Origin of the sequence: Methylobacterium sp. E-016 (assembly GCF_022829745.1) — a bacterium.
Taxonomy (GTDB): domain Bacteria; phylum Pseudomonadota; class Alphaproteobacteria; order Rhizobiales; family Beijerinckiaceae; genus Methylobacterium.
Genome location: NZ_JAKSYF010000120.1, coordinates 1 through 54,908, shown reverse-complemented (window position 1 = coordinate 54,908; position 54,908 = coordinate 1). Strand labels below are relative to the sequence as shown.

Genomic DNA, 54,908 nt, shown 5'->3' with positions numbered 1-54,908 from the left:
CGTCGAGGGCCGCCGGCAGGATGGTCCAGGCGGCCAGCACGCCGAACCACAGCACCACGAACCCGCCGTGCATCGGGCGGGCGGCCATGCCGAAGGCGGTCGGCCGGCCCTGCCACAGGATGTGCTCGCCCGGCGGCAGCGCCTCGGGCAGGCCCTCGGGGATCCGGTCGTCGCGGACGGTGTCGTCCGAGGGCGTATCGTGGGTCCGGCGGCCGCTCATAGCAGGGTCTCCGCGCGCTGGGGCGTGGCGTACAGGGTGCCGGCGCCGAAATAGGCGATGATCTTCTCCTCCTCGAGGAGGGTCACCGCGTCGGGGTCGGCGTGGGGCGGGATGTCCGAGAACTGCCGGGCGAGCAGCGCCTCGGTCTTCACGGTGCGCGAGAACCGCCCCGTGCGGCAGAAGGTGACCGGCATCAGCACGCGGCGTCCGCCGGCGCCGAGATCGACCTCGTAGTAGCGGGCGAAGCTTTCGCCGCGGTCGACCCAGATGTCGGACACCGTTCCGGCGATCTGGCTGTCGGCGCCGAACACGCTCATGCCGATCGGGTTGGGGCCGTCCTCGTGGACCATGAAATGCGTCGCGACCCGCAAGGGGACGATCCGCTTCTGGCCGTCGAAGGTGTGATCGAACGCGTCGTCGCGGCTGACCCAGGAGCCGGGGCCGACATGGGCGAACATCGGGTCGGCGCCGGTCGGCTCCAGCGGGGCGCCCGGCCAGGGCTCGCGCTTGCTGCCGAGGTAGTTGCGGTCGGGCCTGGTGTCGGCCTGCGGCGCCTGCTTGATCTTGCCGTCGGCGAGGTGGAACAGCTTCGGCGTCGGGATCAGGATCGGGTCGGGGCGCTTGAGGGTGCCCGTCACCTCGGCCTCGAGGGGATAGCCCTCGCGCCGGTCCTCGCGCCGGAGCCAGAAGACCAGGCCGAAGAAGAACAGGAAGAAGGCGTACAGGACGATCTGCGCGACGTCGACGTAGCCGGTGAGTGCTCCCGTGGGCAGTGCTCCTGGTGGCATGGCGATCTCCCGAGCTTCAGGTGGAGGAGGTGGACAGGGCGACGCGGGGCCTGCCCCGCGCCGCCGGTTGCGGGCTGCGGTCCCGGACCAGCGGGCCGATCGCGACCAGCGTCGCGAACAGCAGCGCGATCTCGATGTGGTAGACGACGAGGTAGCCGATCGAGGGATCGCTCATGCCCTCGCCGAGCGCCCCCGAGACGGCGAGCGCCGAGCCGACGTCCCGCACGATGCCGCTGCCGGCGATGGCGAGGCCGGCCGCCGACGCCTGGACCGCGCCCCAGGCGCCGAGCGCGAGCCCGGTATCCTCCGGCCCGGCCTTCGCCATGGAGGCGGTGAGCGTGCCGTGGGCGAACAGGCCGCCGCCGCAGCCGATCAGGCTGACGCCGGCCGCGAAGACCTGCGTCGAGCCGAGCGGGGCCGCGAACACGACGCAGGAAAAGGCAAGGATGCCGATCACGGCACCCGCCGCCGCCACCCGGAACGGGTCGCCGCCCCGGTTGAGCCAGCGCGCCGCCGCCAGCAGCCCGAGGCCGCCGCCGGCCGCCAGCATCGCGGTCAGCGCCGTGGTCGCGCCGACCGAGAGGTGCAGGATCTGCCCGCCATAGGGTTCCAGCAGGATGTCCTGCATCGAGAAGGCGGCGGTGCCGAGCCCGGTGGCGACGAGGCGGCGCCGCGCCAGCCCCTGCCCCGCATAGGCCGCCCAGGATTCGGAGAAGCTCGGCTGCGCCGCGTCGCGGGCGCGGTCGGGGTCGCGCGCCTCCTGCTTCCACAGGGCCAGCCCGTTGAGCACGATGGTGACGAGGGCCGTGCCCTGGATCACCTGGATCAGCCGCACCTTCGAGAAGTCGGCGAGCAGCAGGCCGAAGGCGACCGCGCTGACCATCATCCCGACGAGCAGCATGACGCAGAGCAGCGCGACGACCTTGGGCCTTGCATGGGCCGGTGCGAGGTCGGTGGCGAGGGCGAGCCCCACCGTCTGCGTGGTGTGGAGGCCGGCGCCGACCAGGACGAAGGCGAGCGCGGCGGCGACCTGCCCGGCCCACATCGGGCCGGTGGTGTCGCCCGACAGCAGCAGCAGCGCGAACGGCATGATGGCGAGCCCGCCGAACTGCAGCAGCGTGCCGAACCAGATGTAGGGGACGCGGCGCCAGCCGAGCACCGACCGGTGCGTGTCCGAGCGGAAGCCGATCAGCGCCCGCAAGGGGGCGAAGATCAGCGGCAGGGACAGCATCAGCGCGACGACCCAGGCCGGCACCTCCAGCTCGACGATCATGACGCGGTTGAGCGTGCCGATCAGCAGCACCGCCGCTATGCCGACGGTGACCTGGAACAGCGACAGCCGCATCAGCCGCCCGAGCGGCAGCTCCTTCGTCGCCGCGTCGGCGAAGGGGAGGATCGACGGCCCGAGGGCCGCGACGTGCCGGATCAGGCGGAGGCCGAGCTTCATCGGCGGCCCCGCGCCAGCTCGATCGCGTTCGAGAGGTAGAAGCCGCTGTTGACGCGCTGCGTGCGCGTCAGCGCGAACTCGGCCAGCGCCGGCTCCCGGCCGATCCGCTTGGCCAGCGCGCCCAGCGTGATCGGCACGATCGCCGGCGCCCGGTCGGCCCTCGGGAACAGCGTGCCGGCGGCGTGCATCGCGGTGAGCAGGGCGGTGCGGGGCGCCACCGTGAACACCACCGACCCGTCCGTGCGCGCGCCGAGCGCGGCGAGCGCCCGGGCGATGTCGGCGGCGCCGTAATGGATCAGCGAATCCATCGCCACGACGTGGTCGAAGCGGCCGAGGCTCGGATCGAGCATGTCGCCGACCCGGAAGTCGATCGACCCGCCGCCCGCGATCGGCCCGGCGCGCTCGGCCGCGAGGCCGACCAGCGTCGCCGACACGTCGATGGCGACGACCTCGGCGCCGCGGCGCGCGGCCTCCAGGCTGAGCGCCCCGGTGCCGCAGCCGGCATCGAGGATGCGCCGGCCGGTCAGGTCGTCGGGCAGCCAGGACAGAAGCTGAGCCCGCATCGTGTCGCGACCCGCCCGCACCGTCGCGCGGATCTTCGAGACCGGTGCGTCGGAGGTTAGCCGCGCCCAGGCCTCGACCGCGGTGCGGTCGAAGTAGGTGGTGAGCTGCGAGCGGCGCTCGGCGTAGGATGCGCTGGTCATCACGAGACCCCTCAATCAAATCCCAGGAACTCGAAGAGGTCGCGGTCCTTCATCGGGATCGCGGAGAGCGGCTTGCCGCCGGCGTAGAGGTAGGCGGCCAGCCGCATGTACTCGGCCTTCACGGCCTCCAGATCCGGCGTCTCGTCCATCTCGAACAGGGTCGACTTCTTCAGGCGCGAGCGCCGCACGACGTCGAGGTCGGGGAAGTGGGCGATGCGCTCCAGGCCGACGGCGGCGTTGAAGCGGTCGATCTCGTCGGTCTTGGCCGAGCGGTTGGCGATGACGCCGCCGAGCCGCACGGGGTAGTTCTTCGCCTTGGCGTGGATCGCGGCGACGATGCGGTTCATCGCGAAGATCGAGTCGAAGTCGTTGGCGGTGACGACCAGCGCCTGTTCGGCGTGCTGGAGCGGCGAGGCGAAGCCGCCGCAGACCACGTCGCCGAGCACGTCGAAGATCACCACGTCGGTGTCCTCCAAGAGGTGATGCTCCTTGAGGAGCTTCACCGTCTGGCCGACGACGTAGCCGCCGCAGCCGGTGCCGGCCGGCGGCCCGCCGGCCTCGACGCACATCACGCCGTTGTAGCCCTCGGCGACGAAGTCCTCGACGCGCAGCTCCTCGGAGTGGAACTGCACCGCCTCCAGCGCATCGATCACGGTGGGCGCCAGGCGCTTGGTGAGGGTGAAGGTCGAGTCGTGCTTCGGGTCGCAGCCGATCTGCAGCACCCGCTTGCCGAGCTTCGAGAAGGCGACCGACAGGTTCGACGAGGTCGTCGACTTGCCGATGCCGCCCTTGCCGTAGACCGCGAAGACCTTCGCCGTCGTGCCGATGGCGACGTCCAGCGAGACCTGGACGCTGCCTTCCGGCTCGCGGCGGGCGGCGACGGGGTTTCGAATCGCGATGTTCATGCCGCAACCTCCGCGGTGATGCCTTCGAGACGGTCCTCGAGCTCCTCCTCGGCGCGGGCGAGCGCGTCGCGCGTCGCCGCATCGGGAGTCCAGAAGCCGCGCTGGTGCGCCTCGATCAGCCGGTGCGCGACCTTGGCCGAGGCGGTGGGGTTGAGGGCGGCCATGCGCGCGCGCATGGCGGGGTCGAGGACGTAGGTCTCGGTGATGCGCTGGTAGATCCAGGGCGCGACGCCGTCGCTCGTGGCCGACCAGCCCATGGTGTTGGTGAGGTGCGCCTCGATCTGGCGCACGCCCTCGTAGCCGTGCCCGAGCATGCCCTCGGTCCATTTCGGGTTGAGCATGCGGGTCCGGGTCTCGAGCGAGACCTGCTCGGAGAGCGAGCGCACGGTGCCTTCGCCGCGGGTCTGGTCGCTGATGAAGATCGGCACCGCGGCGCCGCGGGCCTCGGCCACCGCCCGGCCCATGCCGCCGAGCCCGTCGAAGTAGTGGTCGACGCTCGTGACCCCGACCTCGACCGAATCGAGGTTCTGGTAGGCGAGGTCGACCTTGGCCAGCACGCTGCGCATCAGCGCGCGCTGCGGCGCCGGCTGGCCGGTGCGGCCGTAGGCGAAGCTCTTGCGGCGCGAGAAGGTCTCGGCGATCTCGTCCTCGTCCTCCCAGCGGCCGGACTCGACCAGCCCGTTGACGTTGGCGCCGTAGGTGCCCTCGGCGTTCGAGAACACCCGCAGCGCCGCGGTCTCGAGGTCGATGCCGTGCTCGGCCTGATGCGCGAGGGCGTGCTTGCGGACGAAGTTGCGCTCCACCGGCTCGTCGGCGGTGGCGGCGAGGTAGGAGGCTTCGGCGAGGAGCTTCGTCTGGAGCGGCAGCAGGTCGCGAAAGATGCCGGAGAGGGTGACGACCACGTCGATGCGCGGGCGGCCGAGCGTCTCCAGCGGGATCAGGGTCGCGCCGCAGAGCCGGCCGTAGCCGTCGAAGCGCGGCGCCGCGCCGATGAGCGCCAGGGCCTGGGCGATCGGGCCGCCCTCGCTCTTGAGGTTGTCGGTCCCCCACAGCACCAGGGCGACGCTCTCGGGCAGCGCCGCGCCCTCGTCGCGGTGACGGGCGAGGATCCGGGCGACCTGCCGCGCGCCGTCGGCGACCGCGAAGGCCGAGGGCAGGCGGTAGGGATCGAAGCCGTGCAGGTTGCGTCCCGTCGGCAGCACGGCCGGGTTGCGCAGCAGGTCGCCGCCGGCCACCGGCGCGATGAAGCGCCCGTCCAGCGCCTTGAGCAGGCCGGCGACCTCGTGGTCGCGGGCGAGCAGCGCGTCGGTCTCGGCCAGCGACCGGAAGGCAGCGCGGTGGGTCTCGTCGAGGGGCAGGCCCGCGGCGGCGAGCGCCGCGTCGACCCCCTCGCCCGCCACGAGCGCCGCGATCCCGGCCCGCTCCGGCACGAGGCCGGCGGAGGCTTCGGCCAATGCCAGCAGCAGGTCGACCCGCTCCTCGGGCGGCGTGCCCTGCCCCACCACGTGCATCGCGTGCGGGATCAGGGTGTGCTCCAGCTCGTGCACCGCCTGGCCCAGCGCCTGGATGCGGGCGGCGAGGTCGTCCCAGGCCGGCTCGGCCGGAGCGAGGTCGAGGGCGGCGGCCTGCGCCTGGACGAGCTGGCCGAGGTCGCGCCGCTCGGCTTCCGCCTCCGGCTCCAGGGCGCGCCAGCGCTCGATCGAGGCCTTGAGGTCGATCAGCCCGCGGTACAGCCCGGCCTGGGCGAGGCTCGGGGTCAGGTAGCTCACCAGCGTCGCGGCGGAGCGGCGCTTGGCGATCATCCCCTCGGAGGGGTTGTTGGCGGCGTAGAGGTAGACGTTCGGCAGCGGCCCGATCAGCCGCTCAGGCCAGCACGATTCGGACAGGCCGGTCTGCTTGCCGGGCATGAATTCGAGCGCGCCGTGGGTGCCGAAATGCAGCACCGCGTCGGCGCGGAAGTCGTCGCGCAGGTAGCGGTAGAAGGCCGAGAAGGCGTGGGTCGGCGCGAAGCCGCGCTCGAACAGCAGGCGCATCGGGTCGCCCTCGTAGCCGAAGCCGGGCTGCACGCCGACGAAGACGTTGCCGAACTGCGCGCCGAGGACGAAGAGGGCCGAACCGTTGCTGTTCTGGCGCCCCGGCGCGGGCCCCCACTGCGCCTCGATCTCGGACAGGTGCCGCTCGCGCCGGACGTGCTCCTCGGCGGGGATGCGGTGGTGGACGTTGGCCGGCGTGCCGTAGCGGGCGGAGTTGCCGGCGAGCACCGCGTTGCGCAGGTCGTCGACCGTGTCGGGCACCGCGACGTCGTAGCCGTCCGCCTTCATCGCCGTCAGGGTGTTGTGCAGCGACTGGTACACCGACAGGAACGCCGCCGTGCCGATCGAGCCGGCGTTCGGCGGGAAGCCGAACAGCACGATCGCCACCTTGCGCGCGGCCCGCGCGGTCCGCCGCAGGGCGACGAGGCGCTCGATGCGGGCGGCGAGCATGTCGGCGCGCTCCGGGTGAACGCGCATGTCGCGGGCGTTCTCGCCCATCGACGCGCCGGAGCGGCCGCCGAACACCATCGGCGCAGTGGCGCCGTCGAGCTCGGGGATCGCGACCATCATCGTGGCCTCGACCGGCGAGAGGCCGCGGTCGGAGCCCTCCCACTGCTCCAGGGTCTGGAACTCCAGCGCGTGGGCGGCGAGGTAGGGCACGTCGAGGTCGGCGAGCGCCGTCTCGGCCGCCGCGGCGTCGTTGTACGCGGGCCCGCCGACCAGCGAGAACCCGGTGAGCGAGACCAGCGCGTCGATGGCCGGCCGGCCGTCGCGGCGGAAGAAGGCGTCCACCGCCGGGCGGTTGTCGAGGCCCGAGGCGAAGGCCGGCACCACCGCGAGGCCGCGGCCTTCGAGCGCCGCGATCACGCCGTCGTAATGGGCGGTGTTCCCGGCCAGCACGTAGGAGCGCATCACCAGCAGGCCGACCCGACCCTTCGCAGGGCCGCTCGAAGGCCCCTTGGGCATGGGGAGCGCGGCGAGCGACTCGCCGATGCGGCCCTTCATGCGCGGGTGGTAGAGGCCGGTCTCGGGATAGCTCAGCGGCGCGGGTGCGGCCGCGATCTCGCGCCAGGCGAGGCGCGGCCCGGCGGCGTAGCGCCCGACCAGGAAGCGCACGAGGTTGGCGATGTTCTCGTCCGAGCCCGAGAGCCAGTATTGCAGGGTGAGGAAGTAGGCGCGCACGTCCTGCGCCGAGCCGGGGATGAAGCGCAGGATCTTCGGCAGCTTGCGGATCATCGCCATCTGGCGGGCGCCGTTGCCCTGGGTGCCCGGCTTGCCGCGCAGCTTCTTCAGGAAGTCGAGGGCGCCGCGCTTGGTGCCGTCCATGTCGAAGCGGTTGAGGCGGGTGGTCTTCACCACCTCGCCGGCCGAGAGGCAGCCGATCATCGCGTCGCAGTGCGGGCGGCGGGCCAGCAGCGCCGGCAGCACGGCGCGGACATGCTCGTCCATGAACAGCATCGTCGCGAGCACGATGTCGGCCCGGGCGATGTCGGCCTTGCAGGCGGACAGCCTCGCGGGCGCGGTGTCCCACTCGGCGGCGGCGTGGAAGTCGAGGACGAGGCCGGGCATCTCGCTGCGCAGCCGGAGGCGGGCGCGCTCGAGGGCGCTCGCCATGTGGTTGTCCATCGTCACGACGACGATGCGGAGCTCGGGCCGTTCAGCGACCGAAATGCGCTTTGGCATCGTACAAGGTCTCGACGGTGATGAGCGGCAGCGCCCGCTCCCTGGCGAAGGTTTCCGTGTTGGTGCGGGCTTTTCCTCGAACGAAGAACGGGATCTTCCGCAGCTCCTTCTCGGCCTCCACGGCCCAGGTCGGAGCGGTCGGGCCGGCGAGCGTCACCGAGGTGACGGGCTCGGGAACCGGCGGGGCGGGCGCGGGCGCCCCGGCGGGAGCCTTGCCGCCGAGATGGGACGGGGCGCGGTCGTTGAACTCGGGGTCCTCGCGGAACATCCCGAGCAGGTGCTCCTCCAGGCCCATCATCAGCGGGTGGACCCAGGTGTCGAACAGGACGTTGGCGCCCTCGAAGCCCATCTGCGGCGAGTAGCGCGCCGGGAAGTCCTGGACGTGGACCGGCGCCGAGATCACCGCGCAGGGCAGGCCGAGCCGCTTGGCGATGTGACGTTCCATCTGCGTGCCGAGCACCAGCTCGGGGCCGGCCGCCTGGATCGCCGCCTCGACGTCGAGGTAGTCGTCGGAGATCAGCGCCTCGATGCCGTGGAGCGCGGCCTCCGCCCGGACCTCGCGGGCGAACTCGCGGCCGTAGGTGCCGAGGCCGACGACCCGGAACCCGAGCTCGGCCTTCGCGACGCGGGCGGCGGCGATCGCGTGGGTGGCGTCGCCGAAGATGAAGACGCGCTTGCCGGTGAGGTAGGTCGAGTCGACCGAGCGCGAATACCAGGGCGCGCGCGACGGCGCCCCGGCGAGCACCGGCGCCGGGTCGATTCCGGCCAGAGCCGCGACCTCCTCGACGAAGCGGATCGTCGCGCCGACGCCGATCGGCACCGTCTCGACCATCGGCTGGCCGAAGGTCTTCTGCAGATACTGCGCGGCCGCGCGCGCCACCTCCGGGTAGAGCACGACGTTGAAGTCGGCGTCCTTCAGGCGGCCGAGGTCGGCCGGGCTTGCGCCCATCGGCGCCACGACGTTGACGGCGATGCCGAGCCGCCCGAGCAGGCCGGTGATCTCGGCGAGGTCGTCGCGATGGCGGAAGCCCAGCGCCGTCGGCCCGAGGATGTTGCAGGACGGACGCCGGCCCTCCGGCTTCGGCTCCAGGGACGGCGAGCCGGAAAGCCCGCGGACCAGCCGGTAGAAGGTCTCCGACGCGCCCCAGTTCTCCTTCTTCTGGTAGGCCGGCAGCTCCAGCGCGATCACCGGGATCGGCAGGTTCAGCGCCTTGGCGAGGCCGCCCGGATCGTCCTGGATCAGCTCCGCCGTGCACGAGGCGCCGACGATCATCGCCTGCGGCCGGAAGCGCTCGTAGGCGGCGGCGGCCGCGTCCTTGAAGATCTCGGCGGTGTCGGAGCCGAGGTCGCGGGCCTGGAAGGTGGTGTAGGTGACCGGCGGGCGGGCGTCGCGCCGCTCGATCATCGTGAACAGCAGGTCGGCGTAGGTGTCGCCCTGCGGCGCGTGCAGCACGTAGTGCAGCCCCTCCATCGCGGTGGCGATGCGCATGGCGCCGATATGCGGCGGTCCTTCGTAGGTCCAGAGGGTGAGCTGCATCGCCTCAGACCTCCAGCCGGGTGCGGCGGACGAGCGGGCGGGCGAACAGCTCGGCGAGGTCGCCGGCCTGGTCGTAGCCCTGGATCGGCGTGAACAGCAGCTCGATCGACCACTTGGTCGCGAGCCCTTCCGCCTCCAGCGGGTTGGCGAGGCCGAGGCCGCAGACCGTCAGGTCGGGCCTCTCGGCCCGGGCCCGGTCCATCTGCGCGTCGAGGCTCTGGCCCTCGACGATGTCCGTGCCGTCGGGCAGCAGGGCGAGGTCCTCGGCGAGGTGCCCGCGGTGCAGGTAGGGCGTCCCGACCTCGCACAGGCCCATGCCCAATTCCCGCGACAGGAACCGGGCGAGCGGCACCTCGAGCTGCGAATCGGGGAAGAAGAACACCCGCTTGCCGGCAAGCGTCTCGCGGTGGTGATCGAGCGCGCGGGCGGCGCGGGCCCGGCCCGGCGCGGTCGCCGCCTCGAAGCGGCCCTCAGGCACCCCCCACGCGTCGGCCGCGGCCCTGAGCCAGCGCGTCGTGCCCTCCACGCCGAGCGGGAACGGGGCCGACAGGCGCTTGGCGCCGCGGGCCTCCAGGGCCTTGGCGGTGTCGGTCAGGAACGGCTGCGCCAGCAGGAAGGTCGTGCTCGGGCCGACGGCCGGCAGCGCGCCGGCCCGGCGCGCCGGCAGGAACGCGACGTTGGCGATGCCGAGCTCGGAGAACAGCCGAAGGAACTGGTCCTCGACCACGTCGGCGAGCGCGCCCGCCACCAGCAGCGACGGGGCGGCGTCGGGCGCTTCCCGCGGCATCTCGGGCGCCAGGGCCGCGAGGCAGGCATCCTCGCCCTGCGTGAACGTGGTCTCGATGCCGCTGCCGGAATAGCTCAGCACCCGCACGTTCGGCGAGAAGGTGGTCGAGAGCCGCTGCGCCGCGCGGCCGAGATCGAGCTTGATCACCTCGGAGGGGCACGAGCCGACCAGGAACAGCAGCCGGATGTCGGGGCGGCGCTCGATCAGGCGGCGCACCACCCGGTCGAGCTCCTCGTTCATGTCGGCGATGCCGGCGAGGTCCCGCTCGTCGATGATCGCGGTGGCGAAGCGCGGCTCGGCGAAGATCATTACCCCGGCGGCCGACTGGATCAGGTGGGCGCAGGTGCGCGAGCCGACGACGAGGAAGAACGCGTCCTGGATCTTGCGGTGCAGCCAGACGATGCCGGTCAGCCCGCAGAACACCGCGCGCTGGCCACGCTCCTGTCGGATCGCCACGTCGCCGCAGCCGGGTTCGGCGGTGGCTGCGACGGTCCTCGGCGGGAGGAAGGGCGCGTTCATCGCGCCACCATCGCGGTGCCGGCGACGGGGCGCGGACGCCGTGGCGCCTGCAGCCGCGCCGCCCGCAGCTTCAGCAGGAATTGCGTCGCGTTGACCGCGTAGGAGGCGTAGGCCGCGAGCGCGAGCCACATGAGGCCGGCCGTGCCGAGGAGCCCGAAGCCGAGGGCGCCGAGATAGGCGGTGTGCAGGGCCAGCACGAGCATGCTGACCACGTCTTCCCAGTAGAAGGCCGGGGCGAACAGGTATCGCCCGAACACCGCCTTCTCCCAGATCGAGCCGGTGACCATGATCGCGTAGAGCAGGAAGGTCTTGGCCAGCACCGAGAGGTTGGCCGCGGCCTCGCCCTCCCCGGTGGACAGCGTCCGCAGGACCAGCCCCAGGCTGACGAGGAACACGAGGAATTGAAGCGGGGCCAGAAGGCCCTGGACCAGGGTCCAGCGGGTCGCGTCGCGCCGGCCGCGCTCGGCCGACGTGTAGAGTGGTGGTCGTGCCGTCCGGTCGCTGGGACCCATAGCCTTACCCCATCCCTGCTGCGGCGGGCCGCCTCTCGGGAGGGCGGCTTAGGGGAAGCCTAGAAACCGTGCCAAAAAGTGTCAAGCGCGCTTTACGTCAAAACCGTATGACAATGACGTGGAAGCATTCTTATTCGATTCGACCATTGCCAAGCCGCCTCGAAAGCGTATCGTCTAGGTCAAGTCGTCCCGGAGAGGGCGACGGCACGGGGAATCCTAACCCCGGCCAAGCTATATTTTGAATACAATTAAGCCGTCAGCGACATTGGAGTTGGCCAATGGATGACTTGAGGCGCTCCGAGGGGCGAAACGCCATCCTAGCGCTCGCTCGCGAGATGGCGTCAGCCTGCGAGATCGACCAGCAGGCGCCGCCGCGCCGGCAGCAATTGTCCGATCGCTGGCACGGTCACCTCTCCCGCGTGGTCGAGGCCGAGATCATCCCCCGCCTGATGCTCGCACACCGCATGGAGGCGTCGACGCGCGGCCCGGGGCCGAGAAAGCCGACCGCCGAGGACATCGAGGCCTTCGCCTCCCTCGTGCTGGCGCCGGCCGGCGAGGTGGTGGAGGCGCGCATCGCCGCGCTCGTCGACGACGGCCTCGCCCTCGACAGCCTGCTCCTCGACCTCCTGGCGCCGACCGCGCGGCACCTCGGCGTGCTCTGGGAGGAGGACCTCTGCGACTTCGCCGAGCTGACGATCGCGATGGGCCGCCTGCAGCGGATCATGCACGACCTCGCGCGCCGCTACGGCGGCGAAACAGGAGGGCACCGGGACGGGCACAGCATCCTCCTGAGCCTTTGTCCCGGCGAGACCCACATGTTCGGGCTGTCGATGATCGAGCAGTTCTTTCGCGACGCGGGCTGGGACGTCACGAGCACGGCGCTCGCGCCGGTGGGCGAGATCCTGAACCAGGCGCGGACCGCCTGGTTCGACGTGATCGGCCTGTCGCTCGGCTGCGAGGTGCTTCTGCCGACCCTGACCAAGACCGTCCACGAGCTGCGCCGGGTCTCGTTCAATCCCGGCGTGCGCATCCTCGTCGGCGGCCCGATCTTCGTCGACAATCCGGGGCATATCGAGCGCGTGGGTGCTGATGCCACGGCCACGGATGCGCGTCGTGCTGTGGCCGCCGCCGAGTTCATGCTTGATCTCAGGGCGGGAGCCTGCTGAAAGACCCGATCGACGACTTCACGAAGCGGTGAGACTTGACCAGCTTGGCCACCCACGCTGCGCAGAACCCCTCCGCAGCCCTGAGCAAGACCCTGTCGGCCCTCGGGGGAGAGGCGGCGGGCCTTCTCGTCGCGGCCGCGACTGACCTGTCCCTGGTGGTGGATGCCGACGGCATCATCCGCGACGCGGCCTTCGCCGCCCCGGACCTCGCGGGCCAGGGCTGCGACACGTGGCTCGGGCGGCGCTGGATCGACACTGTCACCGTCGAGAGCCGCCCGAAGATCGACGCGCTGCTGCGCGACGCCGCGCCGGACGGGGTGACGCGCTGGCGGCAGGTCAACCACCCGTCCGTCTCCGGCGACGACCTGCCGATCCGCTACGCTGCAATGCGCCTCGGCACGGACGGCTCGATCATCGCGATCGGCCGCAACCTGCTCGCCATGGCCTCGCTCCAGCGCAAGCTCGTCGAGACGCAGCAGGCGCTGGAGCGCGACTATCTCCGCCTGCGCGGCGCCGAGACCCGCTACCGCATGCTGTTCCAGCTCGGCAGCGAGCCGGTGCTCGTGGTCGACGCGGCCACGCGCCGGGTCACCGAGGTCAACCCCGCCGCGGTCCGGCTCCTCGGGCGCACCGAGAAGCGGATCCTCGGGCTGGACGTGGTCGAGCTGTTCGAGGCGGCGAGCGGGCGCGAGATCGAGCTGCTGTTCTCCGGCCTGCGCGCCACCGGCAAGGCCGAGGATCTCGAGACCCGGCTCGCCGGAAGCCGCGGGCAGGCGCGGATCTCGGCATCGCTGTTCCGGCAGGGCAGCTCGGCGAGCGCGCTGCTGCGGCTGAGCGATTCCGCGATCGGCGACGCCGCGTCGCCCGAGCGGCGCGGCCCGCTCCTCGACGTCATCGAGGGCATTCCCGAAGGGTTCGTCGTCACCGACCTGTCGCGGCGGATCCTCACCGCCAACGGGGCCTTCCTCGACCTCGCCCAGGTCGCGACCGTGGAGCAGGCGCGCGGCGAGCTGATCGACCGCTGGATCGGCCGCGAGGAGACCGAGGCCGCGACCCTGTTCGCGACGCTGGCCGAGCACGGCTCGGTCCGCCACTTCGCGACTGGCCTGCGCGGCCTTCTGGGATCCGTCGAGGAGGTCGAGATCGCCGCCGTCGCCGTGCCGAACGCCCGCCCGCCCTGCCTCGGCTTCACCATTCGCGGCACGCCGCGCCGTGCCGTGGCGACGGCGGTGTCGGGCGGGCACGAGCTGCCGCGCTCGGTCGAGCAGATGACCGAGCTGGTCGGCCGCGTCTCGATGAAGAACCTCGTGCGCGAGACCACCGACCTGATCGAGCGTCTCTGCATCGAGGCGGCGCTGCGGATCACGCGCGACAACCGGGCCTCGGCCGCCGAGATGCTCGGGCTCAGTCGCCAGGGCCTCTACGCCAAGTTGCGCCGCTACGGCATCGGCGATCTCGACGGGCCCGACTATCCCGACGCCTGAGCGCGATCCGCTCGGCCTGCCTCCACCCGCGAATCGCGACGTCCGCCGCCGGAACGATCGTGAATGGACCGTCCGTCGGCGTTCGACCTCGCCCGCTTGGTTTCAGCTTGGCACTACTCCTACCTCTATGTGTCCAAGTTTTCGATCATCTGTCGTGTCATCTCTACTTGACACTTCGTAGGGCGAGATCCTAGCCTCGCACCATGGCGACACCGGCTCCCAGCGCACTCGTCGAACTGCTCAAGCCGATCACGTGGTTCGCGCCGATGTGGGCCTTCGCCTGCGGCGTGGTCTCGTCGGGCCAATCCACCCACGGGCAATGGCCGGTGATCATGGCCGGCGTCGTGCTCGCCGGGCCGCTGGTCTGCGCCACCAGCCAAGCAGTCAACGACTGGTACGATCGCCACGTCGACGCGATCAACGAGCCGAACCGCCCGATCCCGTCCGGCCGCATGCCCGGCCGCTGGGGGCTCTACGTCGCCGGGGCCTGGACCGGGCTTTCGCTCCTCGTGGCCGCCGCGCTCGGGCCCTGGATCCTCGGCGCGGCGATCTTCGGCCTCGTCCTGGCGTGGCTCTACAGCGCGCCGCCGATGCGCCTGAAGAATAACGGCTGGTGGGGCAATTCCGCCGTGGCGATCTGCTACGAGGGGCTGCCGTGGTTCACCGGCGCCGCCGTGATGGCCGCCACCGTGCCCGACCGCCGCGTCCTGATCGTCGCGGCGCTGTACTCGATCGGTGCCCACGGGATCATGACCTTGAACGACTTCAAGTCGGTGGAGGGCGACACCCTCACCGGCATCCGCTCGCTGCCGGTCCAGCTCGGCATCCCCGGGGCCGCCCGCTTCGCCTGCCTCGTGATGACCGTGCCGCAGGTGGCCGTCATCGCGTTCCTCTACGGCTGGAGCCGGGGGTGGCACGCTGCGATCGTCGCGCTGCTGCTCGTCGGGCAGATCGCGCTGATGCGCCGGCTGCTCGCCGCGCCGCGGGCGAAGGCCGCCTGGTACAACGGCACCGGCACCACCCTCTACGTGCTCGGCATGCTGGTTTCCGCCTTCGCGCTCCGCCCGCTCGTGGGAGCCCCGTGATGGCCGCGCCCGCCTCATCGTCATTCACATCTTCGTTCTCTGGGGCGCAGATCGTCCGTCTCGGCCTCGTCCAGACCGCGCTGGGCTCCGTCGTCGTGCTGATGACCTCGACCATCAACCGGGTGATGGTGGTGGAGCTGGCGCTGCCCGCCATCGTCCCGGGCGCGCTGGTCGCCTTGCACTACGCGGTGCAGGTGCTGCGCCCGCGCTGGGGCTACGGCTCGGATGTCGGCGGCCGCCGCACGCCGTGGATCGTCGGCGGCATGGCCGCTCTGGCGCTCGGCGGCTTCCTCGCCGCGGCGGCGACGGCGCTCGCCGAGACGAACCTCCCCGCCGGCCTTTCGCTCGCGATCCTCGCCTTCTTCTCCGTCGGCATCGGCGCGGGCGCGGCGGGAACCTCGCTCCTCGTCCTGCTCGCTACCGGCGTCGAGGATCGGCGCCGGGGTGCCGCCGCCACCATAGTCTGGGTGATGATGATCGCCGGCTTCGCCGTCACGGCGCCGCTGGCCGGGCACTTCCTCGATCCGTTCTCCGGCGCGCGCCTGGTCGCGGTCTCCGGCACCGTCTCGCTCGCGGCGTTCGTCCTCGCGTGCCTGGCCGTGCGCGGGGTCGAGCCAACCGTCGCGCCGGTGCGATCGGAGACCGCCGGCTCTGCGAAGGCGCCGTTCCGGGCGGTGCTCACCAAGGTCTGGTCCGAGCCGGCCTCGCGCCGCTTCACCGTGTTCATCTTCGTGGCGATGCTGGCCTACAGCGCCCAGGAGCTGATCCTCGAGCCGTTCGCCGGCCTCGTTTTCGCGATGACGCCGGGCACCACCACCAAGCTCGCCGGCCTCCAGCACGGCGGCGTACTCGCCGGGATGCTGCTGGTCGCCGGGCTGACGATGGGCGTCGGCGGTCCCTGGCTCGGCTCGCTCAAGCTCTGGACAGCCTTGGGCTGCGCCGGCTCCGGCGCGATGCTCGTCGGGATCGCGGCCGGCGGCCTCGTCGGGCCGGAGTTTCCCTTGCGCGCCGTGGTCTTCGGCCTCGGCCTATTCAACGGCGTCTTCGCGGTCGCCGCGATCGGCTCGATGATGGGGCTCGCGGGCGCCGGCGGCGAGGCCGAGCGCGGCACGCGCATGGGCGTGTGGGGAGCGGCGCAGGGCGTGGCCTTCGGCGCCGGCGGCTTCCTCGGCACCGTCGCGGTCGACCTCGCCCGCCTCGTCACCCCGGAAGCCGTCCACGCCTACGCCACCGTCTTCCTGGCGGAGGCGCTGCTGTTCGTGCTCGCCACCCTGATCGCGCTGCGGATCGAGCATGCGGGCGCCACCCGCGTGCCGCGCGCGCAACGCCGGGCGGCGCTCGATCTCCGGTTCGAGCCGCGGTTCTAGGGCGTCTTCAGGCGAGGTGGATGCCGGCTCGCGTGAAGGACATCCGACCCGACGACGAGAGAGCGTTTTTTTGATCCGGCGATCTGGGAAGACGCTCCAAGCGCCGGCCGCCGAAACCAACGCCAGGGAGCACAGCATGTCCGAAGCCCCCGAATTCTTCGATTGCGTCGTGGTCGGCGGCGGTCCCGCCGGCGCGACGGCGGCGACCGACCTGGCGCGGATGGGCCGCAGCGTGCTGCTCCTCGACAAGCCGGGGCGGATCAAGCCCTGCGGCGGCGCGATCCCCCCGCGGGCGATCCGCGATTTCGCCATCCCCGACGCGCAGATCGTCGCCCGCATCAAGCTCGCGCGGATGATCGCGCCCTCCGACACGGCCGTCGACATGCCGGTCGGCGACGGCTTCGTCGGCATGGTCGACCGCGAGCATTTCGATCCGTGGTTGCGCGACCGGGCCTCGCTCGCCGGCGCCGACCACCGCCCCGGCACCTACGAACGCATCGTCCGCGACGGTGCCGGCACCACGGTGCATTACCGCGTCGGCGACGCGGCGCGCACGGTGCGGACCAAGCTGGTGATCGGTGCCGACGGGGCCTCGTCCCCGGTCGGCCGGGCCGAGATCCCGGGCCATGCCGGGATGCGCCAGGTCTTCGCCTACCACGAGATCGTCCGGCCGCCGGCCGACGGCAGCGGAGCCTACGCGGCCACGCGCTGCGACGTGTTCTACCAGGGCAAGCACTCGCCCGATTTCTACGCCTGGATCTTCCCGCACGGCGAGACGATCAGCATCGGCACCGGCTCGGCGCGGAAGGGCTTCTCGCTGCGCACCGCGATCCGCAACCTGCGCGAGTCGACGGGGCTGGCGGCGGGCGAGACGGTCCGCCGCGAGGGTGCGCCCCTGCCGCTCAAGCCGCTGAGGAAGTGGGACAACGGCCGCGACGTCCTGCTCACGGGGGATGCCGCCGGCATCGTCGCCCCCGCATCCGGCGAGGGCATCTACTACGCGATGCTCGGCGGCCGGCTCGCCGCCGACGCGGCCGACGCGTTCCTCAGGACGGGCGATGCCCGCGCCCTCGCCCAGGCCCGCCGTCGCTTCATGAAGCTGCACGGGCGGGTGTTCCTGATCCTGCGGATCATGCAGTCGGTCTGGTACCGCAACGACGCCCTGCGCGAGCGCTTCGTCTCGATCTGCCGCGACAAGGACGTGCAGCAGCTCACCTGGGAAAGCTACATGAACAAGGAGCTGGTGCGGAAGAAGCCGATGGCGCACGTAAAGATCTTCTTCAAGGACATGGCGCACCTGTTCCGCTGGGTCTCGCCTTGAGCGAGGTCTGGATGCCGGCGGCGATCGCCACCCTGTCCGCGCTCGTGGTGGCCCTGGCTGGCGGCGTGCTGACCACCACCGGCCCGTGGTACCGCGCCCTGCGCAACCCGGCCTGGAAGCCGCCGGACTGGGCGTTCGGCCCGGTCTGGGCGACGATCTTCGCGCTCTGCGTCGTCTCCGCCGTGATCGCCTGGAGCGAGGCCGACGAGCCGCAGCGCGTCGTGCTGCTCGCGGCCTACGCCGTGAATGCCGTGCTCAACATCGCCTGGAGCGCGCTGTTCTTCCGCGCCGAGCGGCCGGACTGGGCGTTCTTCGAGCTCGTCCTGCTCTGGCTCTCGGTGGCGGCGCTGATCGCCGTCACGCTGCCGGTCTCGGGCGTCGCGGCGGTGCTGCTGGCGCCCTACCTCCTCTGGGTGACGATCGCCGGGTTCCTCAACCGCGCCATCGTGCGGCTCAACGGCCCGTTCGGAGCCGCGTGATGGCGGAGTGGTTCGCAACCGGCCGGATCGTCGACGCGATCCTCGTGCTCGTCGCCGCCGAGGCCGCGATGCTGCTCGCGTTCCGGCGGCGGACGGGGCGCGGGCCGGCGCCGGTGCCGCTCCTGTGCAACCTCGTCTCCGGGGCGGCGCTGATGCTGGCCGTGCGTGCGGCCCTGGTCCAGTCGCCCTGGCCGGTCGTCGCCGGCTGGATGCTGGTCTCGCTCGGCGCCCATCTCGGGGACCTCGTGCCGCGCCTGCGCAACCCGGCCGGCCTGACGCTTGGTCGCACCGGCGCCCCTGGCGTGCCAGGAACTTCCGACGCGGCGGCCGCGTTCAACGCGCGGCCGCGAAGCTGAATTATTATGCTTCTTACCTGCCACAACCGGAGATTAGGCATCATGCGTGGCTTCCTCGCTCTGGCCGCGACCTCCGGTTTTCTGCTGGGTTCCAGCCTGCCGATCGCGGCCTTCGCGCAGGAGGCTGCCGGGGGCGCGAGCCAGGATCTGGTGAAGCGCGGCGAGTATCTCGTCACCGCCGGCGATTGCGTCGCCTGCCATACCGGCCCGAGCGGCAAGCGGCTGGCCGGCAACTACGTCCTCAACACGCCGATCGGAAAGATCCGCACCCCCAACCTGACGCCCGACGACGAGACCGGCCTCGGCAAGTGGACGGAAGCGGACTTCGTCAAGGCGATGCACGAGGGCATCGACAACGAGGGGCACTACCTCTACCCGGCCTTCCCCTTCGCCTGGTACACCAAGGTGACGACCGACGACGTCAAGGCGATCTGGGCCTACCTGCGCTCGCTCGAGCCGGTGAAGGAGCCGCGCAAGGACAGCGAGATCCCGTTCCCGTTCAACATCCGCACCGCCCTGATCACCTGGCGCACCGCCTTCTTCACGCCGGGCGAGTGGAAGCCCGATCCGAACGCCACCGCCGAGGTCAACCGCGGCGGCTACCTCGTCGAGGGGCTCGGCCACTGCGGCATGTGCCACAACGAGAATAAGATTGTCGGCAACAGCAGCCTCGCGGGCAAGCTCGGCGGTGGCGTGATCGACGGCTGGTACGCCCCGAACATCACCCCCGACGGCCACCAGGGCATCGGCGCCTGGACCGAGGAGCAGGTGGTGACCTACCTCAAGACCGGCACCGCCCCGGGCGACAAGCCCGGCGTCGCCGCCGGCCCGATGCGCCAGACCATCGAGGAATCGCTTTCGAAGATGACGGACGCCGACCTCAAGGCCATGGTCGCGTATCTCCGGACCTACCAGGCCAAGCAGACCTACAAGTCCAAGGACCTGCAGGCCTACGACACCACCGGCGCGCCGGGCGCGGGCGTCTACCTCAGCTACTGCTCGTCCTGCCACCAGCCCGACGGCAAGGGCGTCGAGGGTGCGATCCCGGCGCTCGCCGGCAACACCTCGGTCCAGTCGGCCGGCCCGGAGACGGTGCTGCGCGTGATCTACGGCGGGCTCGGCGCGCAGAGCGGCTACGCGCCTATGACCGCGATCGGCCAGGGCATGACCGACCAGCAGGTTGCCGACGTCACCGACTACATCCGCAACTCCTGGGGCAACAGCGCTCCCGTCCTGAAGTCCGGCGTCGCCGCCGACGCGCGCAAGGCGACGAGCACCATGCTCGCCGGCAATGCGCCCTGCGCCGAGATCGAGCAGCCGGACGTGGCCAAGGCCGTGGCCGACGCCGGTGCCGCGGAACAGCTGAAGGGCCTCAAGCAGGAGGACTTCATCCCGCGCATCGATGCGCTCCTGCCGAAGATCAAGTCGGCGCTCCCTGCAGGACGGGACGACGACATCGTCAACGGCCTGACCACGGCATTCTGCAAGGCCGCCAAGCCGGAGACCGACGACGTGAAGCTGCCCTGGCACGCGACGATCGGCAGCTTCAGCAACCTCGTCTACAGCCAGCTCAAGCACCCCGAGCGGCAGGCCAGCACGATGCCGGCTCCGGCGATGCCGAAGCCGAACTGAGCCACGGGCAACCGGTCGCGGGCGGCCTGACGAACCAGCGCGCGATTGGCGCGTTGGCCGGCCGCGCCGACGAGGGGATGTCGCGGTGTCGCTCAATTCCGCAATCCCGGTCTTTTCAAAACCATGACGCATCAGACCTGTGACGTCGCCGTCATCGGGGCCGGCACGGCGGGGATCGCCGCGTTCCGTGCCGCCGAGGCGGCGGGCGCCGACGCCGTGCTGATCGAGCGCGGCCCCGGCGGCACCACCTGCGCACGCGTCGGCTGCATGCCTTCGAAGCTGCTCGTCGCGGCCGCGGCGGCGGCCCACGACGCGCGCCGCGCCAGCCTGTTCGGCGTCGCGGTGTCGGGCGTATCGATCGACGGCCCCGCGGTGATGGCGCGTGTGCGGGCCGAGCGCGACCGCTTCGTCGCCGGGGTGCGCGACGGGCTCGACGCGATCCCGTCGGCCAAGCGGCTCGCCGGCGAGGCGCGGTTCCTCGACGCCCGGACGCTCGCGCTCGGCGACGACCGCCGCGTCGCGTTTCGGGCGGCGGTGATCGCTACGGGATCGAGCCCGAGCATCCCGAAGCCGCTCGCGCAGCTGGGCGACGCCGTCCTGACCACCGACACCGTGTTCGAGCTTCCCGACCTTCCGGCGTCGCTGGCGGTGATCGGCGGAGGGCCCGTCGGCATCGAGATCGCCCAGGCGATGGCGCGCCTCGGCGTGCGCGTCGACCTCTTCGACACCGGGTCGGGCCTGGCCGGCCTGAGCGAGCCCGGCCTTCGGAAGGACGCGGCCGCGATCTTCTCCGACGAGATGGCCTTGCATCTCGGGTCCGAACTCGTCTCGGCCGAGCCCGTCGACGGCGGGGCGCAGCTGACCTGGGCGGAGGCCGACGGCGCCCGTCGCACCGGCACCTTCGCCCGGGTGCTCGCAGCCGCCGGCCGCCCGCCCAACGTCCGGGGCCTCGACCTCGCGCAGGCCGGGCTTCGTCTCGACGAGAATGGCATGCCGGCCTTCGACGCCCGGACCCTGCTCTGTGCGGGAGCGCCCGTGTTGATCGCGGGCGACGCCAACGCGGTGCGACCGGTCCTGCACGAGGCGAGCCGCCAGGGCGGGATCGCGGGGCGGAACGCGGCGGCCCTCGTCGCGGGCCGAGCCCTCGCGGCGCCGGAGCCCTGGCCGGCGCTCGCCATGGTGTTCACCCACCCGCAGGCGGCGAGCATCGGTGCGCCGTTCGATCCCGAGGCGGGCGACGGGCGCGTGGTCGGCGGGATGTCGTTCGACGACCAGGGCCGGGCGCGGGTCGAGGGCGTCAACCGGGGCGGCATCCGGCTCTGGGCGGACCGGGACGGGCGCCTGCTCGGCGGCGAGATGCTCGGGCCGTCCTGCGAGCACCTCGCCCATCTCGTGGCGCACGCGATCGGCGACGGACGGACCGTCGACGACCTTCTGGCGCGGCCGATCTACCATCCCACCGTCGAAGAGGGACTTGCGAGCGCATTGTCCGATCTTATACAACCGCTGAAGGGATGATCGCCGGACGCCGGACGGTCGTGACCGATCCTTCATCTTGCCGCATCGCGGATACCATTGCGCCCGCCCGTCCCACGGGTCATACCGGGCCGCAGATGACGCGGTCCCATTCCTGATGTCCACGATCGTTGCCGCGGGCAATGCGATCGACCTCGACGCCCTGACGGCGGAAGAGCGCGATGGCCTCGATATCGGGGTGATCGGGCTCGACGCCGCCGGGACGATCGTGTCGTTCAGCGAGGGGGCGAGCGCGCTCTCGGGCCTCGCCAGCGCCGCCGTGATCGGCCGCAACTACTTCCGCGAGGTGGTGCCGAGCACCAACGTCCCCGGGTTCTTCGGCCGCTTCCTCGCGGGCACCCGCCGCGGGCACCTCGACGAGAGCTTCGACTTCGTGTTCGGGCGCATGCCGCAGCCCCTGCGCGCCCGCGTGCGGATGCGGAGCGGCAAAGGTGTCACCTGGCTCACGATCACCCCGGTGGAGACCCTCGGCGCGGGCCAGTCGCGCGAGGCGGTGATGGCCGCCATCGGCCGCCGCGTCCGGGCCGAGCCGGTCGATCCCCAGCTCTGCGAGCGCGAGCCGATCCACATCCCGGGCTCGATCCAGCCGAACGCGGTGATGCTGGCGGCCGATGCCGGCACGCTCGAGATCCTGGCCCACAGCACCAACGTCCGCGACGTGCTTAGCCGCGCGCCGGAGCGGATCGCCGGCCTGCCCCTGGCCGAGGTCCTGCCGACCGCCTTCGTCGAGACGATCCGCCAGCGCCTCGCCAGCGCCACCCTCGACGACGGGCGCTCGATCCGCCGCACGCTCAAGCTCGCGGGCGACGACCATGCCAGCTACTACGCCATCGTCCACGCCCATTCCGGCCGGGTCATCGTCGAGCTGGAGCTCGAGCCCGAGCATCCCGAGGATTTCCGGGTCGCGACCCAGACCGATTCGGAACTCGCCGTCACCCGCCTCCGGGCCGCCGAGACGCTGAGCGGGGCCGCCCGCATCGCCGCGCTCGAGGTCCGGGCGCTCACCGGCTTCGAGTGCGTGCTGGTCTACCGTTTCGACGCGGACTGGAACGGCGAGGCGATCGCCGAGGACAAGGTGCCGGATTGGTCGCGCGCCCTGCTCGGGCTGCGGTTCCCGGCCTCCGACATCCCGGCCCAGGCGCGCGCGCTCTACACCAAGGCCAAGAGCCGCTTCGTGATCGATCGCGATTCGGTGCCCGTGCCCCTGGTCGCGGCGCCGGCGGCCGGCAACGGCCCGATCGACCTCACCTTCGCGCAGCACCGCACGCTCTCGCCGATCCACCTGGAGTACCAGCGCAACCTCGGCGTGAACGGCTCGATGTCGATCTCGATCATGGTCGAGGGGCGGCTGTGGGGCCTGATGATCGGCCATCACCGCCACCCGCACTACGTCGCGCCCGAGACCCGCGCCGCCGCGACCGTGCTCACCGACGCCTTCGCCATGCGCGTGCAGGAGATCGAGGCGCGCCGGCTCTGGACCGAGCGCAAGGCCCATCTCGACACCGAAGGACGCCTGGTCCGCGGCCTGACCCGGTCGGACGACTTCGTCGCGGCGCTGACCGGCGGCTCGACCACCCTCCTCGACCTGTTCGGGTCGACCGGCGCGGCGATCGTCTCCGGCGCGCGCGCGACCCTGATCGGCACGACGCCCCCGGACGAGGCCGTCCGCGCGATCGGCGACTGGCTGAAGGAGATCCTTGCGCCGGGCGAGACCACCTATGCCAGCGCCAACTTCTCCGCACAGTGTCCCGCCGCCGCCCCGCACCGCGAGATCGCGAGCGGCGTGCTCGCCGCGTTCGTCGACGAATCCCGCGAGAACCTGCTGCTCTGGTTCCGCCCGGAGGTGTCGAGCACGGTGACGTGGAGCGGCGATCCGCGGAAACCGGTGCTCGCCGGCAACGGGCCCGTCGCGGTGCTGCCGCGGCGCTCGTTCGAGCGCTGGGTCGAGGAGCGCACGGGCTTCGCCAGCCCCTGGGCCGACTGGCAGGTGTCGCTGGCCGGCTCCCTCGCCCACGCGGTGGAGGGCGTCGTCCTGCGCCAGCGCCGCAAGATCGACGAGCTCACCGGCCTCCTCGCCGAGAAGGAGCGCCTGCTCGCCCAGAAGGATCTCCTGACCCGCGAGATCGACCACCGGGTGAAGAACTCGTTGCAGATCGTCTCGGCCTTCCTGCAGATGCAGCGGCGTCAGGTCTCCGATCCGGCCGCCCGGCAGGCCTTCGCCGACACCTCCGCCCGGGTGATGAGCGTCGCCCGCGTCCACGACAGCCTTTATCAGGCGGAGAACGTCGAGGAGGTCGACCTCGGCCAGACCATCGAGGCGCTTTGCACCGACCTCGCCGGCATGGCGGGCGGCGGCCATGCCGTCGACCTCACCGCCGAGCCCGGCCTGATGGTGCCCTACCGCAAGGCGGTGGCGCTCTCGCTGATCGCCACCGAGCTCGTCACCAACGCCTTCAAGTACGCCGCCAAGCCCGAGGGCGTCGGCCGCGTGGCGGTCACCGTTTCGGGCCACGGCCCCGGCAGCGTGCGGCTGCGCGTCTGCGACGACGGCGAGGGCCTGCCCGAGGGCTGGTCGGAGACCAAGCCCCGCGCCAACGGCACCGGCGTCGGGCTCGGGATGAAGCTGATCCGGGCGATGCTCGACCAGATCAACGCCCGCCTCGACGTCGACAACGCGCCCGGCGCCTGCTTCACGATCACGGCGTGAGCCTGCACCAGCGGCTGCGCGCCGCCACCGCCTCGTCGCATCAGGGTCTCGAGGACGCGCTCGACTGGCGGGCGCGCGTCGCGACGCTGCCCGGATATCGCGACCTGCTCGCCCGCTTCCATGGATTCCATGCGGCCTACGAGCCGGCGATCGGGCTTGCGCTCGCCGACGAGGCGTTCTGGGGCCCGCGCCGTCGCTTCGCCGCGCTGGCGGCGGACCTCGCCCATCTCGGGATGCCGGACGCCGAGATCGCCACCCTGCCCCGGCCCTCGGCCGTGACGTTCGCGGACGAAGCCGCGGCGATGGGGGCGCTCTACGTGCTCGAAGGCTCCACGCTCGGCGGCCAGGTCATCGGCCGGCACATCGGCGCGGTGCACGGGCTGACGCAGGCGGGCCTCGCCTATTACCGCGCCCATGGCCGGCAGACCGGCGTGATGTGGAACGCCTTCCGCGCCCGGCTCGATTGCCTGTCGGGCGATCCGGAGGCGGAGGCGGCCGCCCTGGCGACCGGCACTGCGACGTTCGACGCGCTTCGGATCTGGCTGTGCGCGCCGGATTCGTCCGCCGCGTGCGGGGCCGGCTGAGGCGCAGGCCGCCTCAGCCCTCGCGATCCCGCCCGAGCAGCCCGTCGACGAAGGCTTCGAGGCCGATCCGCCGCGTGCGCTTGAGGCGCTCGGCGGCCAGGATGCCGCGCAGGGCGTCGAAGGCGTTCTGCAGGTCGTCGTTGACGATGACGTAGTCGTACTCGCTCCAGCGCTGGATCTCGACGCGGGCGTTGGCGAGGCGCTTCTCGATGGTCTCCGGGCTGTCCTCGGCCCGGCGCTCCAGGCGGTGGCGCAGCTCCTCCAGGCTCGGCGGCAGGATGAACACCGTCACCACGTCGTCGGCGAGCTTGGAGCGGACCTGGCGGGTGCCCTGGTAGTCGATGTCGAAGATCATGTCCCGGCCGGCGCTGAGCACCTTCTCCACCGGGCGGCGCGGCGTGCCGTAGAAGTTTCCGTGGACCTCGGCCCATTCGAGCAGGTCGTCGCGGCTGCGCAGGTCGTCGAAGGCCTCGCGCGCGATGAAATGGTAGTGGCGCCCGGCGATCTCGGACGGGCGCCGGGCGCGGGTCGTCACTGAGATCGACAGGTCGAGACCCCAGCCGCCGTCATCGGCGATGGCGCGCGTCAGGGTGGTCTTGCCGGCGCCCGACGGCGAGGACAGGATCAGGATCAGCCCGCGGCGGGCGATCGAGTCCGAGACCGATGGGGAGGGGGTGTCCGTCATCCGCGTGCCCCGGCCGTGTCTCGCGCGCCCATCGCCTCAGTCCCGCTACTCGACGTTCTGAACCTGCTCGCGGAATTGCTCCACCACGGCCTTCAAGTCGAGTCCGATTCGCGACAGCGCCACGTCGTTGGCCTTGGCGCACAGGGTGTTGGCCTCGCGCCCGAGCTCCTGGGCCAGGAAATCGAGGCGCCGCCCGATCGCGCCGCCCGCCGCCAGGAGCTCGGACACCGCTTCGAGGTGGGCGCGCAGGCGGTCGAGCTCCTCGCGGACGTCGGCCTTGGCCGCCATCATCACCGCCTCCTGATGCAGGCGCTCGGGATCGAGGCCGCCGGCGTCCAGCAGGCCCGCGACGGAGGCCGCGAGACGGGCGCGGATCGCCTCGGGCTTGCGCGCCGGGCAATCCTCCGCGGCCTGCGTCAGCACGCCCATCCGCGCGACCTGCGCCGCGACGATCTCCGCGAGCGCCCGGCCCTCGGCGCGGCGCGCCTCGACGAGGTCGGCCACCAGCCGCACGACGCCCTCCGCGAGGTCGCGCGCCAGCGCGTCCGGCTCGGTGGCGGCCTCGTCCTCGGCCTCGACGACGCCGCGGATCGACAGCAGCCCGTCCATCGTCGCGGGCGCGATCCCCTCCGGAACCGGCACGCGGGCGACGGCCTCGGCGAGCCGCGCCAGCAGCGCCTCGTCGATCCGCACCCGCGCCTTGCTCTCCGGCTTCGTCAGGTTGAGCGAGAGCTGGCACTGGCCGCGGGCGAGCGTCTTCTGCAGGGCGGTGCGCGCGACCTCGCCGACGGAATCGTATCCGTTCGGCACCCGGAGCCGCACGTCGAGCCCGCGGCCGTTGACGCTGCGGACCTCCCAGGCCCACTGCACCGGCCCGGTGGTGCCGGCGGCCCGGGCGAACCCGGTCATGCTCGCGATCATGGTCTTGCGATGCCCTGCGTTGCGGCGCCGAGGTTTCGTCGTGCGGGACGCCTAAACGAAGGCGTTCACCTCCACCGTGAACCCGCCCGGCGCCTGGAAATAGAACGTCACCCGCCCGTGCTCCTCGCGCGGGGTCTCCGGGGCGAAGCCGCCTTCGGTCAGCCGTGCGTGGATCGCGTGGACCTGCTCCACCCGCTCCTGGATGAAGCCGATGTGGAAGATCTTGGGGTAGGTCGCATCCTTCACGCGGAACAGGCTGAGGATGCCGCCGCCGTCGTCGGCGAGGAAGGCCATCTTGTCGTTCACCGGCATCGCGGTGCGGCGCAGCCCGAAATAGGTCTCGAACATCGCGACCGTGGCCGGGACCTCGGTGACGCCGAGGTTGACGTGGTTCAGGTGCATCGGCTCGTCCTGATGGCGCGTGCGAGCGGCGCCGCAGCGCCGGGGACGATCACGGTTGCTTCAGCACCGGCACGGTCTTGGGCGAGCCGAGGTCGTAGGTCCTGTTCTTCAGCGGATCGAGCTTCGTGCCCTCCGAGGCGTCGAAGGCCTTCGGCCGCGGCCCGCCCGCCCCGACGGTCGCCCCGTCCAGCGCGTAGGCGTTCGTCGGCGGGGCGAAGGCCGAGGCCCGGTTCGGCACCGCGGCGGGATCGGCGGCCGGCTCGGCCTTGTCGACGCCGGCGGCATCCGGCGTCGTGGCCAGGCGGGCCTTCTCGACCTGGCGCCAGCGCGCGACGTTCTTCTGGTGGCCGTCGAGGCTCTCGGCGAAGGCGTGCCCGCCGGTGCCGTCGGCGACGAAGAACAGGTCCTTGGTCCGCGACGGATTGGCGACCGCCTCCAGGGCGGCGCGGCCGGGATTGGCGATCGGGCCGGGCGGCAGGCCCTCGATCACGTAGGTGTTGTAGGGCGTCGCCCGGTCGATCTCGGACCGCTGGATGCCGCGCCCGAGGGTGCCGCGCCCGCCGACCAGCCCGTAGACGATGGTCGGGTCCGATTGCAGCTTCATCCGCTTGTTCAGGCGGTTGACGAACACGCCGGCCACCCGCGGCCGCTCGTCGGCGCGCCCGGTCTCCTTCTCGACGATCGAGGCCAGCGTGACCATCTCGGCCGGCGTCCGCACCGGCACGTCGGCGCTGCGGCGCAGCCAGATGTCGTTGAGGACCTTGCGCTGCTTCTCGCGCATCAGGTTGACGATCTGCTGGCGGCTCGCGCCGCGCTCGAACTTGTAGGTGTCGGGCAGCAGCGAGCCCTCGGGCGGGATCTCGCCGACCTCGCCGGTGAGCACGTCGTTCTCGTTGAGGCGCATCACGATCTGCTCGGAGGTGAGCCCCTCGGGGAAGGTGATCGCGTGCTGGACCTGCCGACCCGTGGTCACGGTGTCGATCGCATCGCTGATGCTGGCATGGGCCTTGAAGGTGTACTCGCCGGCCTTCAGCGGCGGGCGCCCGCCGAAGCGGGCGGCGAACTCGAACAGCCCGATATGGTCGATCACGCCCTCGCGCTTCAGGATCTCGGCGATCTCGCCGGTGCCGCTGCGGGACGGGATCACGACCACCTTGTCGGCGGCGAGCGGGCCGGGCTCCTGCACCTGCCGCTGGAACAGCGTCAGCCCGAGCATCACGGCGATGGCGATCACCACCGCGAAGGTGAGCAGCCCGCTGATGGTGGCGAGGAGCCCGCCGCGGCGGCGCTCGGGCCGCTCGGGCGGCGGCGGGGCCGCGGTCGGCTTGATCGCCTCGTTCGGCGAGCGGGGGGAGAGGCGCTGCGGCTGGGCCGGCTCGTCGAAGGTGAGCGGCTGCGGCGGCACGTGCGTCTGGCGTCGACGGAAGAACATCGGGATCCTGCTCGGGCTCGCGCCGGCGACGAGGGCGGTGCCGGGCGCGCATGCGCGACGGGGCGGCGATCACGAAGGATCGCCGCAGGGTACCGGAAACTACGCCGGTTTGTGGCGAAATTGCCGTTGCGCGCTGCACGCGCCCCGGCTGGTCGACAGACAGGCCGATCCGGTCAGCGCGGTATCGGGGGCTTCGGCGCGATCCGCGTCCCAGAAGGCTGGCAGGTCGCGCAGAAGAAGGTCGAGCGGCCGGATTGCACGATCCGGCCGACGGTCCCGCCGCAGCCCTTGGTGCGGCAGGCCTCGCCGACCCGGTCGTAGACGCGGAACGCCTGCTGGAAGGCGCCCGACGTGCCGTCGGTGTGGGCGTAGTCGCGCAGCGTCGAGCCGCCGGCGGCGACCGCCTCGGTGAGCACCTCGCCGATCACCCTGGCCAGCAGCCGGGCCTTCGGCGTCGGCGCGCCGTCGGCCTTGGCCAGCGTGCCCGCGGCCGCCTCGGGGTGGAGGCCGGCCCGGTGCAGAGCCTCGCAGACGTAGATGTTGCCCAGGCCCGCGATCAGGCGCTGGTCGAGGAGCGCGGCCTTCAGCGGCGTGATCTTGTGGCGAAAGAGCCGCGCGATGGTCTCGGCCGTCAGATCCGCGCTCAGGGGCTCGATGCCCATGCCGGCGAAGTGCCGGCACGCGGCGAGCGTGTCGGTGGGCACGAGGTCCATGAAGCCGAAGCGGCGGGCGTCGTTGTAGGTGACGGTGGCGCCGTTCCCCATCGCCATCACCACGTGGTCGTGCTTGGGCGTGCCGAGCGCCCCGTCGAGGTAGAAGTCGCCGGGCGACGTGTTGCTGCCGTCGGGCATCGCCACGTCGAAGCGGCCGCTCATGCCGAGATGCATGATCAGCGTCTCGCCCGAATCGAGGCCGGCCGTGAGGTACTTCGCCCGCCGCGCGAGGCCGGTGACCCGGCGGCCCTCCAGGCGCGCGCAGAAGCGCTCGGGGAACGGGAAGCGCAGGTTCGGGCGGCGCAGGGTGACGCGGCTGAAGGTGGCCCCGACCATCGCCGGCGCGAGGCCGCGCCGCACCGTCTCGACCTCTGGAAGCTCGGGCATCGTCCTGTGGCCGTCCCTCGGCAAATCGGATGGTGGAAGGCGGATCGTGGAGGCCGGATATCGGCACGTGCCGCCGCCGCCGCAATCCCAGCCGACGGGCGAGGCTTCGCCGCCCACGGCCGGCCGTCCCCACCGCGTCTTACGACGCATGGCGGATCGCGTCCGGCTTCGCTATGAGGCGCGAGGGCGCAGACGGGCAGGACTTCATGACGGTGGCGGACGAGACGACGGGCGCGCGGGACGGCACGACGGGGGCGCAGGAGACCGATTTCGGCTTCGAGCGTGTGGCCCTGGCCGAGAAGCAGGCGCGCGTCGACGACGTGTTCCGCTCGGTCGCCAAGCGCTACGACCTGATGAACGACCTGATGTCCGGCGGCCTGCACCGGGCCTGGAAGGCGCAGCTCATCGCGATGCTGCGCCCGTCGCGCACGCGGCCGTTCCGCCATCTCGACGTGGCCGGCGGCACCGGCGACGTCGCCTTCCGCGTCCTCGAGGCCGGCGGCCCGCAGGCCTCGGTCACCGTGCTCGACATCAACGAGGCGATGCTGCGGGTCGGCGCCGAGCGCGCCGGGGCGCGCTTCGACGGGCGCATCGACTTCGTCACCGGCAACGCCGAGACCTTGCCCCTGCCGGACGCGACCTTCGACGCCTACACCATCGCCTTCGGCATCCGGAACGTGCCGCGGATCGAGCTGGCCCTGCAGGAGGCCCGCCGCGTGCTGAAGCCCGGCGGCCGCTTCCTGTGCCTGGAATTCTCCAAGGTCGACCTGCCGGTGCTCGACAAGATATACGACGCCTACTCCTTCCACGTGATCCCGCGGCTCGGCGCGCGGGTCGCGGGCGACGCGGAATCCTACCGCTACCTCGTGGAATCGATCCGGAAGTTCCCCTCCCCCGGGCTGTTCGCCGGGATGATCGAGCAGGCCGGCTTCCGCCACGTCACGCACCGGCCGCTCTCGGGCGGCATCGTCGCGATCCATTCCGGCTGGAAGGTCTCGTGACCGACCCGAGCCGCCGGGCGGCGCGATGATCGCCGCCGCGGTCAACCTCTTCCGCGGGGCCCATGTCGGCTTCGTGCTGGCGCGCGAGGGCGCGCTGGCGCTCGTCGACGCCTCCGAGCTGCCGCCGCACCTGCGGCTCGGGCTGCGGATCGTCCGGTTGCTGGAGCGGCCGGGCCTCGGCACCGGCGCGGCCCGGCTCTCGGCCGGCCTGACCCGGCTCGGCCCGTCCTACGTCAAGTTCGGGCAGTTCCTCGCCACCCGCCCCGACATCGTCGGGATGAGCGCGGCCCGCGACCTCGAGATGCTGCAGGACCGGGTGCCGCCCTTCCCGCAGGCGGTGGCCGTGAAGGTGGTCGAGGCCGCCTTCGGCAAGCCGATCTCCGCCCTGTTCGTCGCCTTCGGCGAGCCGGTGGCCGCGGCCTCGATCGCGCAGGTCCACAAGGCGGTGGTCCACGATGCCGACGGCACCCAGCGCACGCTCGCCGTGAAGATCATGCGGCCGGGCGTGCGCGAGCGCTTCCAGCGCGACGTGGAGGTGATGCGCCTCCTCGCGCGCATCGTCCACGTGCTGTCTCCGCAAGCCGAGCGCCTGCGCCCGCGCGACGTGGTCGAGATCCTGGCCCGCTCCGTGACCATGGAGATGGACTTCCGGCTCGAGGCCGCCGCCGCCTCGGAGCTCGCGCAGAACACCGCGGAGGACGACGATTTTCGCGTGCCGCGGCCCGAATGGGAGCTGATCGCCCGCGACGTGCTCACCTGCGAATGGATCGACGGCACCCGCCTCCACAGCGCCGCCGCGCTTCGGGAAGCCGGCCACGACCCGCACGCGATCGGGCGCACGGTGATCCAGAGCTTCCTGCGCCAGGCGATCCGCGACGGGTTCTTCCACGCCGACATGCACCAGGGGAACCTGTTCGTGGACGCCGCCGGCAAGCTCGTCGCGGTGGATTTCGGCATCATGGGCCGGCTCGGGCGCAAGGAACGGCGGTTCCTCGCCGAGATCCTGCTCGGCTTCATCATGCGCGACTACCGCCGCGTGGCGCAGGTCCACTTCGAGGCGGGCTACGTGCCGGCGCACCACTCGGTCGACGACTTCGCCCAGGCGATCCGCGCCATCGGCGAGCCGATCCACCAGCGCCGCGCCGACGAGATCTCGATGGCGAAGGTGCTGACGCTGCTGTTCGACATCACCGCCCTGTTCGACATGAGCACGCGCACCGAGCTGGTGATGCTGCAGAAGACCATGGTGGTGGTGGAAGGCGTCGCCCGCAGCCTCGATCCCAAGCTCGACATGTGGACCTCGGCCGAGCCGGTGGTCCGCAGCTGGATCACCCGCAACCTCGGCCCGGCCGGGCGCCTGGAAGGGGCGGCCCACGCCGCGCGCACCCTCACCGACATCGTCGCCGACGTGCCGGACCTCGCCCTGCGGCTCCGGCGCCTGATCGTCCATGCCGACGAGGCGGGCACGGGCGACGCACGCCGCCTGGAGCGCATCGCCCGCAACGAGCGCCGCGACGCGCTGTGGCAGACGCTGGCCCTGTGGGCGATCGCGGCGGGCGTGCTGGTGGCGGCCTTGCGATAGGCCGGGACGGCGAAGCCGCCCGCCCCAAAGCGTTCCGTCAGGCGGCGCGACCCTGTCGCTGCGCATCCGCGACGGCGGCTGCGCAGGGGTCGATCCCGAGCGTGTCGACGGGGCCCGGGCGGCCGAACAGGTAGCCCTGCACCTCGGCGCACCCGGCCGCTCTCAGGAACGCGAGTTCCGCGACGGTCTCGACGCCCTCGGCGACCACCGGCAGGCCGAGCCCGCAGCCGAGCCCGAGGACGGCGCGCACGATCGCCGCCGTCTGGGCGTTGGTGTCGACGTTGCGCACGAAGGACCGGTCGATCTTGATCCGGTCGAAGGGGAACGCCCGGAGGTTGGCCAGCGACGAGTAGCCCGTCCCGAAATCGTCCATGGCGATGCCGACGCCGAGCGTCCGCAGCTGGCGCAGCGTCGCCACCGCACGGTCGAAGTTGCGGATCAGCGCGGTCTCGGTGATCTCCAGCTCCAGCCGCGCGGCCGGCAGCCCGGTCTCGACCAGAACCGCGTGCACCTGCGCGGCGAAGGTCGGATCGTGGACCTGGACCGCCGAGACGTTCACCGCCACCCGCAGGGGCGACGCCCAGGCCGCGGCCTCGCGACAGGCGGTGCGAAGCACCCACATCCCGATCGCCGAGATCGTTCCGCGCTCCTCGGCCACCGGGATGAAGACGTCGGGCGGGACGAGCCCTCGTGTCGGATGGGTCCAGCGCAGCAGGGCCTCGAAGCCGAGCAGGGCGCCGCCCGCGGCCGCGACCTGCTTCTGGTAGACGAGGTGGAACTCGCCGCGCGCCAGGGCCTGTTCGAGGTCGCGTTCCAAGGCGTGACGCTCGCGCACGGCGATGCCCATCTGCGGCTCGAAGAAGCGGTAGGTCCCCCGGCCCTCGGCCTTGGCGCGGTAGAGCGCCGTATCGGCATGTCCCATCAGGCCCTGGCGCTCCACGGCGTCCTGCGGGCACAGGGCGATGCCGATGCTGACCCCGACGATCGCGTCGGCGGGCCCGCCCGAGGCCTGCGCCGCGAGGGACGCGAGAATGGACTTCGCCAGGCGCTCGGCAGCGTCCGGCCCGGTCCGTCCGGCCATGAGGATGGCGAACTCGTCGCCGCCGAGGCGTGCCAGGATCTGGTCGGGGCCGAGCAGCCCGGTGACGCGGCGGGCGACCCTATTCAGCATCGCGTCGCCGGCCGCATGGCCGAACAGGTCGTTGACCGCCTTGAACCGGTCGAGGTCGAGGCAGAGCACCGCGATCGGAACGCCGGTCTCGACCGCCGCGCCCACGGCGCGATCGAGGCGCGCGTTGAAGGCGGAGCGGTTGAGCAGGCCCGTCAGGGCATCGTGGTGGGCGAGGTACCGGATGTGCCGCTCGGCGTGCTTGCGCTGCCGGATGTCGCGGACCGCCAGGGCATGATGCGGCTTGCCCGCGAAATCGATCCGCCGAAGGATCACCTCCGCCTCGATGACCGCGCCGGCGCCGTCGCGCAGGCTCAGCTCGACCGGCTGCCCGATGACGTAGGCGAGCCGATCCCAGGTCCGGGGCTCGTCGAGGAAGGCGGTGACCGACAGGCCCGTCATCGCTTCGTGCGAGAGGCCGACGAGCCGGCTGAAGCTGATGTTGGCCGTGACGATCCGGCACCGGTCCAGGACGATCAGACCCTCGACCGCCGCGTTGGCGAGGCCGCGCATGCGCACCATCTCCGCGCGCGCGCGACGCTGCTCGCGAAGGCTGAGCGCGTAGGCCGTCGCCGTGAGGACGAACACGATGAGGCTGGCCACCGCGACGGCGCCGGCGAGCCAGCCCGGCGGCATCGCCTGGGGCGACAGGGTCGCCAGCGGGTTCTCGGTGATCGTCACCCCGGCCATGCCCACCCCGTGATGCGCGCCGATCGCCAGCGCGAGCAGGCCTGCGCTGCCGAACAGGGAGGTGAGCGAACGGGCATGCACGGCGATGGAGACGGCGACGGCGGAAAGGAACTCACCGATCAGGATCGACGCGAACACGAAGGCCGGATCCCAGCGCAGACGTCCCGTGACCTCGAAGGCCGCCATGCCCGTGTAGTGCATCGCGGCGATGCCGAAGCCGACTACGCCCCCCCCGAGCCAGGACGCCCGCGGCGTCTCGGACAGGGCGATCCGCAGGCCCAGGCCGGTGAGGCCGATCGCGAAGACCAGCGAGAGGACGGTCAACCCGGAATCGTAGGCGCTCGGGATGCTCGGCTCGAACGCCAGCATCGCGATGAAGTGGGTCGCGAAGATGCCCGACCCGCTGGAGATCGCCGCGACCACGAGCCAGGTCGATCGCGCGCGGCCGCTGGCGGTGCCGGCGTGGCGGAGAAGCCGGATCGCGGTCAGCGCCGCGATCGCGCAGATCACGCCCGCCAGGACGACGAGGCGGAGGTCGTGCCGGGCCGTGAAGCAACCGAGGACGGTCAACATGCGCGCAGGTCCGAAATCGCCTCGGCCGAGCCCCAGGCGGCGCGGTCCGATCCTCCGGCCTCTCCCGAACGGATCGAGCCTGCGAGACGACGACGCTGCGTGGTGCGACCTTGGGGCGGTTCGAGTAGCAGGGTGCGATAATTTTCTTAAATATGTCTTGCCGCTCAGATTTCGTGCGTGAGGCGCAAGTCGAGGACGTTGCCCGCGGTTTCCTCGTGCGGCGTTCCACTTCCTGTCATCTACAGTTTAAGGAACGAGTACCTCATCGGGTGAGGTCAGAAGTTGTAATTCAACTTCTGAGAAGTACGATCCTACACGGCCGCCGTGCGAAAGCCCGCGAAGATGTCGCGGCGATCCGGCCCGAAGAAGTTGCGGTAGGCGTTGTCGACCATCCGCCCGCGGGTGATCCAGGCACCGCCGCGCAGCACCTTCCGCGTGCCGAAGGCGGGCTCGGAATACTCGCGGTAGGCATCGGGCGAGAAACCCGGATAGGGCAGGAAGTCGCTCGCGGTCCATTCCCAGACGTTGCCGATCATCTGGCGGCAGCCCCAGGCGCTGTCGCCCGCTTCGTGGGCGGCCACGTCGACGCAGCCGAGGCGGCCGCCGTCGAGGTTGGCGCGGGTCGCATCCGGTGCCGCCTCGCCCCAGGGATAGCGGCGTTTCACCTGCCCCATCGCCCCGCCCAAGGTCGGGGCGGTGGAGGCCGCGACCTCCCATTCGGCCTCGGTCGGCAGGCGGCGGCCGGCGAAGGCGCAGTAGGCGGCGGCCTCGTACCAGCTGACATGGACCACCGGCTGGTGCGGGGCGAGGTCGGAGACGCCGTCGAAGCGGCGGACCCGCCAGCCCGCCCCGTCCGGCTGCCAATGCGCGGGGTGCTCCGCACCGCTCCGGCAGCGCCAGCGCCATCCCTCCACGTCCCAGAACGACGGCTCGCGATAGCCGCCGGCGGCGACGAAGGCGGCGAACTCCGCGTTGGTCACCGGCGCCCGCGCGATGCGGAACGGCGCGACCTCGACCGGGTGCGCCCACTTCTCGTTGTCGAACACGAACGCCTCGCCCGGCTCGGCGCCAAGCCGGAAGGTGCCGCCGGGGATCGCCGCGTCGCCCGGCCACGGCCCCTCCGCGACCGGGGCGAGACCGGCCGAGGCGGCGAAGGACGGCGCCGGGTATCCGAGCGTCTGGCGCGAATAGGTGAAGGCCTCGCCGTGCATGTCCTCGTGGTAGGTGGTCAGCCGGTAGCGGTAGGCTTCCTCGGCGGTCGGCGAGCCGTCGAGGCGCCGGACCAGCGCGTCGTGGACGCGGCCCATGTAGCCGAGCGTGACGTCGAGCGGCGGCAGCGCGCGCACCCAGCGATCGTCGTGGGCGAGCACCGCGGAATTGTAGACCGCGTCGGCATCCGCGATCGCGGGTTCCGCCCCGTCGAGGGCGCGCAGGATGAAGTGCTCGTGGAACCAGGCGAGGTGCCCGATCTCCCACAGCAGCGGGTTGACGATGTCGAGCCGCGGCCCGATCAGCCGCTCGGCATCGAGCCCGGCCACCAGCTCGAGGGTCCGGGCGCGGCTGTCCTCCAGCATCGCGATGAGTTGTGTGGCGTCGGTCATGGCACCCATCCGATAAGCGATCGACCCATGGACATCATCCTGATCACGCCGGCGCCGAAACGTTCGCGGGCCGGCAACCGCACGACGGCCCTGCGCTGGGCCGGCATCCTGCGCCGGCTCGGCCACCGCGTCGTCGTGGCGACCGCCTACGCCGACGCGCCCTGCGACCTGATGATCGCGCTGCACGCCTGGAAGAGCGCCCCGGCGATCGCGCGATACCGGCGCTTATACCCGGAGCGCCCCCTCGTCGTCGCGCTGACCGGGACCGACATCAATCACGATCTCGCCGCCGATCCCGGCACCACCCTGCGCTCGCTCGATCTCGCCGACGCGCTCGTTGGCCTGCACGACCTCGTCGCCGACGCGATCCCGGAATCCTACCGCGACAAGCTCGCGGTGATCGTGCAGTCGGTGCCGGCGAGCGAGGAGCGCCTGCCGCCCACGACGCGCACCTTCGAGATCCTCGTCGTCGGCCACCTGCGCGCCGAGAAGGACCCGTTGCGCGCCGCGCTCGCCGCCCGCGCCCTGCCGCCCGCCTCCCGCATCCGCGTCGTCCATCTCGGCGGCGCGCCCGACCCGGCGTGGGCGGATCGCGCGCGGGCCGAGATGCAGGCCAACCCGCGCTACGATTGGCGCGGCGAGGTCTCCGGCGCACGGGTGCGGCGGTTCCTGCGGCGCGGGCGGCTGATGGTGCTGAGCTCGCTGAACGAGGGCGGCGCCAACGTGATCTCCGAGGCGATCGCGGCCGGGCTGCCGATCCTCGCTTCCGAGATCCCGGGCAATGTCGGCCTGCTCGGCGCCGACCACCCGGGCTACTTCCCGGCCGGAGACCAGGCTGCGCTCGCGCGCCTGATGCTGCGCGCGGAACAGGACCCGGCCTTCCTCGAGCGCCTGCGCGCGCACGGTGCGGCGCGTGCGGCGGCGTTCGACCCGGCGCACGAGCGGGAGGCCTGGGCCGTCCTCGTCGCGCGCGCGGCCGGCGCGGCGAGAGCGCGGGCCGCGGCCGGGATTGACGCGGCCCGCCCCGCACCGGCACTCCTTCTGCCATGACCGCAGCCCCCACGTTGCCGCTCGCGAACCGGCGCATCCTCCTCGTCATCGGCGGGGGCATCGCGGCCTACAAGGCGCTCGACCTGATCCGCCGCCTGCGCGAGCGCGGCGCCTCCGTCCGACCGCTGCTGACCAAGGGCGCGCAGGAATTCGTCACCCCGCTCGCGGCCGCGGCGCTCGCCGGCCAGCCCGCCCATACCGACCTGTTCGACCGGGCCGACGAGGCGGAGATCGGCCATATCAAGCTGGCCCGGGACGCCGACGCGGTGGTGGTGGCGCCGGCCACCGCCAACCTGATGGCGCGGATGGCCACCGGCCACGCCCCCGACCTCGCCTCCACGGTGCTGCTCGCCACCACCCTGCCGATCCTGATCGCGCCGGCGATGAACGTGGCGATGTGGGCGCATCCCGCAACGCGGCGCAACCTCGCGACGCTGCTCGCCGACGGCGTCCGGGTCGTCGGCCCCAATGCCGGCCCGATGGCCGAGCCCGAGACAGGGCCCGGCCGCATGGCCGAGCCGGCCGAGATCGCCGACGCCGCGGCCGCGATGCTCGGGGAGGCCGAGGCGAAGACCGCCGGGTTCGGCTTCCTCGCGGGTCGCGCCAAGGCCGCCGGGCCGCTCGTCGGCCGCCGCGTGCTCGTCACCTCCGGGCCGACCCATGAGCCGATCGACCCGGTGCGGTTCATCGCCAACCGCTCGTCGGGGCGCCAGGGCCACGCCATCGCCGCCGCCGCCGCCGCCGCCGGCGCGACGGTCACGCTGGTCTCCGGGCCGGTGGCGATCCCCGATCCCGAGGGCGTCGCCGTGGTGCGGGTCGAGACCGCGCGCGAGATGCTGGCGGCGGTCGAGGCGGCGCTTCCCGCCAGCATCGCGGTGTTCACGGCCGCGGTCGCCGACTGGCGGCCCGCCACCGAGACCGGCTCCAAGATCAAGAAGGCCGGCGCGGCGCCCGCCCCACTGACGCTGGTCGAGAACCCCGACATCCTCGCCACTATCGCCGGGCGGACGCAGAACCGCCCCGCCCTCGTCGTCGGCTTCGCCGCCGAGACCGACACGGTGATCGCGCACGCCCAGGCGAAGATCGCCCGAAAGGGCTGCGACCTGATCGTCGCCAACGACGTCTCGGCTGCGGGCGGCGTGATGGGCGGCGCGACCAACACGGTCCACCTGATCGCGCACGACGGGTCGGTCGAGACCTGGCCGACGCTCGACAAGGACGAGGTCGCGCGCCGGCTGGTGGCACGGTTTTCGGAGTTGCTTCGGGGTTAGGGCCGGTTCGGGTGCCCTACCCTGCCGCCGCCTGCTGCGCCGCCGCGAGGCGCGCGTCGTCGGCGGCGATCGCCTGGTAGGCCGGACGCGCCCGGAAGCGCGCGAGGTAGGCCATGATCGCCGGCTCCTCGGGGACGAGCTTGAACGCGGTGGTCCAGCCGAGCGCCGAGCCCCACAGGACGTCGGCGGCGGAGAAGCGCTCGCCGAGGATCCAGGGGCCGGGCGTCAGCATCGCGAGCAACTGGGCCAGCACCGTGTCGTAATCGCCGTAGGCCGACATCATCCGGGGCGGCGGCGCGCGCTCCATCGCCCGGTCGATCACGGCCGGCTCGAAGCACGAGCCGTAGAAGACCATCCAGCGCAGGTAGGCGCCGCGGGCCGGATCGGTCGTGCCGGGCGCGAGGCCGGCCTCGGGAAACAGGTCCGCGAGGTAGAGGTAGCAGGCGGCCTGCTCGGCCACCGTCGCGCCGCCGTGGCGGATCGCCGGGACCTTGCCCATCGGGTTGACGGCGAGGTGCGCGCTGCCCTGCTGCTCGCCGGCCTTGAGGTTGATGACGTGCAGCTCATGCGGCGCGTTAAGTTCCTCGAGCAGCACCCGCAGGCCCGTCGAGCGGGTGTTCGGGGCGTGGTGCAGGACGAGTCCGTCGGTCGTGGTCGGCATCGTCGTCTCCGGGGCCTGAACGCTTCGGGCGCACGCTCTGCCGGAGGCCGGCTCCGGTCAAGCCGGCCGTTCGGACCGGATCGGCTCAGACCCGGTACTTGCCGTTGCGCTTGATCAGCACCTGCGTCCCCACCGGCACGCGCTCGTAGAGGTCGACGATGTCCTCGTTGAGCATGCGGACGCAGCCCGACGACATCTGCTCGCCGATGCTCCAGGGCTCGTTGGTGCCGTGGATGCGGAACAGGATGTCGCGGTTGCCCTGGTAGAGGTAGAGCGCGCGGGCGCCGAGCGGGTTGTCGACGCCGCCCTTGCGCTGGCGGTCGATCTCCGGATGGAGGGCGACCATGGTCGTGGTCGGGCTCCAGTTCGGCCAGACGCCCTTGCGGCCGACGCGGGCCTCGCCCTTCCACGAGAAGCCGAGCTTGCCCACGCCGACGCCGTACTGCATCGCCGTGCCGTCGGCCTGGACGAGGGCGAGCTGGCGCTTGTCGATGTCGACGACGATGGTGCCCGGCCGCTCGGGGCCGGAATAGCTCACGACCTGCCGGCGGTACTTCGGATCGAGGCGGTTGGTGTCGACCAGCGGCACGTCGAACGGCTTGTCGGGCATCGAGCCGACATACCACGCCGCCTCCTCGTCGTTGGCGGCAAGGTTCACGGGCCCGCGCTGGTTGCAGGCTGCGAGCGGCGCGATGAGGACCGCAGCGAGGAGGATCCGGCGGAGGGGCATGGGGCCTCACGAGGCGAAGAAGCGTTCGGATCATGCCTACCGCCTCGCCGCCCCCCACGATGTGACTTTTGCGTCTCAGGTTGGATGAAGCGCCCGGCACGATTGCCCGGATTTCGCCTCGTTCGGCCGTGGGTTGCGCCCTAACTCTCCCGCATCGGTTCCGAGACGAGGCGCATCATGGCCGACACGCTCACCCTTCCCGAGATGCAAGGCGCATTGCCGGAGACGCCGCTGCGCCCGGCGATCCATCTCGACCATTGCGTGATCCACGTCAGCGACTGGACGCGCGCGAACGCCTTCTACGGAGATGTCGTCGGTGCCGAGATCGTCCCGGCCGGCGCGGGCTTCGCGTACCGGCTCGGCGGGGTGCAGCTGAACTGCCACGGCCCCGGGCTGTCCCCGGAGCCGCTCGCCGAGAAGCCGGTGATGCCGGGCGGCAGCGACCTGTGCTTCCGCTGGTCCGGCACGATCGAGGAGGCGATGGCGCACCTGGCCGCCCACGGCGTCCCCGTCGAGCTCGGCCCGGTGGAGCGCCACGGCGCGGCCGGGCCCGGGACCAGCATCTACTTCCGCGATCCGGACGGGTCGCTGATGGAGTTCATCACCTACCCGGTGCCGTGACGCCCGATCGCGCGATCTCAGGCGCGGCTCTGCGCGAGCGCCTGGTTCGTCTGCTCGAGGCGCAGGGCCAGCTCGCGCATCAGCGCGATGCTGATCTGGGGAAACTGCGCCAGCAGCTCGAGGAACACGCCGCGGTCAATGCGAAGGGCGGTGGCCGCCGTCTCGGCCGTGACGGTGGCCGAGCGCGGCTGGTCGGCCAGGATGCCCATCTCGCCGACCAGGGCGTTGGCCCCGAGCAGGGCGAGACGCACCGGCCCCGCGGCCCCGTCGATGGTCACGGCGGCGCTGCCCTCCAGGATGAGGTAGGCGGCATCCGCGACGTCGCCGCGGGTGAAGAATTGCTGGCCCGCCTCGAAATGCACCCGCTCGCTGGTGAAGGCGAGCAGCTTCAGCCGCGACGGCTCGACCTCGCGGAACAGCGGCACCTGCCGAAGGGAGGTAACCTCCGTATCGAGGGTCATGGGTGGAACTCCGCACCGCGCCGGATCTCGTGATGGCGCCGGCCGCCTCATCCATGCGGCTTGCGGCGATCTTGTCCAGCCCTCCCGTCCCGGCGGCATGCTGCGACGGCGTGCCCCGGATGCCCCGTCGAACGCGATCGGGCATGCAGGCCCCCACCGGAGGTGCCATGCGCCGCGCCCGCCATCCTCGCCTCGCCGCGCTCCTCGTCGGGATCGCGTTCGCCGCCACGCCGGCCGCCGCCCGCCTGAACCGGACCGAGCTCGCGCGCGTCGCGGTCGTGCCGCCTCCGGGCGGCCGTGTTCCCCTCGATCTGGCCTGGAACGATGCCGCGGGCGACCGGCCGACCACGCTGGGCGAGGCGCTCGGCGGCCGGCCGACCCTGCTGCTGCCGGTGGACTACACCTGCGGCAACGTCTGCGACCCGATGCTGTCGATGTCCGGGGCGGCCTTGGCCGCAACCGGCCTCGTCGCCGGCCGCGACGTCAGCCTCGTCCTCGTCGGGATCGACCCGCGCGACGACGCGGCCGCGGCGCGGCACATGCTGGAGACCGAGCTCGGGAACCCGGGGCTTTCGGCGAAGGCGGCCGCGCTGGTGGGCGACGCCGCCACGGTCGATCGGCTGACGCAGGCGCTCGGCTACCGTTTCGTCTACGACGCCGGCACCGACAGCTTCGCCCACCCCGCCGCCGCGATCCTGCTCACCGGCAACGGCCGTGTCGCCCGCGTCCTGTCGCCGCTGGCGCTGAACGGCAGCGACCTGCGGCTCGCCCTCGTCGAGGCCGGCGAGGGCCGGACCGGCAGCCTCGCCGACCGCCTCGTCCTGCTCTGCTACGGGTACGATGCCGCGACCGGCGTCTACACGCCGATGATCCGCCGCGTCCTCAGTTTCGCCGCCGCTGGGACGATCCTTGCGATGGCGATCGGGATCGTCCTGCTCAGCCGCCGGCCGCGGCAGGTCTGAGGCCGCTCAGCGCTTCGTCGCCAAGCCGGATTTCTCGGCGCTCGGCGGCTCGCGGCCGGCGCTGGCGTTCGGTTGGGGCGAATCGATCGGCTCGACCTGCGTCGTCGGCGTCGCGCTGCCCTCGTCCGCGGGCATCGGCGGAAGCGCCCGCGTGTTCGGCTTCGGCGCGGCCTCCGGCGAAACCTTGGCCGCACCGGAGACCATCTCGCGATTCGTCATGCTCGAAAAAACCTCGTTCGAGGCAGGCGCTGAATTGTCGTTTGCCCCACCGCTGTCTTCCAACGCCAGCGCACCGACGTGGTTGCGGCTAAGCTTGTCGCGGAAGCGTGAGAGGAACCTTCGGATACTGGCGAAGGTTGTGAAAGGGTGAAGAGAAGCCTGAGGAGGAGCTGATGGCATCCGGTAATTCAACCTCGAAGCGAGGTTTTGCGTCGATGGATCTCGAGCGCCAGCGCGAGATCGCCAGCAAGGGTGGCCGCAGCGTGCCGGCTGAGAAGCGTTCGTTCTCGCAGGACCGCGAGCTGGCCTCGACGGCCGGCCGCAAGGGCGGTCAGGCCACCGGTACGGGCCGCGACGGCGCCGAGTGAACGACCGCCCTTCGAGACGCGCGGCGTCTGCCCTTCGCTGGGCAGGCGCCTTTTTTTATATTCGCTCCCATGCCGCAAAACGCGAAGGCCCGCTCCAGAGCATGGAGCGGGCCTTCGCGTTGTGCGCCGTAAGCCGGTAGGCTGATCGGTGTCGCCTCAGGAGATGCAGCGGCCGGGGATCATGCGGCGGGCTTCGGGGCCGACCAGCGAGCTGAGCGCCGCCTCGCAGCCCTCGCGCATCATCCGACGCGGCTTGAGCGGCGGCTTGGTTCCCATCTCCTGCGCCGTGTCCGACGCGGCCGGGACGGCGCGGTTCGGCTCGGATTGCAGGCTCGCCACCCGGCTCGGCCGGATCGCGATCGAGACCGGGCGCATGCCCGGCAGGGGGCGGGCTTCGAATGCGGCCGGACCGGGGGCGGCGACCGTGGTCGTGGGTACCCATTGGTCCGCGCTCGCCTGGACCATCGGGTGGACGAGCAACGTCAGGATGGCGGCCGGTGCGCTCACGCCGAGAAGGAAGCCTGACCGAAGCATCGTCGTGGTCTCCGAATGGGAGCTTGACAGGATGAACGGAAAACGCGTCTTCCATGATCCGGTTCCGTCACGGCCTCGCTTTTGACGAAATCAGTATTCGGCAACAGTTTCTCGTGGCGGTGCCGGGCACGAGGAACCTTGTCCACAGCGACCCGGAGTGGCGCGGACGCCACAGGCGTCGAAAAACGGTTCGCGCCCGGAACCTGGTTCGTGCACGCCCGTTGATCGAGCACCCGGCCACCTGGTCCTCCCCGCATTCCCCTTGTGCATCGGCCGGAACCTCATCCACGGGTCGGAGATTTCTCCGGCCCGTTTTTTTATGCCTGGACCGATGTCCTTGGCGGGCAACAAAAAACCCCGGCTCGTCGCCGGGGTTTTTTCGTTCTGCGGATTGGTACGGAGGCGGTTGCGGACCGCCTCGCGGTCAGGCCGACTTGGCTTCACGCCGGCGTGCCGTCTGCTGGAAGAACAGCGCCTGGCTGATGACGGCGGAGACGTTGGCGGGCTGGAACGGCTTGGCGATGAGGAAGGCCGGCTCCGGGCGCTCGCCCGTGAGGAATCGCTCCGGGTAGGCGGTGATGAAGATCACCGGGACCTCGAAGGTCTTCAGCAGGTCGTTGACGGCATCGAGGCCGGACGAGCCGTCCGCGAGCTGGATGTCGGCGAGGATCAGGCCCGGGCGCTTGCTTTCGGAGGCGATCTTGACGGCCTCGGTGCGCGTGCGGGCGACGCCGATGACGTTGTGGCCCAGGCCCTCGACCAGCGCTTCGAGGTCCATCGCGATCAGCGGCTCGTCCTCGATGATGAGGATGTCGGTGGCCATGTCCGCGGCGAGCTCGCGTCCCGCCTCGTCGACGAGGTCGCGCACCTGGCTGACGTCGACGTCGAGGATGATCGCCGCGTCCTCCTCCGAGAAGCCTTCGAGGCAGGAGAGCAGGAAGGCCTGGCGCGGCAGCGGCGTGATCTGGCCGAGCCGCACCTCGGCGGGGAGATCGTGCTGCACCTGTTCGCTGCGGCCGTTCACCGAGAGCGAATTCCAGATGCGGGTGAACACCCGGAACAGGTCGGCCTTCACGTTCGTGCTGCGGCCGAGCGTATCCGGCTCGTTGACCAGCGTCTCCAGAGTTGCCGCGACGTAGGCGTCGCCCGCCACCTGGCTGCCCGTCAACGCGCGCGCGTAGCGCCGCAGGTACGGCAGGTGCTGCACCACGAGTTGCGATGTCGACATACGATCCCCTGTGCCTTGTCGGCCTGCTATTCAACCTGCCGCCCCAACGCGGGGCATCCGACTCCGTTCCGGCAGGGCGCGGAACCGCTTCTGGCCGGAGGCGTTGCTGGTGCAGCCATGGCGTATGTCGCGCGGCAAGACAATGCGCGCGTGCCTCATGCACAGATGCCGCGAACGGCACCGGGGGACGTGAGGATGACCGACGCTGCGAAGGCGGGGAGGCCGATCGGCAATGCCGGCCTGAGGCCCGTCGGGGAATCGGGGCCCGCGGGCTCGAAGGCCGAGAAGCGCGAGCATGGATCGTCGCGCCTCAGCGACCAGGCCCAGGCGCGCATCGGCCACAACCTCCGCTGCCTCTACGACGGTCTCGTCCAGCAACCCGTCCCGGATCGATTTCGCGAGCTCATCGAGCGTCTCGATGCGAAGGAGCCGAAGTCGCCCTGAGGCGCTCCGGCTCCATCTTCTGCAGTTCCTGTGGCGCGTGAAGCGCCCGCAGGACGCGAGCTCGGCGTCAGAGCGTGGGCGAGCGGCCGCGCATCAGGCCGATCACGGCCGAGATGGCGAACAGCACGATCGCGACGAAGAACACCAGCTTGGCGGCTTCCATCGCCGTGCCGGCGATGCCACCGAAGCCGAGCAGAGCGGCCACGAGGGCCACGACGAGGAACGTAACGGCCCAACCGAGCATCTGCGTTATCCTTGACAACATGGACGCGGGCTTGGCCGCGACCTTCTGACATCTCAAACGTCAAGTCGTTGTTTCGGTTCCGCCGCTTCGAATGCCTGCACACACGAAAAATCGAGCGCCTCAGTCCGGTGCCGATCCATCGCCGAAATCGTCGCCCGCCCCCTCGCGCCGGTGCGCATGTCACGCCATATTGCTCTTCGTTGGACACGAGGCCGCAGCCGGAACGGAGCCGTTCCGAACGGCGTTCATCAGTCCAGGTCCGAAACCAGAGAACAGCGATGAGAAAAGCGTCCGCCCTCGTCCAGCGCCTCACCGATATCGTCAGCTCCGCCGCGGGTGCCGCGGCACGCGGCGTCGAGGAGGTCCTGGGTGCGCTGGCCCCGAGGCCCGAGCCGCGCCTGGTTCCGATCCGGGTCCGGCCGAACGGTCCCGCTCATCGGCATTGATCGCCGCCGGAGTCGATCCGTCGCTGAGCAAGCCGCCCTCCGGGGCGGCTTTTTTCATGCGCCGTCCACCGGATTCCCGCGGCGGAGGCTCGAACGCGCCGCGCACCGCCCACCGGGCAAAGCCGACGAGCACGGCCTCGCGACAGGTCCGCCAAGTCGAGCCGCCTGCTGGTGTCCTCATAATAGGCCGCTCGAGGGGCCAATACCTGTGCCTGATCGCTGCGATGTTGTGATCGTGTCGGTTGTCTTCCGCACTTGCCGCCCCGCTTAACGAACCTTTAAGTCGGCCTCGCTCGCCCAGGCCACCGCCGGGCCGGCATGCCGCATGGGCTGGGACCTGACGAGACATGGCGTTCTGGGCGCGCTGGCAGAGGTTTTACGGCTCCGGGGGAACGCGGCGGCAGATGATCGGGACCGCCGCGGCGGGGCTGATCCTCGGGCTCGGCAGCGTCACGATCGGATCGAGCCTCGTCCAGGCCTCCGAGCGCGGCGGCCTGCTCGACTTCTTCCAGGAACTCTTCGCGCCCGCCCGGCCGCAGCCCGCGCCGCCGGCGCACCGCCCCGGCCGCTACGCCAACCTGCCCGACGGCCGCCGCCTCGGGTATTCGCGCCCGGTCTACCATACCCCGCGTCCCGTGGCCGACCTCCCGCTCGGCCGGTCGCGTCGCAAGCGGGCCCGCGCGGAGCGCGTGACGCGGGTCGCCGTCGCCTCGGCCGGGCGTCGCACGGTCTGCGTGCGGATGTGCGACGGCTATCTCTTCCCCCTCGGCAATCTCGGGGCACGGGCCGACATGCCGGTGCACGAGGCGGCCTGCGCCGCCGCCTGCCCGGGGGCGCCGACGAACGTCTACACCCTCGGCGCCCGCGAGACCGAGCTCGACCGCGCGATCAGCCCGCAGGGCCTGCCCTACCGGGCCTCGGCTCTGGCCAACATCTACCGCCAGCGGCGCGTCGAGAACTGTTCCTGCCAGGCCGCGCCCGGCACCCCGCCCCTGCCGCTCGCCGGCGATCTCACCCTGCGCAAGGGCGACGTCGTCGCCACCCGCGACAGCGCCGACGTGGTGACGCGGAACCGGTCGGGCTCGGTCGCCCTGGTCGACTTCCGGCAGGCCGCGATCACGCGGGGCCAGAGCCGGCGGATCGAGGCCAAGGTTGGCGCGATCCGCCGCGACGCCGAGGCGCACGCCTTCCGCCGGACGCTGCGCACGGCCGAGCGGGCGAGCCTCGTCCAGGTCGCCTCGGTCGGCGACGGCTTCCGCATCCCCGAGCGCGCCGCGATCAACCAGAACCCGATCCGCGTGGTCACGCCCTCCCCGTTCCGTTGACGTCCTCGCGCTTCGGATTGTCCGCCGCCGCGCGTTCGCGTAGCTCCGGGCCGACCGCGCCGGTCGGGATCGGAAGGAGCCTCGGATGGCGGACACGGATGCCGGTACCGATGCGCCCGACTTCGACACGGTGATGCCCGCGAGCGGCCGTCTGGAAACGTTGAGCCCCCTCGTCCGCCGCCGGGTCGCGCCGAACGGCGGCCCGTTCACCGCGAGCGGGACCTGCACCTACGTCGTCGGGCACGGACGCGTCGCGGTGATCGATCCGGGGCCGTCCGATGCCGACCACGTCGAGGCCCTGCTCGCCGATCTCGGCCAAGAGTCGGTGGCGGCGATCGTCGTCACCCACACCCATCGCGACCACTCCCCGGGCGCCCGCCTGCTGCAGGCACGCACCGGCGCGCCGATCGCCGGCTGCCTGCCGCATCGGGCCGCCCGCGCGCTCGGCGCCGGCGAGATCGGCCATCTCGATGCCGCCGCCGACCGCGACCACGTCCCCGACCGGCCGATGCACGAGGGCGATGCGCTCTCCGGCGAAGGCTGGACCCTCGTCGCGGTCGAGACGCCCGGCCACACCATGAACCACCTCGCCTTCGCCCTGCCGGAGGAGGCGGCCTTGTTCTCCGGCGATCACGTCATGGCATGGTCGACCAGCATCGTCGCGCCGCCGGACGGTTCGATGCGCGCCTACATGGATTCGCTCGACAAGCTCAGGGGCCGCGACGAAACCATCTACTGGCCGGGCCATGGCGGCCCGGTGCGCGATCCCCGGCGCTTCGTGCGCGGGTTGGCCAACCACCGCCGCCACCGCGAGGCCTCGATCCGCGCGCGCATCGCCGCCGGCGACGACACCATCCCGGCGATCGTCGCGGCCACGTACCAGAACCTCGATCCGCGCCTGCGCGGCGCGGCGGCGCTGTCGGTGTTCGCCCACCTCGAGGATCTCGTCGCGCGCGGGCTGGTGGCGACGCAGGGCGCGCCGCGCCTCGACGGGACCTTCGCAGCGGGCCCCTCGCCGGCCGGCTGAGGCGCGAGACCGCCCGCCGCGCGCGGCCGCCCGACCCTACTTCACGGCGAGCGCGAGGTTCGCGACCTCGTCGAGATAGGCCCGGATGCGGTCGGCGTTGACGCCGAAATCGCGCGTGCCCAGCCGCGAGGCGGAGCGGACGTCGATGCGGGCGCCGTCGGCACGCGGCCGGACGCGGATGGTGACGTCGTCGGGCAGGTTGAGGATGAGGCTGCGCGAGACCGCCTCGATCCGGCCGTTGCCGGTCCGCCCGCCGGGGCGGATCGCCTCGACCATCTGCCACTTGCGGTTCACCGCCGCCTTGCGCGCCAGCTCGAACGCCTCGTCGGCGTCGATGTCGAGGGTCAGCGGCGCGATCTGCGGATAGGCGGCGCGCTGCCGTTCGCGGGTCGGGAGGTCGGGATCGGCGGGGTAGCGCCCGTTCCGGGCGGCGAACGCGGCGCGCGAGCGCGAGAAGGCCGGAGGGTTGTCGATGTCGGTGGTCACGTCGGTCAGCGCCGGCAGCCGGAAGCCCCGCAGCGCCGCGTAGGCCGGGTAGGCGAGCACCAGCATCGCGAGGACCAGGCCGCCGATCGCCGCACCGAGGCCGCGGGCGCCTTCCCGCCAGACCCGGACGAAGGCGAACCCGGCGAGCGCGACCGCCAGCACCGCGACGCCGAGGCCCGCGGCCAGCGTCGCCAGCGCCGGCCCGGCCTCCGCACGGGGATCGCGGACCAGCACGATCGCGATGCCGGACACGATGAGCGAGAACAGGGCGGCCCACCGGGCCAGGGGGCCGGCGCGGGTGACGGGTTCCTCGACGAGAAGGCGGCGCATGGCTGGTGTCTGGCTTCGGGGTCGCGAACGCTATACCGGCCGGCGCGTGGCCGCGCCACTCGCCGGCATCGCCCGGTCTGCTATAGCTTGGCCCCGTGATGCCGCGTACCCGCCCCGTCCCCGATCCGGATCCTGCCGACGCCGCGGTCGATCCCCTGCGCGTCTGGTTCCGCTTCATCCGCCTCAACCGGCGGGTCACGGCGGCGATGAGCGGGACGCTGCGCGGCATCGGCCTGTCGATCCCGCAATTCGACGTGCTCTCGACGCTGACCGAGCGCGAGGGCCTGACCCAGCAGGACCTGGCGGCGCGCCTCTACGTCACGAAGGGCAACGTCTCCGGTCTGATCGACCGCCTGGTCGAGGCCGGGCTGGTCGAGCGCCGCCCGATCCCCGGCGACCGGCGCTCGCACGCGCTCCACCTCACGCCGGCCGGTGCCGACCTCGCCGCGCAGGGGCTCGCGGCGCAGGCGGCCTATGTGGGGCGGACGCTCGGGCGCCTCGGCGCCGACGACCTCGCCGCATTCGAGGGCCTCGTGCTGCGCTGGCGGGAGCTGGCCCGGTCCGAAGCCGAGAGGCCGGATCGTCCCAAGGCCGATTGATCGTCGCGGGATGGCGGATCCGAGCTTCGCCCGACCTCCGGATCAGGGGGCGTAGGCGCGCGCCGAGCCGGGAATCACGACCGAGGTCGGCACGTGCAGGGGCAGGGACGACGGCGCGTCCTCGCGTTGGTCCGGATCGGCGCCCTTCTGGCCGGTGCGGACGCGGATCCCGGCCCACGGGCCGTCGATGTCGAAGGCGAGGCTTGCACGGGCGTTGTCGCCCCCGGCCTTCGGGCCGAGTTCCGCCCGGGCCCGGACGCTGCGCGCCGGCAGCGAGACCTGGCCGCGCAGGATGCCCGTGAGGTTGGCGGCCTTGAGGGTGCCCTCGCCGATCTCGCCGACCCCGTCGGCGAACTTCAACGTGATCGCGGCCCGCTCGAACGGGGTGCGGCCGTTGCGGCGGGCGAGCGCGCCGGGCGCGACCGCCCCGTTGCGATGCAGGACGTCGGCGAGGTCGATCCCGGCGAGCACGCCGCCGTCGATGGCGAAGGCGGCCCGTCCGGCGACGTGCGCGGTGAGGTCCGCCGCATCGCGCCCGGTGCTCTCCAGGGCGAACTGCCCTTGCGTGCCGCCGTGAACCCAGCGCGACTCGCCGAGGTCGAGCAGGAGGGCGCCGAGGTCGAGCCGGTCGAAGGCGCCCTGCGCCTTGACCTCGGTCTCGGCCCCGTCCGCGCCGGTCGCCGACAGGGCGACCCGGCCCTTCAGGGTCGCGCCCTGGAGCTCGGCGCGGTTGAGGGCGACCTCGACCGCCCCGGGCCGCACCAGCACGCTCGCCGCGAGATCGTTCAGGAGGACCGGCCCGATCCGGCTCTCGGCCGCCGAGATGCGCAGGTCGAGGTCTCCGCCCGTGAGCGGGCCCAGGGCGATCGCCTGAGCGCCCTGGAGGGCGCCGTCGACCGTCGATCCGCCGAAGATCTGCATCAGGCCGCCGAGCAGGGGCGCCAAGTTCAGGCTGTCGCTGGCGAGCGTGGCCTGGACCGCGGTGCGGGCCTCGCCGAGGCTCACGGACCCCGCGCCCTCGAGCACGTCGTCGCCGAAGGTGGCGCGCAGGCTGGAGAACGCCATCGTGCGGCCGGCGGCCTCGAAGCGTCCGTCGAGGGCCAGCGTCCGGATGAAGGGGGCCAAGGCCACGTCGCTGCCGATCCAGGCCATCGTCTCGGAAAGCGAACGCGTCTCGATCCGCCCCTGCCCCTGGATGGCGAGGCCTCCCGCGGTCCGGGCGCTGCCCTCGGCGGCCAAGTTCCCGGTGGGCCAGGCGGCATCGAGCCTGAACGGCGACGCGGCGCCGCTCAGCAGGTCGTTCGCGCGCAGGCCGATAAGCGCGACGCTGGTGCGCGCGCCGCGCCAGGTGAAGCTCGCCGCCGCGTCGAGGCCGGCGCTCCAGAGCGGCCAAGCGAGGGTGAGGTCGACCGCCTGCGCGCCGCCGCCGGGGCTCGCCGCGTCGAGGGTCGCGCCGGTCAGCGTGATCCGGCGCGGGTGATTCGTGCCGCCTTGGCCGAGCCGCGCGGCGGTCCGGCGCACCGGCTCGGCCCAGCGCGGATCGTCGGCGCCCTCCGGCATGTGGATCGTGGCGCCCCCCAGCGCGAGCGAGCCGAGGTCGGCCTGGCCCGAGAGCAGGGCGAGCGGGTTGAGGTCGAGATCGAGGCTGCCGCCCTCGATCAGCGCCGGGCCGCCGGCCTGCGCGGCGGTGATCCGGGTGCGGGTGAAGCTCAGGCGCGGCAGGGGCAGCAACGTCATCGTGGTCGCGCCCTCGGCGGTGAGCGCGAAGCCGAAATCGCGCAGGCCGCGGCTGACGAAGGCCGCCGCCGTCGGGGTGCCGACCGGCCAGGGCAGGGTCGCGAGGCCGGTCCCGAGGACGGCGAGCGACGCGAAGCCGACGGCGAGAAGGAGGCGGCGCGGCGACATTGCACTCCGGGCGGGCACGTCGCGGGCCGCCCGAGGGGCGGCGAGGTCGCGACGGGGGACGACGAGCGGCCCCGGATGTTTCAGGCTCACCCCGCCGTCATGCATCGGACCGTTCGGGTGATTCCCTTAAAGCGTCCGATCGGCTTTGTCTGCCCGCAGCGCCCGGCCGTCCCCGCCGCCGTCGTGCGGACGGCCGGGGCCGCGCTTCCCGACGCCGGGCGCCTTTACCGGCGCGCCGGAATCGGGGACAGCTTTCGCGGAACGAATGTCGGCGCGATCGCGCGCGGGCCGGAAGGGTTCAGTGTCCATGAAGAAGGTCTATGCGGATCCGACGTCGGCGCTCGCGGGGCTGCTCAAGAACGACATGATGGTGATGTGCGGCGGCTTCGGCCTCTGCGGCATCCCCGACGAGCTGATCGAGGCGGTGCGGGAATCGGGCGTGAAGGGGCTGACCATCGTCTCGAACAACGCCGGCATCGACGGCGTCGGCCTCGGCAAGCTGCTCGAGACCCGGCAGGTCGCGAAGATGATCTCGTCCTATGTCGGCGAGAACAAGGAGTTCGCCCGGCAGTACCTCGGCGGCGAGCTCCAGATCGAGTTCAATCCGCAGGGGACGCTGGCCGAGCGCATCCGCGCGGGCGGGGCCGGCATCCCGGCCTTCTTCACCAAGACCGGCGTCGGCACGAAGGTGGCCGAAGGCAAGGAGGTGCGCGAATTCGACGGCGAGCACTTCGTGATGGAGCGCGGGCTGTTCGCGGACCTCGCCATCGTCCACGCCCATACCGGCGACACCGAGGGCAACCTGCGCTACCGGAAGACCGCGCGGAACTTCAACCCGATGATGGCGACCGCCGCGACGATGACGGTGGCGCAGGTCGAGCACCTGGTGCAGCCCGGCGAGATCGACGCCGACGACATCCACACCCCCGGCATCTTCGTGAAGCGGATCATCCACGTTATGGGGCGCGAGAAGCGGATCGAGCAGCGCACGGTGCGCAAGCGCGCCGAGGCCGCTCCGGCCGCGGCCGGCGGCGGCGCTGTCTGAGCCCGCGACGACCTCCGGCCGTGAGGCCGCAAGCGCGAAGCGCGTCGCCGCGGGTGCGGCGGACGGCGCGGGACGCGCCCCACAGGAACCCGGCCGTGAGGCCGCAAGCGCGAAGCGCGTCGCCGCGGGTTCGGCGGACGGCGCGGGACGCGCCCCACAGGAACCCGGCCGTGAGGCCGCAAGCGCGAAGCGCGTCGCCGCGGGTTCGGCGGACGGCGCGGGACGCGCCCCACATCAGGAGATCGAAAAATGGCCTGGACCCGCGAGCAGATGGCGGCGCGTGCCGCGCGTGAACTGGAAGACGGCTTCTACGTGAACCTCGGGATCGGCATCCCGACGCTGGTGTCGAACTACATTCCCGAGGGCATGTCGGTGCAGCTCCAGTCGGAGAACGGCATGCTCGGCATGGGGCCATTCCCGTTCGAGGGCGAGGAGGACGCCGACCTGATCAATGCCGGCAAGCAGACGATCACGGCGCTGCCGACGACGAGCTACTTCTCCTCGGCCGATTCGTTCGGGATGATCCGCGGCGGGCACATCAACCTGTCGATCCTGGGCGCCATGCAGGTGGCCGGAAACGGCGATCTCGCCAACTGGATGATCCCCGGCAAGATGGTGAAGGGCATGGGCGGCGCCATGGACCTCGTGGCCGGCGTCAAGCGCGTCGTCGTCGTGATGGAGCACGTGGCGAAGAACAAGGACGGCACCGAGAGCCCGAAGCTGCTCAAGGAATGCGACCTGCCGCTCACCGGCACGCACGTGGTCGACCTCGTCATCACCGACCTCGGCGTGTTCACGATCGACAAGCACGGCGACGGCGGGATGCGGCTGATCGAGCTCGCCGACGGCGTCACCGAGGAGGAGATCCGCGGCAAGACCGAGGCGGCCTACACGGTGGCGCTCGCCTGAAACCCTACGCCGCGGCTCGGCCGCCCCGCCTGGCGCCGAGCCACGTCGCGGCGCCGACCGCGAGGCCGACCGCGGCGATGAGCAGCGTCGAGGCGGCGTTGATCTCGGGGTTCACGCCGAGCCGGATCTGGCTGTAGAGCCGCATCGGCAGGGTGGTCGCGCCGGGCCCCGAGACGAAGCTAGCGACGACAAGGTCGTCGAGCGACAGGGTGAAGGCGAGCAGGAACCCGGCGGCGATGCCGGGGGCGAGCAGCGGCAGCGTCACCGTCGCCAACACCCGGAACGGCCCGGCGCCGAGGTCGGCGGCGGCCTCCTCCAGGTCGCGGTCGAGCCCGCGCAGGCGGGCGGCGACCACGACCGCGACGAAGCCGGTGCCGAGGGTGGCGTGGGCGACGACGATCGCGCCGAGGCCGCGGTCGATGCCGACCCCGACGAACAGCAGCAGCAGCGACAGGCCGGTGATCACCTCCGGCATCACCATCGGCGCGGTGACGAGCCCGGTGAACGGCATGCGCCCGCGGAAGCGTCCGTGCCGCGCGAGCGCGAGGGCGGCCAGCGTGCCCAGCGCCGTCGCGATGACGGCCGACAGCGTCGCGACGCGGAGCGACACCCAGGCGGCCTCGAGCAACGGCCCGTCGGCGAGCAGGACGCCGTACCACCGTGTCGAGAACCCGCCCCACACCGTGACCAGGGCCGAGGCGTTGAACGAGTAGACCACCAGCACCAGGATGGGCGCGTACAGGAAGCCGAGCCCGAGGAGCAGCGCCGTGCGGGTGAGCGCGGTCGGACGATGCGCGGTCATGGTGCGCCCTCGCCGCTCGCGGCCTCGGCGGCGGCGTCGCGGAACAGCACCACCGGGCCGACGACGAGAATCAGCAGCAGGATCGCCACCGCCGAGGCGAGCGGCCAATCGCGGTTGGTGAAGAACTCGCTCCAGAGCACGCGCCCGAGCATCAGCGTCTCGGAGCCGCCGAGCAGGTCCGGGATCACGAACTCGCCGACCATGGGGATGAAGCACAGCGCCGCGCCCGCCAGCAGCCCGGGCAGGGCGAGCGGCAGCGTCACGGTCCAGAACACCCGCGTCGGCGAGGCGCCGAGGTCGGCCGCCGCCTCGCGCAACGCCGGATCGAGGCGGCTCAGCACCGCGTAGAGCGGCAGGACCATGAACGGCAGGTAGGCGTAGACGAGGCCGATCAGCACCGCGGCGGGGGTGTTCAGGATCTCCAGCGGCTGCGCGATCAGCCCGAGGCGCAGCAGCCCGAGATTGAGCAGGCCTTCGGGCTTCAGGATCGCGATCCAGGCGTAGACCCGGATCAGGAAGCTCGTCCAGAACGGTACTACGACGAGCGCGACGAGCAGCGGCTGGCGCGCCGCCGGGCTGCGGGCGATGGCGTAGGCGAGCGGCGTGGCGATGCCCGCCAGAATCGCGGTCGCCGATAGCGCGTAGGCCAGCGACGTCAGGGCCGCGTCGCGATAGAGTGCGTCGGTGGCGAGCGTGACGTAGTTCTTGAAATTGAGCGCCCTGAGGAAGTCCGACCAATCCCCCGCGCCGCCCCGCCAGTCGAGCACCGGCAGGTACGGCGGCATCGCGGTCGCCGGCTCCGACAGGCTGATCTTCAAGGTGATGACGAACGGCACCAGGAAGAAGGCGCCGAGCCAGAGCCAGACCGGCAGGCGGAGAAGGGCTGCGAGAGCGCGCGCACGCGACGGTGCGGTCATCGCATCGACCTCTTTCCCCTTCCGGCCACCGAGGCGCCGATATTCTTACATCGCGCGAGCGGAGCCGTCCGGCCTTCCCTCCCCCCTCTGCGGGGGGAGGGAACGGGTGGCGACGTCGACGCGCGAGGCATGACGATGATCGTGGGGATCGCTCGTCCTTTCATGCCGGCAGGATCGTCGCGGCATCGGGGGCGAAGCGGACCGCGACCGCTTCGCCCACGGCCGGCGCGCCCTCGCCCGGCGCGGTTGTCGCGCGCAGGCAGGTGCCGTCGGCGAGGCGGACGACGCGGCGGGTGCGGTCGCCGAGGAAGGTCTCC

53 protein-coding genes (1 of these 53 running past the window's edge) are annotated in these 54,908 nt (G+C 72.0%); 25 read left to right on the top strand and 28 right to left on the bottom strand.

The window, feature by feature from the left end:
* The 9 genes in view from puhB to bchF are tightly spaced (at most 31 nt apart) and all read right to left on the bottom strand, a layout consistent with a single transcriptional unit that may run on beyond the window.
* Positions 1-220, bottom strand: partial view of a photosynthetic complex putative assembly protein PuhB gene (gene puhB / locus MKK68_RS16180; protein ID WP_244031387.1) — the 5' end (the start) only. Its footprint begins 482 nt before the window's first position; the window shows 220 of its 702 coding nt (coding positions 1-220); the start codon lies at positions 218-220; its stop codon lies off the left edge, out of view.
* Positions 217-993 carry a photosynthetic reaction center subunit H gene (gene puhA / locus MKK68_RS16175; RefSeq protein WP_147728032.1) on the bottom strand — a complete coding sequence of 259 codons (777 nt, stop codon included), beginning with the start codon at positions 991-993 and terminating at the stop codon, positions 217-219. The genes puhB and puhA overlap by 4 nt, the downstream gene beginning before the upstream one ends.
* 31 nt (positions 994-1,024) lie before the next feature.
* The gene (locus tag MKK68_RS16170; RefSeq protein ID WP_244031385.1) at positions 1,025-2,455 is read right to left on the bottom strand and encodes a BCD family MFS transporter; all 1,431 of its coding nucleotides are present in this window, start codon (positions 2,453-2,455) and stop codon (positions 1,025-1,027) included.
* The gene (gene bchM / locus MKK68_RS16165) at positions 2,452-3,159 is read right to left on the bottom strand and encodes a magnesium protoporphyrin IX methyltransferase (protein WP_147727571.1); all 708 of its coding nucleotides are present in this window, start codon (positions 3,157-3,159) and stop codon (positions 2,452-2,454) included. The genes MKK68_RS16170 and bchM overlap by 4 nt, the downstream gene beginning before the upstream one ends.
* An 11-nt stretch (positions 3,160-3,170) precedes the next feature.
* Entirely contained in the window at positions 3,171-4,064 is an 894-nt protein-coding gene (gene bchL / locus MKK68_RS16160) for a ferredoxin:protochlorophyllide reductase (ATP-dependent) iron-sulfur ATP-binding protein (RefSeq protein WP_244031383.1), read from the bottom strand.
* On the bottom strand, positions 4,061-7,780 hold the full coding sequence (locus MKK68_RS16155; protein WP_244031380.1) for a magnesium chelatase subunit H: 3,720 nt from the start codon (positions 7,778-7,780) through the stop codon (positions 4,061-4,063). Before MKK68_RS16155 ends, bchL begins: the two co-directional genes overlap by 4 nt.
* On the bottom strand, positions 7,755-9,317 hold the full coding sequence (gene bchB, locus MKK68_RS16150; RefSeq protein WP_244031371.1) for a ferredoxin:protochlorophyllide reductase (ATP-dependent) subunit B: 1,563 nt from the start codon (positions 9,315-9,317) through the stop codon (positions 7,755-7,757). The genes MKK68_RS16155 and bchB overlap by 26 nt, the downstream gene beginning before the upstream one ends.
* 4 nt (positions 9,318-9,321) lie before the next feature.
* The gene (locus MKK68_RS16145) at positions 9,322-10,623 is read right to left on the bottom strand and encodes a ferredoxin:protochlorophyllide reductase (ATP-dependent) subunit N (protein ID WP_244031369.1); all 1,302 of its coding nucleotides are present in this window, start codon (positions 10,621-10,623) and stop codon (positions 9,322-9,324) included.
* Positions 10,620-11,135 carry a 2-vinyl bacteriochlorophyllide hydratase gene (gene bchF / locus MKK68_RS16140; protein ID WP_244031367.1) on the bottom strand — a complete coding sequence of 172 codons (516 nt, stop codon included), beginning with the start codon at positions 11,133-11,135 and terminating at the stop codon, positions 10,620-10,622. Before bchF ends, MKK68_RS16145 begins: the two co-directional genes overlap by 4 nt.
* Positions 11,136-11,413: 278 nt before the next feature.
* On the opposite strand from bchF, the gene MKK68_RS16135 reads away from it, so the two are divergent.
* The 11 genes from MKK68_RS16135 to MKK68_RS16085 all read left to right on the top strand — a co-directional run bounded on the left by MKK68_RS16135 (position 11,414) and on the right by MKK68_RS16085 (position 24,852).
* Positions 11,414-12,301 (top strand): B12-binding domain-containing protein, encoded by an 888-nt coding sequence (locus MKK68_RS16135; RefSeq protein WP_243933281.1) that lies wholly within the window; start codon positions 11,414-11,416, stop codon positions 12,299-12,301.
* 35 nt (positions 12,302-12,336) lie between these two features.
* Positions 12,337-13,785 (top strand): transcriptional regulator PpsR, encoded by a 1,449-nt coding sequence (gene ppsR, locus MKK68_RS16130; RefSeq protein WP_147728497.1) that lies wholly within the window; start codon positions 12,337-12,339, stop codon positions 13,783-13,785.
* A 203-nt stretch (positions 13,786-13,988) separates the two neighbouring features.
* Positions 13,989-14,870 (top strand): chlorophyll synthase ChlG, encoded by an 882-nt coding sequence (chlG, locus tag MKK68_RS16125; RefSeq protein WP_147841441.1) that lies wholly within the window; start codon positions 13,989-13,991, stop codon positions 14,868-14,870.
* The gene (locus MKK68_RS16120; protein ID WP_147841442.1) at positions 14,870-16,237 is read left to right on the top strand and encodes a BCD family MFS transporter; all 1,368 of its coding nucleotides are present in this window, start codon (positions 14,870-14,872) and stop codon (positions 16,235-16,237) included. The genes chlG and MKK68_RS16120 overlap by 1 nt, the downstream gene beginning before the upstream one ends.
* 136 nt (positions 16,238-16,373) lie before the next feature.
* The gene (locus tag MKK68_RS16115) at positions 16,374-17,558 is read left to right on the top strand and encodes a geranylgeranyl diphosphate reductase (RefSeq protein ID WP_147841443.1); all 1,185 of its coding nucleotides are present in this window, start codon (positions 16,374-16,376) and stop codon (positions 17,556-17,558) included.
* An 11-nt stretch (positions 17,559-17,569) separates the two neighbouring features.
* On the top strand, positions 17,570-18,037 hold the full coding sequence (locus MKK68_RS16110) for a TspO/MBR family protein (RefSeq protein ID WP_147728829.1): 468 nt from the start codon (positions 17,570-17,572) through the stop codon (positions 18,035-18,037).
* Positions 18,037-18,393, top strand: a complete 357-nt coding sequence (locus tag MKK68_RS16105; protein WP_147728830.1) for a hypothetical protein — start codon at positions 18,037-18,039, stop codon at positions 18,391-18,393. Before MKK68_RS16110 ends, MKK68_RS16105 begins: the two co-directional genes overlap by 1 nt.
* A 42-nt stretch (positions 18,394-18,435) precedes the next feature.
* Positions 18,436-20,025, top strand: coding sequence for a c-type cytochrome (locus MKK68_RS16100; RefSeq protein WP_147841444.1), 1,590 nt, complete (start codon positions 18,436-18,438; stop codon positions 20,023-20,025).
* A gap of 123 nt (positions 20,026-20,148) precedes the next feature.
* Entirely contained in the window at positions 20,149-21,543 is a 1,395-nt protein-coding gene (locus tag MKK68_RS16095; RefSeq protein ID WP_244031365.1) for a dihydrolipoyl dehydrogenase, read from the top strand.
* Between the two features lie 115 nt (positions 21,544-21,658).
* Positions 21,659-24,268 (top strand): histidine kinase dimerization/phosphoacceptor domain -containing protein, encoded by a 2,610-nt coding sequence (locus tag MKK68_RS16090; RefSeq protein ID WP_147841446.1) that lies wholly within the window; start codon positions 21,659-21,661, stop codon positions 24,266-24,268.
* Entirely contained in the window at positions 24,265-24,852 is a 588-nt protein-coding gene (locus tag MKK68_RS16085) for a biliverdin-producing heme oxygenase (RefSeq protein ID WP_244031363.1), read from the top strand. The genes MKK68_RS16090 and MKK68_RS16085 overlap by 4 nt, the downstream gene beginning before the upstream one ends.
* 13 nt (positions 24,853-24,865) lie before the next feature.
* Here the strand turns inward: MKK68_RS16085 and gmk are convergent, their stop codons facing one another.
* From gmk to mutM, 5 genes are all read right to left on the bottom strand, one after another.
* Entirely contained in the window at positions 24,866-25,537 is a 672-nt protein-coding gene (gmk, locus tag MKK68_RS16080; RefSeq protein ID WP_244031355.1) for a guanylate kinase, read from the bottom strand.
* Between the two features lie 45 nt (positions 25,538-25,582).
* Positions 25,583-26,446, bottom strand: a complete 864-nt coding sequence (locus MKK68_RS16075; protein ID WP_244031353.1) for a YicC/YloC family endoribonuclease — start codon at positions 26,444-26,446, stop codon at positions 25,583-25,585.
* 63 nt (positions 26,447-26,509) lie between these two features.
* The gene (locus MKK68_RS16070) at positions 26,510-26,860 is read right to left on the bottom strand and encodes a VOC family protein (RefSeq protein ID WP_243932084.1); all 351 of its coding nucleotides are present in this window, start codon (positions 26,858-26,860) and stop codon (positions 26,510-26,512) included.
* 49 nt (positions 26,861-26,909) lie between these two features.
* Positions 26,910-28,292: an endolytic transglycosylase MltG gene (gene mltG, locus MKK68_RS16065; RefSeq protein ID WP_244031351.1), complete on the bottom strand. Its 1,383-nt coding sequence runs from the start codon at positions 28,290-28,292 to the stop codon at positions 26,910-26,912.
* A gap of 173 nt (positions 28,293-28,465) precedes the next feature.
* Positions 28,466-29,392: a bifunctional DNA-formamidopyrimidine glycosylase/DNA-(apurinic or apyrimidinic site) lyase gene (gene mutM, locus MKK68_RS16060; protein ID WP_244031349.1), complete on the bottom strand. Its 927-nt coding sequence runs from the start codon at positions 29,390-29,392 to the stop codon at positions 28,466-28,468.
* Positions 29,393-29,598: 206 nt separating this feature from the next.
* On the opposite strand from mutM, the gene ubiE reads away from it, so the two are divergent.
* Positions 29,599-30,393 (top strand): bifunctional demethylmenaquinone methyltransferase/2-methoxy-6-polyprenyl-1,4-benzoquinol methylase UbiE, encoded by a 795-nt coding sequence (gene ubiE / locus MKK68_RS16055; RefSeq protein ID WP_147729355.1) that lies wholly within the window; start codon positions 29,599-29,601, stop codon positions 30,391-30,393.
* A gap of 25 nt (positions 30,394-30,418) precedes the next feature.
* Positions 30,419-31,975, top strand: a complete 1,557-nt coding sequence (gene ubiB, locus MKK68_RS16050; protein WP_243985334.1) for a 2-polyprenylphenol 6-hydroxylase — start codon at positions 30,419-30,421, stop codon at positions 31,973-31,975.
* Between the two features lie 37 nt (positions 31,976-32,012).
* Here ubiB and MKK68_RS29525 read toward each other — a convergent pair whose 3' ends face one another.
* Complete coding sequence (locus MKK68_RS29525) at positions 32,013-34,406, bottom strand: EAL domain-containing protein (protein ID WP_279605382.1); 2,394 nt, start codon at positions 34,404-34,406, stop codon at positions 32,013-32,015.
* 311 nt (positions 34,407-34,717) lie between these two features.
* Entirely contained in the window at positions 34,718-36,007 is a 1,290-nt protein-coding gene (gene senA / locus MKK68_RS16030) for a selenoneine synthase SenA (protein ID WP_244031347.1), read from the bottom strand.
* Between the two features lie 27 nt (positions 36,008-36,034).
* Between senA and senB the strand changes: the two genes are divergently transcribed.
* A complete protein-coding gene (senB, locus tag MKK68_RS16025) occupies positions 36,035-37,057 on the top strand; it encodes a selenoneine biosynthesis selenosugar synthase SenB (RefSeq protein WP_147858415.1) in 1,023 nt (340 codons plus the stop codon).
* Positions 37,054-38,328, top strand: a complete 1,275-nt coding sequence (gene coaBC, locus MKK68_RS16020; RefSeq protein ID WP_147858416.1) for a bifunctional phosphopantothenoylcysteine decarboxylase/phosphopantothenate--cysteine ligase CoaBC — start codon at positions 37,054-37,056, stop codon at positions 38,326-38,328. Before senB ends, coaBC begins: the two co-directional genes overlap by 4 nt.
* Positions 38,329-38,344: 16 nt before the next feature.
* Here coaBC and MKK68_RS16015 read toward each other — a convergent pair whose 3' ends face one another.
* Positions 38,345-38,989 (bottom strand): glutathione S-transferase family protein, encoded by a 645-nt coding sequence (locus MKK68_RS16015; protein WP_244031338.1) that lies wholly within the window; start codon positions 38,987-38,989, stop codon positions 38,345-38,347.
* Between the two features lie 85 nt (positions 38,990-39,074).
* Positions 39,075-39,719, bottom strand: coding sequence for a L,D-transpeptidase (locus MKK68_RS16010; RefSeq protein WP_244031316.1), 645 nt, complete (start codon positions 39,717-39,719; stop codon positions 39,075-39,077).
* A 177-nt stretch (positions 39,720-39,896) separates the two neighbouring features.
* Here MKK68_RS16010 and MKK68_RS16005 point away from each other — a divergent pair, with 177 nt between their 5' ends.
* Entirely contained in the window at positions 39,897-40,340 is a 444-nt protein-coding gene (locus tag MKK68_RS16005) for a VOC family protein (protein ID WP_244031314.1), read from the top strand.
* A gap of 17 nt (positions 40,341-40,357) precedes the next feature.
* On the opposite strand, the gene MKK68_RS16000 is transcribed toward MKK68_RS16005, so the two are convergent.
* Positions 40,358-40,801, bottom strand: a complete 444-nt coding sequence (locus MKK68_RS16000; RefSeq protein ID WP_147727394.1) for a cyclic nucleotide-binding domain-containing protein — start codon at positions 40,799-40,801, stop codon at positions 40,358-40,360.
* 167 nt (positions 40,802-40,968) lie between these two features.
* On the opposite strand from MKK68_RS16000, the gene MKK68_RS15995 reads away from it, so the two are divergent.
* Complete coding sequence (locus MKK68_RS15995; RefSeq protein ID WP_244031305.1) at positions 40,969-41,763, top strand: SCO family protein; 795 nt, start codon at positions 40,969-40,971, stop codon at positions 41,761-41,763.
* A 6-nt stretch (positions 41,764-41,769) separates the two neighbouring features.
* Here the strand turns inward: MKK68_RS15995 and MKK68_RS15990 are convergent, their stop codons facing one another.
* Positions 41,770-41,982: a hypothetical protein gene (locus MKK68_RS15990; protein WP_243932093.1), complete on the bottom strand. Its 213-nt coding sequence runs from the start codon at positions 41,980-41,982 to the stop codon at positions 41,770-41,772.
* 173 nt (positions 41,983-42,155) lie between these two features.
* Here MKK68_RS15990 and MKK68_RS15985 point away from each other — a divergent pair, with 173 nt between their 5' ends.
* On the top strand, positions 42,156-42,350 hold the full coding sequence (locus MKK68_RS15985) for a general stress protein (protein ID WP_147727396.1): 195 nt from the start codon (positions 42,156-42,158) through the stop codon (positions 42,348-42,350).
* Between the two features lie 156 nt (positions 42,351-42,506).
* On the opposite strand, the gene MKK68_RS15980 is transcribed toward MKK68_RS15985, so the two are convergent.
* Complete coding sequence (locus MKK68_RS15980; RefSeq protein ID WP_243932095.1) at positions 42,507-42,884, bottom strand: hypothetical protein; 378 nt, start codon at positions 42,882-42,884, stop codon at positions 42,507-42,509.
* A 424-nt stretch (positions 42,885-43,308) separates the two neighbouring features.
* Positions 43,309-44,112: a response regulator gene (locus tag MKK68_RS15975; protein WP_147727398.1), complete on the bottom strand. Its 804-nt coding sequence runs from the start codon at positions 44,110-44,112 to the stop codon at positions 43,309-43,311.
* Positions 44,113-44,307: 195 nt separating this feature from the next.
* Between MKK68_RS15975 and MKK68_RS15970 the strand changes: the two genes are divergently transcribed.
* A complete protein-coding gene (locus tag MKK68_RS15970) occupies positions 44,308-44,556 on the top strand; it encodes a NepR family anti-sigma factor (RefSeq protein ID WP_313898882.1) in 249 nt (82 codons plus the stop codon).
* Between the two features lie 67 nt (positions 44,557-44,623).
* Here MKK68_RS15970 and MKK68_RS15965 read toward each other — a convergent pair whose 3' ends face one another.
* Positions 44,624-44,800, bottom strand: a complete 177-nt coding sequence (locus MKK68_RS15965) for a DUF1328 domain-containing protein (protein WP_003599466.1) — start codon at positions 44,798-44,800, stop codon at positions 44,624-44,626.
* Positions 44,801-45,078: 278 nt separating this feature from the next.
* Between MKK68_RS15965 and MKK68_RS15960 the strand changes: the two genes are divergently transcribed.
* From MKK68_RS15960 to MKK68_RS15950, 3 genes are all read left to right on the top strand, one after another.
* Positions 45,079-45,246, top strand: coding sequence for a hypothetical protein (locus tag MKK68_RS15960; RefSeq protein ID WP_244031303.1), 168 nt, complete (start codon positions 45,079-45,081; stop codon positions 45,244-45,246).
* A gap of 404 nt (positions 45,247-45,650) precedes the next feature.
* Positions 45,651-46,571 (top strand): DUF2865 domain-containing protein, encoded by a 921-nt coding sequence (locus MKK68_RS15955; protein ID WP_243946892.1) that lies wholly within the window; start codon positions 45,651-45,653, stop codon positions 46,569-46,571.
* Between the two features lie 85 nt (positions 46,572-46,656).
* A complete protein-coding gene (locus tag MKK68_RS15950; RefSeq protein ID WP_244031302.1) occupies positions 46,657-47,598 on the top strand; it encodes an MBL fold metallo-hydrolase in 942 nt (313 codons plus the stop codon).
* A 36-nt stretch (positions 47,599-47,634) separates the two neighbouring features.
* Here MKK68_RS15950 and MKK68_RS15945 read toward each other — a convergent pair whose 3' ends face one another.
* Positions 47,635-48,414 (bottom strand): DUF1499 domain-containing protein, encoded by a 780-nt coding sequence (locus MKK68_RS15945; protein WP_244031300.1) that lies wholly within the window; start codon positions 48,412-48,414, stop codon positions 47,635-47,637.
* Positions 48,415-48,512: 98 nt separating this feature from the next.
* Between MKK68_RS15945 and MKK68_RS15940 the strand changes: the two genes are divergently transcribed.
* Positions 48,513-49,013, top strand: coding sequence for a MarR family winged helix-turn-helix transcriptional regulator (locus MKK68_RS15940; RefSeq protein ID WP_147844407.1), 501 nt, complete (start codon positions 48,513-48,515; stop codon positions 49,011-49,013).
* A 42-nt stretch (positions 49,014-49,055) separates the two neighbouring features.
* Here MKK68_RS15940 and MKK68_RS15935 read toward each other — a convergent pair whose 3' ends face one another.
* Entirely contained in the window at positions 49,056-51,008 is a 1,953-nt protein-coding gene (locus MKK68_RS15935; protein WP_244031299.1) for an AsmA family protein, read from the bottom strand.
* A 217-nt stretch (positions 51,009-51,225) separates the two neighbouring features.
* Here MKK68_RS15935 and MKK68_RS15930 point away from each other — a divergent pair, with 217 nt between their 5' ends.
* A complete protein-coding gene (locus MKK68_RS15930) occupies positions 51,226-51,963 on the top strand; it encodes a CoA transferase subunit A (RefSeq protein ID WP_243932102.1) in 738 nt (245 codons plus the stop codon).
* A gap of 249 nt (positions 51,964-52,212) precedes the next feature.
* Positions 52,213-52,872, top strand: coding sequence for a 3-oxoacid CoA-transferase subunit B (locus tag MKK68_RS15925; RefSeq protein ID WP_147729342.1), 660 nt, complete (start codon positions 52,213-52,215; stop codon positions 52,870-52,872).
* A 4-nt stretch (positions 52,873-52,876) separates the two neighbouring features.
* Here the strand turns inward: MKK68_RS15925 and MKK68_RS15920 are convergent, their stop codons facing one another.
* The 3 genes from MKK68_RS15920 to MKK68_RS29520 form a co-directional block, all read right to left on the bottom strand.
* Positions 52,877-53,674: an ABC transporter permease gene (locus tag MKK68_RS15920; RefSeq protein ID WP_244031298.1), complete on the bottom strand. Its 798-nt coding sequence runs from the start codon at positions 53,672-53,674 to the stop codon at positions 52,877-52,879.
* Positions 53,671-54,591: an ABC transporter permease subunit gene (locus MKK68_RS15915; protein ID WP_244031293.1), complete on the bottom strand. Its 921-nt coding sequence runs from the start codon at positions 54,589-54,591 to the stop codon at positions 53,671-53,673. The genes MKK68_RS15920 and MKK68_RS15915 overlap by 4 nt, the downstream gene beginning before the upstream one ends.
* A gap of 160 nt (positions 54,592-54,751) precedes the next feature.
* Positions 54,752-54,908: TOBE domain-containing protein (locus MKK68_RS29520; protein ID WP_279605383.1), on the bottom strand; the 157-nt coding region annotated here is incomplete at its 5' end.

Coding starts and splice junctions, on each gene's coding strand:
- MKK68_RS16170 (WP_244031385.1), bottom strand. CDS start 2,455: ATGAAGCTCGGCCTCCGCCTGATCCGGCACGTCGCGGCCCTCGGGCCG.
- bchM (WP_147727571.1), bottom strand. CDS start 3,159: ATGACCAGCGCATCCTACGCCGAGCGCCGCTCGCAGCTCACCACCTAC.
- bchL (WP_244031383.1), bottom strand. CDS start 4,064: ATGAACATCGCGATTCGAAACCCCGTCGCCGCCCGCCGCGAGCCGGAA.
- MKK68_RS16155 (WP_244031380.1), bottom strand. CDS start 7,780: ATGCCAAAGCGCATTTCGGTCGCTGAACGGCCCGAGCTCCGCATCGTC.
- bchB (WP_244031371.1), bottom strand. CDS start 9,317: ATGCAGCTCACCCTCTGGACCTACGAAGGACCGCCGCATATCGGCGCC.
- MKK68_RS16145 (WP_244031369.1), bottom strand. CDS start 10,623: ATGAACGCGCCCTTCCTCCCGCCGAGGACCGTCGCAGCCACCGCCGAA.
- bchF (WP_244031367.1), bottom strand. CDS start 11,135: ATGGGTCCCAGCGACCGGACGGCACGACCACCACTCTACACGTCGGCC.
- MKK68_RS16135 (WP_243933281.1), top strand. CDS start 11,414: ATGGATGACTTGAGGCGCTCCGAGGGGCGAAACGCCATCCTAGCGCTC.
- chlG (WP_147841441.1), top strand. CDS start 13,989: ATGGCGACACCGGCTCCCAGCGCACTCGTCGAACTGCTCAAGCCGATC.
- MKK68_RS16120 (WP_147841442.1), top strand. CDS start 14,870: ATGGCCGCGCCCGCCTCATCGTCATTCACATCTTCGTTCTCTGGGGCG.
- MKK68_RS16115 (WP_147841443.1), top strand. CDS start 16,374: ATGTCCGAAGCCCCCGAATTCTTCGATTGCGTCGTGGTCGGCGGCGGT.
- MKK68_RS16110 (WP_147728829.1), top strand. CDS start 17,570: ATGCCGGCGGCGATCGCCACCCTGTCCGCGCTCGTGGTGGCCCTGGCT.
- MKK68_RS16105 (WP_147728830.1), top strand. CDS start 18,037: ATGGCGGAGTGGTTCGCAACCGGCCGGATCGTCGACGCGATCCTCGTG.
- MKK68_RS16100 (WP_147841444.1), top strand. CDS start 18,436: ATGCGTGGCTTCCTCGCTCTGGCCGCGACCTCCGGTTTTCTGCTGGGT.
- MKK68_RS16095 (WP_244031365.1), top strand. CDS start 20,149: ATGACGCATCAGACCTGTGACGTCGCCGTCATCGGGGCCGGCACGGCG.
- MKK68_RS16090 (WP_147841446.1), top strand. CDS start 21,659: ATGTCCACGATCGTTGCCGCGGGCAATGCGATCGACCTCGACGCCCTG.
- gmk (WP_244031355.1), bottom strand. CDS start 25,537: ATGACGGACACCCCCTCCCCATCGGTCTCGGACTCGATCGCCCGCCGC.
- MKK68_RS16075 (WP_244031353.1), bottom strand. CDS start 26,446: ATGACCGGGTTCGCCCGGGCCGCCGGCACCACCGGGCCGGTGCAGTGG.
- MKK68_RS16070 (WP_243932084.1), bottom strand. CDS start 26,860: ATGCACCTGAACCACGTCAACCTCGGCGTCACCGAGGTCCCGGCCACG.
- mltG (WP_244031351.1), bottom strand. CDS start 28,292: ATGTTCTTCCGTCGACGCCAGACGCACGTGCCGCCGCAGCCGCTCACC.
- mutM (WP_244031349.1), bottom strand. CDS start 29,392: ATGCCCGAGCTTCCAGAGGTCGAGACGGTGCGGCGCGGCCTCGCGCCG.
- ubiE (WP_147729355.1), top strand. CDS start 29,599: ATGACGGTGGCGGACGAGACGACGGGCGCGCGGGACGGCACGACGGGG.
- ubiB (WP_243985334.1), top strand. CDS start 30,419: ATGATCGCCGCCGCGGTCAACCTCTTCCGCGGGGCCCATGTCGGCTTC.
- MKK68_RS29525 (WP_279605382.1), bottom strand. CDS start 34,406: ATGTTGACCGTCCTCGGTTGCTTCACGGCCCGGCACGACCTCCGCCTC.
- senA (WP_244031347.1), bottom strand. CDS start 36,007: ATGACCGACGCCACACAACTCATCGCGATGCTGGAGGACAGCCGCGCC.
- senB (WP_147858415.1), top strand. CDS start 36,035: ATGGACATCATCCTGATCACGCCGGCGCCGAAACGTTCGCGGGCCGGC.
- coaBC (WP_147858416.1), top strand. CDS start 37,054: ATGACCGCAGCCCCCACGTTGCCGCTCGCGAACCGGCGCATCCTCCTC.
- MKK68_RS16015 (WP_244031338.1), bottom strand. CDS start 38,989: ATGCCGACCACGACCGACGGACTCGTCCTGCACCACGCCCCGAACACC.
- MKK68_RS16010 (WP_244031316.1), bottom strand. CDS start 39,719: ATGCCCCTCCGCCGGATCCTCCTCGCTGCGGTCCTCATCGCGCCGCTC.
- MKK68_RS16005 (WP_244031314.1), top strand. CDS start 39,897: ATGGCCGACACGCTCACCCTTCCCGAGATGCAAGGCGCATTGCCGGAG.
- MKK68_RS16000 (WP_147727394.1), bottom strand. CDS start 40,801: ATGACCCTCGATACGGAGGTTACCTCCCTTCGGCAGGTGCCGCTGTTC.
- MKK68_RS15995 (WP_244031305.1), top strand. CDS start 40,969: ATGCGCCGCGCCCGCCATCCTCGCCTCGCCGCGCTCCTCGTCGGGATC.
- MKK68_RS15990 (WP_243932093.1), bottom strand. CDS start 41,982: ATGACGAATCGCGAGATGGTCTCCGGTGCGGCCAAGGTTTCGCCGGAG.
- MKK68_RS15985 (WP_147727396.1), top strand. CDS start 42,156: ATGGCATCCGGTAATTCAACCTCGAAGCGAGGTTTTGCGTCGATGGAT.
- MKK68_RS15980 (WP_243932095.1), bottom strand. CDS start 42,884: ATGCTTCGGTCAGGCTTCCTTCTCGGCGTGAGCGCACCGGCCGCCATC.
- MKK68_RS15975 (WP_147727398.1), bottom strand. CDS start 44,112: ATGTCGACATCGCAACTCGTGGTGCAGCACCTGCCGTACCTGCGGCGC.
- MKK68_RS15970 (WP_313898882.1), top strand. CDS start 44,308: ATGACCGACGCTGCGAAGGCGGGGAGGCCGATCGGCAATGCCGGCCTG.
- MKK68_RS15965 (WP_003599466.1), bottom strand. CDS start 44,800: ATGCTCGGTTGGGCCGTTACGTTCCTCGTCGTGGCCCTCGTGGCCGCT.
- MKK68_RS15960 (WP_244031303.1), top strand. CDS start 45,079: ATGAGAAAAGCGTCCGCCCTCGTCCAGCGCCTCACCGATATCGTCAGC.
- MKK68_RS15955 (WP_243946892.1), top strand. CDS start 45,651: ATGATCGGGACCGCCGCGGCGGGGCTGATCCTCGGGCTCGGCAGCGTC.
- MKK68_RS15950 (WP_244031302.1), top strand. CDS start 46,657: ATGGCGGACACGGATGCCGGTACCGATGCGCCCGACTTCGACACGGTG.
- MKK68_RS15945 (WP_244031300.1), bottom strand. CDS start 48,414: ATGCGCCGCCTTCTCGTCGAGGAACCCGTCACCCGCGCCGGCCCCCTG.
- MKK68_RS15940 (WP_147844407.1), top strand. CDS start 48,513: ATGCCGCGTACCCGCCCCGTCCCCGATCCGGATCCTGCCGACGCCGCG.
- MKK68_RS15930 (WP_243932102.1), top strand. CDS start 51,226: ATGAAGAAGGTCTATGCGGATCCGACGTCGGCGCTCGCGGGGCTGCTC.
- MKK68_RS15925 (WP_147729342.1), top strand. CDS start 52,213: ATGGCCTGGACCCGCGAGCAGATGGCGGCGCGTGCCGCGCGTGAACTG.
- MKK68_RS15920 (WP_244031298.1), bottom strand. CDS start 53,674: ATGACCGCGCATCGTCCGACCGCGCTCACCCGCACGGCGCTGCTCCTC.
- MKK68_RS15915 (WP_244031293.1), bottom strand. CDS start 54,591: ATGACCGCACCGTCGCGTGCGCGCGCTCTCGCAGCCCTTCTCCGCCTG.